The 57,671-nt window shown below is 53.9% G+C and carries 54 protein-coding genes, 2 tRNA genes, 3 rRNA genes and 1 pseudogene (2 of these 60 cut by a window edge); 23 read left to right on the top strand and 37 right to left on the bottom strand.

Annotated features, from left to right (window positions below; genetic code table 11):
• Together SYN7336_RS13835 and SYN7336_RS28955 are read right to left on the bottom strand one after the other, a co-directional pair.
• Positions 1-340 carry the 5' portion of a PIN domain-containing protein gene (locus SYN7336_RS13835; RefSeq protein ID WP_017326546.1) on the bottom strand. It extends 110 nt beyond the left edge of the window, so 340 of the gene's 450 nt are visible here — the first part of the coding sequence; its start codon is at positions 338-340; its stop codon lies beyond the left edge, outside the window.
• A complete protein-coding gene (locus SYN7336_RS28955) occupies positions 337-582 on the bottom strand; it encodes a hypothetical protein (protein ID WP_071590896.1) in 246 nt (81 codons plus the stop codon). The genes SYN7336_RS13835 and SYN7336_RS28955 overlap by 4 nt, the downstream gene beginning before the upstream one ends.
• Positions 583-848: 266 nt before the next feature.
• On the opposite strand from SYN7336_RS28955, the gene psbZ reads away from it, so the two are divergent.
• The 4 genes and pseudogenes from psbZ to SYN7336_RS13810 all read left to right on the top strand — a co-directional run bounded on the left by psbZ (position 849) and on the right by SYN7336_RS13810 (position 2,914).
• Complete coding sequence (psbZ, locus tag SYN7336_RS13825; RefSeq protein ID WP_017326544.1) at positions 849-1,037, top strand: photosystem II reaction center protein PsbZ; 189 nt, start codon at positions 849-851, stop codon at positions 1,035-1,037.
• 131 nt (positions 1,038-1,168) lie between these two features.
• A pseudogene (gene ribH, locus SYN7336_RS25935) lies at positions 1,169-1,465 on the top strand (6,7-dimethyl-8-ribityllumazine synthase); the annotation flags it as partial.
• Between the two features lie 182 nt (positions 1,466-1,647).
• A complete protein-coding gene (locus SYN7336_RS13815) occupies positions 1,648-2,325 on the top strand; it encodes a hypothetical protein (RefSeq protein ID WP_017326542.1) in 678 nt (225 codons plus the stop codon).
• Positions 2,303-2,914, top strand: coding sequence for an RES family NAD+ phosphorylase (locus SYN7336_RS13810; protein ID WP_017326541.1), 612 nt, complete (start codon positions 2,303-2,305; stop codon positions 2,912-2,914). Before SYN7336_RS13815 ends, SYN7336_RS13810 begins: the two co-directional genes overlap by 23 nt.
• Positions 2,915-2,995: 81 nt before the next feature.
• Here SYN7336_RS13810 and SYN7336_RS13805 read toward each other — a convergent pair whose 3' ends face one another.
• Together SYN7336_RS13805 and cmoB are read right to left on the bottom strand one after the other, a co-directional pair.
• A complete protein-coding gene (locus tag SYN7336_RS13805) occupies positions 2,996-3,298 on the bottom strand; it encodes a DUF2103 domain-containing protein (protein ID WP_026100996.1) in 303 nt (100 codons plus the stop codon).
• 48 nt (positions 3,299-3,346) lie between these two features.
• Complete coding sequence (gene cmoB, locus SYN7336_RS13800; RefSeq protein WP_017326539.1) at positions 3,347-4,336, bottom strand: tRNA 5-methoxyuridine(34)/uridine 5-oxyacetic acid(34) synthase CmoB; 990 nt, start codon at positions 4,334-4,336, stop codon at positions 3,347-3,349.
• Positions 4,337-4,345: 9 nt separating this feature from the next.
• Between cmoB and SYN7336_RS13795 the strand changes: the two genes are divergently transcribed.
• Genes SYN7336_RS13795 through SYN7336_RS25930 form a run of 4 tightly spaced genes read left to right on the top strand, consistent with a single transcriptional unit; the run spans position 4,346 to position 9,069 of the window.
• Entirely contained in the window at positions 4,346-5,131 is a 786-nt protein-coding gene (locus tag SYN7336_RS13795; RefSeq protein ID WP_017326538.1) for a methyltransferase domain-containing protein, read from the top strand.
• A gap of 26 nt (positions 5,132-5,157) precedes the next feature.
• Positions 5,158-6,162, top strand: a complete 1,005-nt coding sequence (locus SYN7336_RS13790; RefSeq protein WP_017326537.1) for a rhodanese-related sulfurtransferase — start codon at positions 5,158-5,160, stop codon at positions 6,160-6,162.
• Between the two features lie 56 nt (positions 6,163-6,218).
• Entirely contained in the window at positions 6,219-7,589 is a 1,371-nt protein-coding gene (locus tag SYN7336_RS13785; protein WP_017326536.1) for a P-loop NTPase fold protein, read from the top strand.
• Entirely contained in the window at positions 7,570-9,069 is a 1,500-nt protein-coding gene (locus SYN7336_RS25930; RefSeq protein WP_017326535.1) for a tetratricopeptide repeat protein, read from the top strand. Before SYN7336_RS13785 ends, SYN7336_RS25930 begins: the two co-directional genes overlap by 20 nt.
• Positions 9,070-9,091: 22 nt before the next feature.
• Here SYN7336_RS25930 and SYN7336_RS13775 read toward each other — a convergent pair whose 3' ends face one another.
• The 3 genes from SYN7336_RS13775 to SYN7336_RS13765 form a co-directional block, all read right to left on the bottom strand.
• A complete protein-coding gene (locus SYN7336_RS13775; RefSeq protein ID WP_026100993.1) occupies positions 9,092-9,928 on the bottom strand; it encodes a DUF3598 family protein in 837 nt (278 codons plus the stop codon).
• Between the two features lie 109 nt (positions 9,929-10,037).
• On the bottom strand, positions 10,038-10,301 hold the full coding sequence (locus SYN7336_RS13770; RefSeq protein ID WP_017326533.1) for a hypothetical protein: 264 nt from the start codon (positions 10,299-10,301) through the stop codon (positions 10,038-10,040).
• Positions 10,302-10,520: 219 nt separating this feature from the next.
• A complete protein-coding gene (locus SYN7336_RS13765) occupies positions 10,521-11,153 on the bottom strand; it encodes a class I SAM-dependent methyltransferase (RefSeq protein ID WP_017326532.1) in 633 nt (210 codons plus the stop codon).
• Between the two features lie 176 nt (positions 11,154-11,329).
• Here SYN7336_RS13765 and SYN7336_RS25925 point away from each other — a divergent pair, with 176 nt between their 5' ends.
• On the top strand, positions 11,330-12,223 hold the full coding sequence (locus SYN7336_RS25925; protein ID WP_017326531.1) for an Ig-like domain-containing protein: 894 nt from the start codon (positions 11,330-11,332) through the stop codon (positions 12,221-12,223).
• On the opposite strand, the gene tsaD is transcribed toward SYN7336_RS25925, so the two are convergent.
• Positions 12,204-13,256, bottom strand: coding sequence for a tRNA (adenosine(37)-N6)-threonylcarbamoyltransferase complex transferase subunit TsaD (tsaD, locus tag SYN7336_RS13755; RefSeq protein ID WP_017326530.1), 1,053 nt, complete (start codon positions 13,254-13,256; stop codon positions 12,204-12,206). The genes SYN7336_RS25925 and tsaD overlap by 20 nt on opposite strands.
• 125 nt (positions 13,257-13,381) lie before the next feature.
• Between tsaD and SYN7336_RS13750 the strand changes: the two genes are divergently transcribed.
• The 5 genes from SYN7336_RS13750 (at position 13,382) to SYN7336_RS13730 (ending at position 17,865) form a co-directional block, all read left to right on the top strand.
• The gene (locus tag SYN7336_RS13750) at positions 13,382-13,933 is read left to right on the top strand and encodes a hypothetical protein (protein WP_017326529.1); all 552 of its coding nucleotides are present in this window, start codon (positions 13,382-13,384) and stop codon (positions 13,931-13,933) included.
• A gap of 142 nt (positions 13,934-14,075) precedes the next feature.
• Positions 14,076-14,204 carry a hypothetical protein gene (locus SYN7336_RS28950; RefSeq protein WP_017326528.1) on the top strand — a complete coding sequence of 43 codons (129 nt, stop codon included), beginning with the start codon at positions 14,076-14,078 and terminating at the stop codon, positions 14,202-14,204.
• A 130-nt stretch (positions 14,205-14,334) separates the two neighbouring features.
• On the top strand, positions 14,335-14,814 hold the full coding sequence (locus SYN7336_RS13740; RefSeq protein WP_017326527.1) for a photosystem I reaction center subunit XI: 480 nt from the start codon (positions 14,335-14,337) through the stop codon (positions 14,812-14,814).
• 27 nt (positions 14,815-14,841) lie between these two features.
• A complete protein-coding gene (locus SYN7336_RS13735) occupies positions 14,842-16,407 on the top strand; it encodes a bifunctional ADP-dependent NAD(P)H-hydrate dehydratase/NAD(P)H-hydrate epimerase (RefSeq protein ID WP_017326526.1) in 1,566 nt (521 codons plus the stop codon).
• Between the two features lie 153 nt (positions 16,408-16,560).
• On the top strand, positions 16,561-17,865 hold the full coding sequence (locus tag SYN7336_RS13730; protein ID WP_017326525.1) for an NAD(P)/FAD-dependent oxidoreductase: 1,305 nt from the start codon (positions 16,561-16,563) through the stop codon (positions 17,863-17,865).
• Positions 17,866-17,947: 82 nt separating this feature from the next.
• On the opposite strand, the gene SYN7336_RS13725 is transcribed toward SYN7336_RS13730, so the two are convergent.
• From SYN7336_RS13725 to cax, 8 genes are all read right to left on the bottom strand, one after another.
• On the bottom strand, positions 17,948-18,742 hold the full coding sequence (locus tag SYN7336_RS13725; RefSeq protein ID WP_017326524.1) for a TIGR01548 family HAD-type hydrolase: 795 nt from the start codon (positions 18,740-18,742) through the stop codon (positions 17,948-17,950).
• A 92-nt stretch (positions 18,743-18,834) separates the two neighbouring features.
• Positions 18,835-19,002: a hypothetical protein gene (locus tag SYN7336_RS30915; protein ID WP_156820151.1), complete on the bottom strand. Its 168-nt coding sequence runs from the start codon at positions 19,000-19,002 to the stop codon at positions 18,835-18,837.
• Between the two features lie 174 nt (positions 19,003-19,176).
• Entirely contained in the window at positions 19,177-19,863 is a 687-nt protein-coding gene (locus tag SYN7336_RS25915) for a cyanoexosortase A system-associated protein (RefSeq protein ID WP_017326522.1), read from the bottom strand.
• A gap of 27 nt (positions 19,864-19,890) precedes the next feature.
• Positions 19,891-20,760 (bottom strand): cyanoexosortase A, encoded by an 870-nt coding sequence (gene crtA / locus SYN7336_RS25910; RefSeq protein WP_017326521.1) that lies wholly within the window; start codon positions 20,758-20,760, stop codon positions 19,891-19,893.
• Between the two features lie 97 nt (positions 20,761-20,857).
• A complete protein-coding gene (locus SYN7336_RS25905) occupies positions 20,858-23,032 on the bottom strand; it encodes a VIT domain-containing protein (RefSeq protein WP_017326520.1) in 2,175 nt (724 codons plus the stop codon).
• A gap of 227 nt (positions 23,033-23,259) precedes the next feature.
• Positions 23,260-24,105 (bottom strand): hypothetical protein, encoded by an 846-nt coding sequence (locus tag SYN7336_RS13700; RefSeq protein ID WP_156820150.1) that lies wholly within the window; start codon positions 24,103-24,105, stop codon positions 23,260-23,262.
• Positions 24,106-24,200: 95 nt separating this feature from the next.
• Entirely contained in the window at positions 24,201-24,923 is a 723-nt protein-coding gene (gene lipB / locus SYN7336_RS13695; RefSeq protein WP_017326518.1) for a lipoyl(octanoyl) transferase LipB, read from the bottom strand.
• 32 nt (positions 24,924-24,955) lie between these two features.
• Positions 24,956-25,993 (bottom strand): calcium/proton exchanger, encoded by a 1,038-nt coding sequence (gene cax / locus SYN7336_RS25900; protein ID WP_017326517.1) that lies wholly within the window; start codon positions 25,991-25,993, stop codon positions 24,956-24,958.
• Positions 25,994-26,459: 466 nt separating this feature from the next.
• Between cax and galE the strand changes: the two genes are divergently transcribed.
• From galE to SYN7336_RS13665, 5 genes are all read left to right on the top strand, one after another.
• On the top strand, positions 26,460-27,473 hold the full coding sequence (gene galE, locus SYN7336_RS13685; protein ID WP_038025975.1) for a UDP-glucose 4-epimerase GalE: 1,014 nt from the start codon (positions 26,460-26,462) through the stop codon (positions 27,471-27,473).
• Between the two features lie 524 nt (positions 27,474-27,997).
• Positions 27,998-30,082 carry an Rne/Rng family ribonuclease gene (locus SYN7336_RS13680; protein WP_017326514.1) on the top strand — a complete coding sequence of 695 codons (2,085 nt, stop codon included), beginning with the start codon at positions 27,998-28,000 and terminating at the stop codon, positions 30,080-30,082.
• A 48-nt stretch (positions 30,083-30,130) separates the two neighbouring features.
• Complete coding sequence (locus SYN7336_RS13675; RefSeq protein WP_017326513.1) at positions 30,131-31,945, top strand: ABC transporter substrate-binding protein; 1,815 nt, start codon at positions 30,131-30,133, stop codon at positions 31,943-31,945.
• 88 nt (positions 31,946-32,033) lie between these two features.
• Positions 32,034-32,702 carry a cupin gene (locus SYN7336_RS25890; protein ID WP_156820149.1) on the top strand — a complete coding sequence of 223 codons (669 nt, stop codon included), beginning with the start codon at positions 32,034-32,036 and terminating at the stop codon, positions 32,700-32,702.
• Positions 32,703-32,716: 14 nt separating this feature from the next.
• Positions 32,717-33,028: a hypothetical protein gene (locus SYN7336_RS13665; protein WP_017326511.1), complete on the top strand. Its 312-nt coding sequence runs from the start codon at positions 32,717-32,719 to the stop codon at positions 33,026-33,028.
• Positions 33,029-33,226: 198 nt separating this feature from the next.
• On the opposite strand, the gene urtE is transcribed toward SYN7336_RS13665, so the two are convergent.
• The 5 genes from urtE to urtA form a co-directional block, all read right to left on the bottom strand.
• Positions 33,227-33,931, bottom strand: a complete 705-nt coding sequence (urtE, locus tag SYN7336_RS13660) for an urea ABC transporter ATP-binding subunit UrtE (RefSeq protein ID WP_038027077.1) — start codon at positions 33,929-33,931, stop codon at positions 33,227-33,229.
• A gap of 70 nt (positions 33,932-34,001) precedes the next feature.
• Entirely contained in the window at positions 34,002-34,763 is a 762-nt protein-coding gene (gene urtD / locus SYN7336_RS13655) for an urea ABC transporter ATP-binding protein UrtD (protein ID WP_017326509.1), read from the bottom strand.
• A 37-nt stretch (positions 34,764-34,800) separates the two neighbouring features.
• A complete protein-coding gene (gene urtC / locus SYN7336_RS13650) occupies positions 34,801-35,934 on the bottom strand; it encodes an urea ABC transporter permease subunit UrtC (protein ID WP_017326508.1) in 1,134 nt (377 codons plus the stop codon).
• 87 nt (positions 35,935-36,021) lie between these two features.
• Positions 36,022-37,095 carry an urea ABC transporter permease subunit UrtB gene (gene urtB, locus SYN7336_RS13645; RefSeq protein ID WP_227498509.1) on the bottom strand — a complete coding sequence of 358 codons (1,074 nt, stop codon included), beginning with the start codon at positions 37,093-37,095 and terminating at the stop codon, positions 36,022-36,024.
• A gap of 392 nt (positions 37,096-37,487) precedes the next feature.
• Positions 37,488-38,774, bottom strand: coding sequence for an urea ABC transporter substrate-binding protein (gene urtA, locus SYN7336_RS13640; RefSeq protein WP_017326506.1), 1,287 nt, complete (start codon positions 38,772-38,774; stop codon positions 37,488-37,490).
• 1,156 nt (positions 38,775-39,930) lie between these two features.
• On the opposite strand from urtA, the gene fmdA reads away from it, so the two are divergent.
• The 3 genes from fmdA to SYN7336_RS13620 all read left to right on the top strand — a co-directional run bounded on the left by fmdA (position 39,931) and on the right by SYN7336_RS13620 (position 42,016).
• A complete protein-coding gene (gene fmdA / locus SYN7336_RS13630; RefSeq protein ID WP_017326504.1) occupies positions 39,931-41,127 on the top strand; it encodes a formamidase in 1,197 nt (398 codons plus the stop codon).
• A 43-nt stretch (positions 41,128-41,170) separates the two neighbouring features.
• Entirely contained in the window at positions 41,171-41,452 is a 282-nt protein-coding gene (locus tag SYN7336_RS28945) for a zinc ribbon domain-containing protein (protein WP_227498508.1), read from the top strand.
• Between the two features lie 192 nt (positions 41,453-41,644).
• Positions 41,645-42,016: a hypothetical protein gene (locus tag SYN7336_RS13620; RefSeq protein ID WP_026100987.1), complete on the top strand. Its 372-nt coding sequence runs from the start codon at positions 41,645-41,647 to the stop codon at positions 42,014-42,016.
• Between the two features lie 54 nt (positions 42,017-42,070).
• Here the strand turns inward: SYN7336_RS13620 and SYN7336_RS13615 are convergent, their stop codons facing one another.
• The 6 genes from SYN7336_RS13615 to SYN7336_RS13590 all read right to left on the bottom strand — a co-directional run bounded on the left by SYN7336_RS13615 (position 42,071) and on the right by SYN7336_RS13590 (position 46,580).
• Positions 42,071-43,363, bottom strand: a complete 1,293-nt coding sequence (locus SYN7336_RS13615; RefSeq protein WP_017326501.1) for a homoserine dehydrogenase — start codon at positions 43,361-43,363, stop codon at positions 42,071-42,073.
• Between the two features lie 111 nt (positions 43,364-43,474).
• Positions 43,475-44,179, bottom strand: a complete 705-nt coding sequence (locus SYN7336_RS25885) for a hypothetical protein (RefSeq protein WP_156820148.1) — start codon at positions 44,177-44,179, stop codon at positions 43,475-43,477.
• Between the two features lie 351 nt (positions 44,180-44,530).
• Positions 44,531-44,734, bottom strand: a complete 204-nt coding sequence (locus SYN7336_RS13605; protein ID WP_038025971.1) for a phycobilisome linker polypeptide — start codon at positions 44,732-44,734, stop codon at positions 44,531-44,533.
• A gap of 130 nt (positions 44,735-44,864) precedes the next feature.
• Complete coding sequence (gene apcB, locus SYN7336_RS13600; protein WP_017326498.1) at positions 44,865-45,350, bottom strand: allophycocyanin subunit beta; 486 nt, start codon at positions 45,348-45,350, stop codon at positions 44,865-44,867.
• Between the two features lie 79 nt (positions 45,351-45,429).
• Positions 45,430-45,915 carry an allophycocyanin subunit alpha gene (locus tag SYN7336_RS13595; protein ID WP_017326497.1) on the bottom strand — a complete coding sequence of 162 codons (486 nt, stop codon included), beginning with the start codon at positions 45,913-45,915 and terminating at the stop codon, positions 45,430-45,432.
• A 245-nt stretch (positions 45,916-46,160) separates the two neighbouring features.
• Positions 46,161-46,580 carry a hypothetical protein gene (locus SYN7336_RS13590; protein ID WP_017326496.1) on the bottom strand — a complete coding sequence of 140 codons (420 nt, stop codon included), beginning with the start codon at positions 46,578-46,580 and terminating at the stop codon, positions 46,161-46,163.
• A 139-nt stretch (positions 46,581-46,719) separates the two neighbouring features.
• Between SYN7336_RS13590 and SYN7336_RS13585 the strand changes: the two genes are divergently transcribed.
• A complete protein-coding gene (locus SYN7336_RS13585; RefSeq protein WP_017326495.1) occupies positions 46,720-47,928 on the top strand; it encodes a DUF4336 domain-containing protein in 1,209 nt (402 codons plus the stop codon).
• Positions 47,929-47,999: 71 nt separating this feature from the next.
• Here SYN7336_RS13585 and rrf read toward each other — a convergent pair.
• From rrf to SYN7336_RS25880, 10 genes are all read right to left on the bottom strand, one after another.
• Positions 48,000-48,116: ribosomal RNA gene (rrf, locus tag SYN7336_RS13580) — 5S ribosomal RNA — on the bottom strand.
• An 81-nt stretch (positions 48,117-48,197) separates the two neighbouring features.
• Positions 48,198-51,099: ribosomal RNA gene (locus SYN7336_RS13575) — 23S ribosomal RNA — on the bottom strand.
• A 214-nt stretch (positions 51,100-51,313) separates the two neighbouring features.
• Positions 51,314-51,389: transfer RNA gene (locus tag SYN7336_RS13570), tRNA-Ala, on the bottom strand.
• A gap of 37 nt (positions 51,390-51,426) precedes the next feature.
• Positions 51,427-51,503 (bottom strand) — tRNA-Ile (locus SYN7336_RS13565).
• A 162-nt stretch (positions 51,504-51,665) separates the two neighbouring features.
• A 16S ribosomal RNA gene (locus SYN7336_RS13560) occupies positions 51,666-53,150 on the bottom strand.
• Together the 16S, 23S and 5S rRNA genes with 2 tRNA genes alongside form the textbook arrangement of a ribosomal RNA operon.
• Before the next feature lie 321 nt (positions 53,151-53,471).
• Entirely contained in the window at positions 53,472-54,653 is a 1,182-nt protein-coding gene (locus SYN7336_RS13555; protein ID WP_017326494.1) for a M14 family metallopeptidase, read from the bottom strand.
• 282 nt (positions 54,654-54,935) lie between these two features.
• Positions 54,936-55,667: a sensor histidine kinase KdpD gene (locus SYN7336_RS13550; RefSeq protein ID WP_017326493.1), complete on the bottom strand. Its 732-nt coding sequence runs from the start codon at positions 55,665-55,667 to the stop codon at positions 54,936-54,938.
• 8 nt (positions 55,668-55,675) lie between these two features.
• The gene (locus SYN7336_RS13545; RefSeq protein ID WP_017326492.1) at positions 55,676-56,254 is read right to left on the bottom strand and encodes an L-threonylcarbamoyladenylate synthase; all 579 of its coding nucleotides are present in this window, start codon (positions 56,252-56,254) and stop codon (positions 55,676-55,678) included.
• Positions 56,255-57,157: a peptide chain release factor N(5)-glutamine methyltransferase gene (gene prmC / locus SYN7336_RS13540; RefSeq protein WP_227498507.1), complete on the bottom strand. Its 903-nt coding sequence runs from the start codon at positions 57,155-57,157 to the stop codon at positions 56,255-56,257.
• A 33-nt stretch (positions 57,158-57,190) separates the two neighbouring features.
• Positions 57,191-57,671 carry the 3' portion of a Tic22 family protein gene (locus tag SYN7336_RS25880; RefSeq protein WP_017326490.1) on the bottom strand. 338 nt of this gene lie beyond the right edge of the window, so 481 of the gene's 819 nt are visible here — the last part of the coding sequence; its start codon lies beyond the right edge, outside the window; its stop codon occupies positions 57,191-57,193.

The raw sequence follows: 57,671 nt of genomic DNA, 5'->3' as shown, positions 1-57,671 counted from the left end.
ACTGCAGGAAATCTGGCAAGGAAAGATTGTAACTAGCTCTCAATTGGGCTGCCCTTTGTGCGGCCAGTTCGCCAATGGTCTGAAAGAGAGTATTTTCTGCATTTACGATGGTCCGCTGATAAGCTTGTTGTAGTTTCGTTCGACCCAATCGGTAAGGATGTACCAAGCATTCTGCCAGAGTGACTGGAGAGGTAACTGCCGTTAGCCTCCCTGCTTCAATTCTGTCAAATACTGAGACGACTAGAGATTGATAGATGGGATTGTTTTCTAGGTAGTAGATAACTGGTGCGGTGTCTAGAAACAGGCGGGTGACTCCCTGCAAGGCTGCTTCCACATTCATGCTTTGCGAGGCAAATATTGAGCCCTCAGGTTGTCACCCTCTTGACGGGTTCCCGATACCCACTCCTGAGCATCTTCGCCTATAAGCGGATAGGGAGAGGTACCGCGCACATCACTCCAACATGGGCGAGGGGAACCATTTTGATAAAGCTCTTGAATATTATCTACCAAACTCGAGATGAGCTGAAGTTGTTCTTCAGGGGCAAGCTGTCGGGCTTGTTGAAGGAGTTCCTCAATGCTCATCAGTTGAGTCCTTCGGGCTTCTGGGGTCACGATCGCATTGCGAAGATTGCGATCGCCTCTATCTCGCTTAGAAAGCAGACTGCAGTCACTCTATGTCTAGAGCGTAGAAAACTACTCGCTCGATCGAGTTGTAGGATGGCTAAGGCTTACAAGTTTATTGTACCTTTCAGAGCTAAAGTAGCTACTTCTCAAGATTTTAGCCTAAACCAATAGGGCTTTCACTTTATCGGAGCAGTCTGTGCAAGAGCTAATCGTGTTCAATTGCTGTGGTCCTCAGTATTTTTCAACTCTCTTTATTGGGTCTCGTACTCTACAGCTTTCTATTGGTAGTGGCGGTACCGGTACTGTACAGCTCTGCTACTGAGTCGTCCAAGGGGAACGGCATTATTCTGCTGGGCTCCGCTGTATGGGCAGTGTTTGTGGTGGTGGTAGGCATTCTCAGTCGCTTTGCTTAGGGGGGCGATCGCGCTCCAGCAGGGGAACGGCACTCGATACTGCGATCGGGGCCTGCACGGTTTTAGCGGCAATGGGGCTGCGTCTGGCTGACAGGCTGGGGCAACCTGTTGTTGCGTAATGGAGGGGTCACATGGCTGTTTTTGAAGGCTCGTTTGTCGCAACGGAGGGGTTGCGATTTGCGATCGCGATCGCCCGTTTTAATGACTTAATTACGGGGAAGTTACTGGCCGGTTGTAAAGATGCCCTCAAGCGTCACGGCATTGATATCGACGAGGACGGCGGCCAGGTGGACTATGCTTGGGTGCCGGGGTGTTTTGAAATCCCGATCGCGGCGCGGCAACTGGTGGCCACGCAACGCTACAATGCCGTGATTTGTTTGGGTGCGGTCGTGCGCGGCCAAACCCCCCATTTCGATAATCCCTCAAGCAGCGCTGTCCCCGTCGGCAAATGTGGCGGTGGACGGGTAAGCAATTTCTGACTCGATCGATAAGCATCTCGCACACTCCTTTCGATGAGAGGTCGATGAGAGGTCGATGAGAGGTCGAACTAGATAGTTGACAAAGTTGCACAACTTTGTCAACCTCGAGATAGGCATCGACGAGTTCCACTATGTCTTTAAACACCACAGTTTTAAATACCACATTAGAAGCTGAACTCCAGCATGCAACTGAGTTGGAACGAGCTGTTCTCGTCTCGGTATTGAGTGCAATGCAGCGAGCTAGAAACAATCCCACTCGCTTGCAGTTCCTACAGCGCACGATCGATGTCTCTCTCAAGGCCAGCCAGCAAACAAAATTGACTCCAGAATTTTTACAGCAGAGTGAAGACTTTGACGTCATGGTGCAAGGCATCACTCAACCAGAAGTCCTTAAAGCCCTAGCTCCTGAAGACCCGCTAGCTGCCGCCCGCTTGAAGGGGCATCGAGTCAAGCTCGAGCTGTTGTACCGCGATGGCGACCCACTCTCTAGTGCAGAGGTGGCCCAACTCCTGTGCATCAGCCGTCAAGCTGTTGACAAGCGCCGGAAAAAGCATCAACTGCTAGCGGTTTCCCTCGGGCGACGAGGATATTTTTATCCTGCCGAGCAGTTTCTCGATGGGAGCACATTGCCAGGGTTGGAGAAAGTGCTTGCGGCTCTGCAGGAGTATTCTGCCTGGACGCAACTCATGTTTCTCAAAACTGCCGATGTTCGACTCGAAGGCAAGACGCCTTTGGAGTGTCTTAAGGCCGGACAAGTTGAGGCAGTAGTGCAGGCGGCTCAATGCTATGGGGACCAGAGTGCAGCCTGAAGAGCCACTGTTGCCCCATCCCCATCCAGCCGATGATTTTTTCCTCCGTCCGCTTCCCACAATCGCCTCTTCGGGGCCTTGGTACCGGTTATACTCCACAATCTACGAGCCGCTGTTTTTTAGTCGAAAAGGCAGTGGCAGGTTTGATGGCCCCGAGCAAGGCTATGGAATGTTGTATGTGGGGGAGGATGAGTATTGTGCGTTTATTGAAACGTTTGGGCGCAAACACGGAGCGCGGGGTGTAGAGGAGGCGGCATTATCTCGACGAGGACTGGCCCGGATTGAGTCAAGCCAACCGTTGCGGTTGGCAAACTTGTTAGGAGATGGGCTGGTGAAGCTGGGGGCTGATGCTCGTCTGGCTTCAGGGCCTTATTTGATGTCTAGACTGTGGGCGCAAGCGATTTGGGAACATCCCACACAAGTGGATGGAATTCGCTATCGTTCCCGTCACGATGACACGCGAATTTGTTGTGGGCTCTTCGATCGCTCAGCAGACAAATTTACAAGGGTTGGTGTGAGTAATCTGCTACTAGATTGCCCTCACTTGCTGGCAGAAATCTTAGCTCATTACGATTACGGTCTCCTTTAAATGCTGGGTAACTATGCCCCCAATCGTTGGAATTTAAGGGAATTGGGGTTATCGAGCGTTCGCTACACCAAGAGAAAATTCCTAACCGCGCTTTGCCAGAGCTGTCTGAAACGCTTGCTCGAACTCGGGGCGATCGAGGTTGGTAATGACAAACACCTCTTGCACGGTGGTGCCTTTGCGAGCTTGCAGCTTGAAGCCACCGCGAATCGGCACCGAGATTCTCAGTCGCAAGTTTGACGGTCGGCTGCGCACTTTAGCTAATGCGCCAGGCGTAATGGTTTGAATGCCCGCATAGGTAGCTAATTCTTCTAAGACGGGGATCAGGCCCTCTACGTGGGTGGAATGGTTGAGAACCAGTCGGCCTTTCGGTTTGTTGGCGGGCATCGCTTGGGTGGGGAAGGAGAATGTGAACAAGCATAGCGGCGATCGCCTCTAAATGCGGTGCGATCGAGACGGAGCCTGTCCGATCGCGATCGCCCTCACCGGAGCCGGATATCCTTCAATCGTCTGACTGGCATCGTTTGGATTGAGAAAATTCTCTAACGAATGAAACGTCATCCACTCCGTCTGGCGCTGCTCTTGCGTTGTTGTTGGCGTCACATCCGCAATCCGCACCTGCTCGAAGCCGCAGTCCGACAGCCAGGTTACCAACCTGCGGTGGGAGGGAATGGCCCAAACGTTGCGCATCCGAGCGTAGCGCTGTTCGGGGACGAGGACTTTGTCTTCATGGGAATCGAGCACGAGGGTTTCGAGCGCGAGTTCGCCCCCCGGTCGGAGAGCATCGCGGAGTGTGGCGAGATGTTCGAGGGGCGATCGCCTGTGGTACAGCACCCCCATTGAGAAAGCTGTATCGAAGGCGTGTAGATTGGGTGCGAGCTGTTCGATACCTAAAGGGAGTACGTAAGCATTCGGTTCGGGCAGATAGTGACAGATGGCAGCATATTGCATTGCGAATAGCAGGGAGGGGTCTAAACCGATGACTACCTTTGCTCCAGCCCCCAACATCCGCAGAGCGTAATAGCCATTGCCGCAGCCCACATCCAACACCGTCCGTCCTGTGAGGGGCTGAATATAAGGTTTCAGGCGATGCCATTTCCAATCGGAGCGCCATTCTGCATCGATATGAATGCCAAATAGATGAAAGGGCCCCTTGCGCCAGGGATGAAGCTGCTTCAAAGCAGTGACTAGCTGCTGTTGTGTGGGGGCATCCATATCCTCAGCTACGCCAATGCGGACGGCATCGAGCAAGTCGATTTCACTCGGTCGAGCGCAGGGGAGTTGGGCGATCGCCTCTCGCCACCGTCCCAAATGACCGTGGCGCTGCGGCTGGAGGGCAGCTTCAACTTGCTGGGATAGGGTGTCCAGCCAGGAATGTGCTGGAGACGCAGCCAGTCGGTCGTAGAGTGGGGTGTAGTCAAACATGCGAGAGGTATGCAGATTTTTGCCTCCGCCAGTGTAGGCTGTGCCACGATCGGATTGTCAGGACACTCAACGGAGAACGCGAGTTTGGAACCAGTGGGCAATTCGATTGAGAGTTCGAATGCGGGTTGGTCGTTTGCGGGCGAGACCAGCGAGCATTTCGAAGAGCACGTCCGGCGATCGGTTCCTTTGTATGCCTTGGGGCACGAGTTGGTGGCGTCGATTTCCGATTTCTTTTTATCGCAGGGATCGCACTGTTACGACCTCGGCTGCGCGACGGGGACATTAACTGCGCTATTAGCTCAACGGCATAGCGGCAAACAGATTCAGTTTGTGGGCATTGATGCCGAGATGGATATGGTGCGGCGATCGCAACAGCGGTGTCGCGCGTTTGCCAATGTAAAGATTCGCTGTGAAGACGCGATCGAGCTGGAGTTCGAACCCGCCGATCTCGTCGTGGCTTACTACACTATGCAGTTTGTCAAACCGAAACACCGGCAGGAGCTATTCAGTCGCATCTATAAAGCGCTAAATTGGGGCGGTGGCTTTCTGCTGTTCGAAAAGGTGCGCGGTCCTGACGCCCGCTTTCAAGACATGATGAGTGCCATTTATACAGACTTCAAATTGTCCCAAGGGTTTACGGGCAACGAGATTGTCGCCAAAAACCGCAGCCTCAAAGGTATTTTGGAGCCCTTTTCCACTGCTGGCAATCTCGGCTTATTGCAGCGGGCTGGCTTTGAAGACATTACTACGGTGATGAAGTACCTCTGTTTTGAAGGGTTTTTAGCCATTAAGTAAGTTCGAGTGAATTAGCGCGATCGCCCATGAGTTCCTCTCTCCCCCAGCCTCAAAAAAAATCCATTGTGGTGGCATCTGCCTATAAGTTCGTGCAGTTGGACAACTGCGAGCAGATGCGCGATCGCCTCCTGCAGTTTTGTCAGTCCCAAGGGCTGAAGGGGACTCTGCTACTGGCGAGTGAGGGGATTAATGGAACTGTTGCCGGTCCCCAAACTAGTGTCGATAACTTGCTGCAGTTCTTTCGAGACGATCCGAGATTTTCCGATCTCAATCCCAAGCTTTCACGCGCAGACGAGGCTCCCTTTCACCGAATGAAGGTGAAGGTCAAGGCTGAAATCGTGACAATGGGAGTAGAGGCGATCGATCCGTCTCGGCAGACAGGGGTGCATGTCGATCCACAGGATTGGAATGCTTTAATTCGCGATCCAGAAGTGTTGACGATCGATACCCGAAACCAGTACGAATATGCGATCGGCACCTTCCAAAATGCCATCCCCTCCTGCAGCGACAACTTCCACGAATTCCCTCAGTTTGTCAGCGAGAATCTCGACCCTCGCCAGCACCGCAAAATCGCCATGTTTTGCACGGGTGGCATCCGTTGCGAAAAGGCTAGCGCTTATTTACTCGAACGGGGGTTTGAGGAAGTTTATCAACTGAATGGCGGCATTTTGAACTATTTAGAAGAACAATCTGCCGAGAACTCTTTCTGGGAAGGGGAGTGTTTTGTGTTCGATGCTCGCGTGGCCGTGACCGATAAACTCGAACCGGGCAGTCACATCATGTGTTATGCCTGCCGCCGTCCGCTCTCCGAACGGGACTGCCAATCGGAACAATATCAACCGGGTGTTGCTTGTCCCTATTGTTGCGATCGCCTCTCGGAGTCACAACGGGCCAGCTTTGTGGAACGCTGGCGTCAGGCCCAAATCGCCGAGAGTCGCAAGCAGAAACATGTTGGAGCTCTAATGCCAGACCGACAACCGCTGGCTAAACCGATATCGGGGGATGTGTTGAAGGGGCGAGCTCCAGACTGAAAGCGTGTTTGGGTCAGGAGGCATAGAATTCGAGCTACAGAGGTTGAGGATTGACTGTGGCCTTGAGCGATTTGACAGTAGAACAGCAGCAGGCAGTATTGAGGGCGCTGTATAACGCTTTCGATCCGCGCGAACCATTGCCTGCCGGGAGTCAAGACTATGTGAACTGTCGGGAGGTGCGCGGCGATGAAGATGTGTTTGTATTGGGAAAGGCAGTTTGTCTGTCCGATCGCAAGATCTGCCGTCTCTATACGGGGCATCGAGGAGCAGGGAAATCAACGGAGTTGTTGCGGTTGCAGCAGTATTTGGAAGAGCGCGGGTTTCGGGTTGTTTATTTTTCTGCGGTGGAAGATGATATCAATCCAGAAGACGCCAAGTATATAGATATTTTATTGGCTTGCACGCGGCAAATCTTGGAGCAGTTGCAGGAGATTGCCAACCCCAACCCAGTGCTGGAATGGTTAAGAGGTCGTTGGACAGAATTAAAAGAATTTGTGCTGACTGACGTTGCTTTTGAGAAGCTATCGGTCACTGCGCAGATCTCTCAGTTTGCCAAGTTGACTGCCATTATTCGAGCTGAGCCGGATAGACGCAAACAAATTCGGCAGAGGGTAAGTCCGCATACAACAACGCTGATTGAAGCTTTGAATCAGTTTATTCGGGAGGCGAAGCAGAAGCTGGCCGAGGAGCAGAAGGAGTTGGTGGCGATCGCAGACAGTTTAGATCGGATTGTTCCAGACCGGCAGGAGGATGGCAAGACGAACCTGGATGAGATTTTTATCGATCGCAGCGACCAACTGAAAGGGCTAGAGTGTCACTCGATCTATACGATTCCGCTGTCGATGGTGTATTCGCAGCGGGCGAACATTTTGCGAGAGATTTATGGACCGTTGCAACATTTGCCGATGGTGATGGTGCGGACGGAGCAGGGGGAGACCTATGCTAATGGGTTGGAGAAGATGCAGGAGGTAGTGAAGAGGCGAGTCAAGCGAAGTTTGCTGGGACTTGGATTGGAGCTGGATGTGGCAACCGAGGTGTTTGACGAGCTAGAGACGCTGAATGGGCTGTGTTTGATGAGTGGGGGACACGCCCGCAATCTTCTGCTGTTAATGCAAGAGGCGATTCTGCGGACGGATGAATTGCCGATTGGCGAGCGGGCAGTGCGTCGAGCGATTATGGAGGTGCGGGATGTGTTTCGGCGGACGGTGCAGGATGGACAATGGACCTTGCTGGCTGAGGTGGAGCGGCGCAAGCAGTTAACAAATCGAGATGCTTATCGAGACTTGTTGTTCAATCGCTGTATTTTGGAATATCGGTATTTGGATGATGACGATGCTCTCAAATGTTGGTATGACGTACATCCGGTGATTCGAGGAATTCAGGAGTTTCAGCAGGCATTGGAACAGTATGACGGCAAGTCTGACTAAGTGGGATAGAGAAGAAGGGCTGACGCGAGAGGCGGAAGACGATTATCGAGCGCTAGTGCGGGGTGTGCGGCGTAGTGAGGGGTTTGGGTTGTTGTTCGTTCGATGCGCTCCGGTGGTGGGGGAGCGGACGATCGCGCGGCTCAGGAAAGATGTACCCGAGAAGCGGCTTGAGGTGCTTCGGTTTGAGGAGCCGATTGATAGCTTATTGCCAATTGTGGAGGGATTGGAGAATTTAGATGAGATTGATGTTCTCGTTATTGCAGGGTTAGAGAAGTCGTTTGAGCCTTATATTCATCCGGGGTATGGAGGCCAAGGGGATTATTACAAGGAAGACTCGGTGCCTCGGGTGTTGGGGGCGTTGAATTTGCATCGAGAGACGTTTCGGAATCGGTTCGAGATCTGTTTTGTGTTTTTGCTACCGTTGTTCGGGCTGAAGTATTTCATGTTTCGAGCACCGGATTTTTTTGATTGGCGGTCTGGTTTGTTTGAAATTCCAATGGAACAAGAGGAAATCGCACAGAATTTCTTGCGACTCTTACTTGAGGGAGTTGATTCCAATTATCAGGCTCTCAGTCTGGATAAAAGATCGGCCAAGATTGCCAAAATTCAGAACTTATTATGCGAGGAGCGGCTTACTGAGGAACTTCAAGCAAAACTTTTCTTTGAACAGTCACTTGTTTTTGGAGACGTAGAAGAATACGAAGAAGCCATCGCTTCATTAGACAAAGCTATAGAATTCAATCCAAACTTTTACCAAGCCTGGAACAACCGGGGCCTCGCTTTATATAAACTAGGTAGATATGAGCAAGCTATCATCTCATTAGACAAAGCGCTTGAAATCAATTCGGATCTATATGAAGCCTGGTACAACAGAGGTCTAACCTTGCATGAATTAGGCAGATATGAGGAGTCAATTGTTGCTTACGACAAAGCGATTGCAATCAAGCCAAACTCTCATGAAGCATGCTTCAATAGAGGTAATACGTTGCGTCAGTTGGGTCGCAATCGTGAAGCAATTTCCTCATACGATAATGCTATCATGTGTAAGCCAGACTACTACGAGGCATTATGCAATAGAGGAAGTACTCTAAGTCAATCTGGGCAAATAGAAGAGGCAATCTCCTCCTATGATAAGGCTGTTTCCATCAAGCCAGACTTCCATGAATGTTGGTGCAACCGTGGTAATTTGCTGTCTAAGATAGGTCGATATGATGAAGCTATTGACTCTTATGAAAAGGCTCTTTCAATCAATCCCAACTCCCAGAAAGCTTTATTCAATAAAGCATGTACTTTGGCACTCTCAAATCAAGTAGATAGGGCTCTGGGGCACTTGGAGCAGGCAATTCAGTTAGATGCGGGAAATAGAGAGTTAGCAAAGACAGATTCCGATTTTGATAGAATGCGATCGCACCCCCGCTTCCAAGCTCTCGTCTGTGGAACGCCAGAACAGACAACTGTCGAGAATGTAGCGGAGGGGTAATCGGTTCTGACGAGCGAATTTGTCAAGCCTGTTTGGTCTCGACCACAAGGGTAATACTCTCCAAATTGCCCCGATCGCCGTAGCGCCGAATTAAGCGCTGCCGCTGAGTGGGTGCATGCAACCAGCCTGCTTCCAGAAAAAAGGAACGCACTCTAGGAATGGCGAGGGGGACTGTGGCCGAACTACCGTCCTCTAGCAACAACACCTGCACGGCATTGGCGCTCTCGTCGAAAAGAAGGGTTCGATCCTGAATGCGGGCCGAGGAAGTCATTTCGCCAGTGGGGAATCGAGTGGTTTGCCAAAGTCGATCGCCATCGCGAGACACCTGCAATTGGGTGGAGTAGCGCTCGGTGGGGCGATCGCCGACATAGTGGGTAATGGCCTCGCCCTGCCAGTCTCCCAACAGTGCCTCAATCGTCAGGGCGGGTTGCTCGGAGGCATTGCTGCCCACTCGATATTCCCGAATAGTTGTGATGCGGGGGAGTTGTGCCCCTGGTTTGTAAAGCTGAACCTGGCGGTGGCGGCGATCGCCCGCAATAAACCCAAACTCCGCACCAAACTCAGCCAGAGGACTGAACTGCAGCGATCCTTGCACAAAAGCTCCCGTCTCAAAGAAGGCGAGCTTTGGATCGACGTTATCGAATGCGATCGCAAACTCGATATGTCTCTCTCGTGTCCCCGTCAGGGCATCGAACACCTCCAACTCCAGTTGAACCTGTCGGGCGTCATTCCGCTCTTTCAACTGCAATAAAGAGGGAGACTCTCGCACAATCTCACCCGTAGGAGACAGTTGAGCAAACGATCCTCGCCACTCTCCCAAGTTCAACTTGCAATAATCCCACTGTTCGCTGGTCCCCAAAGGTCTCTCTGTATCGGTTCGCCAAAAATAATCGGTTCGCCAAAAATAATATAGACATGCCCCGCGATCGCGAGGCAAACCAGGATGGAGATTGAAGTGCCTGAATGAATTAAGCGGCCACCTTATCGAGCACTGCCTGCACTCGCTTGCGGAACTCCCCTTTCATGTGGCCTCCTTTGATTTCCCCTAGGATGTCGAACTCTCCTTCGGGATTGTCGCAGACAAAGTAAGTGGGCCATCCCATACTGGCTTTATCGGGATATTGAGAAATCAGGATGTCGCGGTACTGGCGATAGGTCTTGCCATCTTGCAGCTTGACATCGATGAACCGCAAGCCCAATTCACCTGCAACCTTGCTATCAAAATGGGACATTCTGTGGCAAATGCCGCATTCAGTCGATGAAAACTTAATCAGAGCGCGATCCACAGTCGGAAATCCTCCAAGACAAACAGGCTTAATTTGGATGCAAATATTATTTTCAGTATGTCACGAAGTATGTGGTTCGATGAAGCTCGATAACAGACTGGCCTCCATTCCCGAACCTAATTGCCTCACTTCTGGAGAGGGAACCTCAACGCAACACTCATACCGTCAGCTCGCCGACTTTACCGCTTGCAACACCTGCAAACTTCCCCCTGCATAAAGTTTCTGCGTCACCTGCGAAAACCCAGCTTCCCTCAAGAGGTGGGGCAAATCCTCCCGCAGTAACTGCCAAGCAGTTTCCGTCTCAAATATCCACAAAAACGCTGCCAACCCAGGCCAGACGACCGGATTGCGGGGACGATGGAAGTCAATCGTCGCAAACGTTCCGCCGGGGACCAGTACGCGATGGGCTTCTGCAAGGATGGCACGCAAGACTTCCGCCGACATTTCGTGTAGCGCCACACTCGTATGCACCCATTCGAAGGTTTCCGACTCGAACGGTAAATCCTGGGCAAAGCCTTCCACATATTGAGCTTGGGGGATGTGGGTTTGGGCATAAGCGATCGCCTTCGGAGAGGCATCTAGACCGGTGACGCGATCGCTGTATTCCAACAAAATTTCGGTAGCCTCCCCTCGACCGCAGCAGAGATCCAAAATGCGATCGCCTTTCTCAATGGCTAAGCCATCCAGTGGCAACAAGTGGAAGCGTCGGTGACCCCCGACGGAGAGAGCAGTGGTTTTGGCAATGGCTTGATAGAGCCAAGGATAGCGATAGCTGAGATAGCGGAGGGGGGTAGCCACAAGCACACAAACGCGAACGATCGGGTGTACTGAAAGGGCAGGGCTCGACGCGCTCGCGCAGTGGCGCTTGCGCATCCTGCTCGGAAATTTAAGTGAAAATTGCGACAGACTGGATGGAAGCTTTTGACTTCGCTAGGGTAGCAAAAGATTGGCACTGTAATCGTTGTGAACTGCCCATGACTGGACCTCGACGTTGGATTCTCGCCGGACGGCAATTTCTCGCTGCGATCGCCGGAGCGATCGCCGTTGCGACAATTATCTCCATACCGTGGCACCTCCAGGCTGTCCCCTCTCGCGCCAGTAGTGGGGGAGCGCTGGCGACAGAAGCGATCGCGGCCCCAGGTGCAATTCATCGCGATCGCGCCAACCTGCTGGCACAAGCTGAGCCTGTCACAATCGGCTTGTCGAACAGTAATCCTGCTAACGGCCAGATGGATATCCCCATCAACTCGATCTTGCAATTTGAATTCGATCGCCCCTTAGACGATGAATTTGAAGAACTCGATGTCACCATCGATCCCCCCATTTCTTTGGCCTTCAACACCGAGGACAACCGCTTGGTGCTAGAGCCCGCCGAACCCATGACCTTCAGCACCGATTACCTCATCCAAATTCCCTCCCAAGCTGCCATCCCCCTGACCGAAGATATCCAGGTGGAGTTCAGGACCGAACCGCAGTTTACCTACGAAGATGACGTCTTGCCCTTACTGGATGCTAGTTGCGTCGGCTGTCACCGTCCTGCCGGTCGCGCTCGCCGCTGGGCCCTAGATAGTTACGACGCAGTCTTGGACTACATAGACAAGGGCGACCCCGATAGCGAACTGCTCGATCCGATCTGGACCAACCGACATGCTGTCATTGCTCGGGCCAGAAGATTTACCCAAAGTCCCATCGAGGGAACCAGCACTCAAATCACATCCGGCTCCCCAGAGGTTACCTATACGCGGCAGAAAGGCTACTCGCTCGAGCGCCTCGGCCAGTGGACCCCCGCCGAAGCGGAACTGGTAACCACCTGGATTGTGCAGGATGAAGCCGCCGAAAATTCGGCCGCTAGGGCGCTGCGACAATAGTGCTGGCGGCAGTAGGGTAGAGGCTCTCAATCTGTTCCAGTGCCAAGCGGGATTGCACCCCCAAATCGAGCGAGGAAATCTCTCCGCGCTCGCAGTGGGCTACCGCTGCAGCCCCAATCATGGCGGCATTATCGGTACACAGTTTTAGGGGAGGGATCGCCACACCAATTCCCGCTGCGGCTGCGGCTGCCTGCAATCGCGATCGCAATTCGCTGTTGGCGGCAACGCCGCCGGTCAGAACGATATGGGGTAATTGCAGATCGGTGGCACAGGCGATCGCCTTGGCGGTCAGCACCCGCGCCACCGTGGCTTGAAAGCTTGCCGCAATATCGGCTACGGGCAGGGGATCGCCCGTGGCTGCTAATTTCTGTACCAAGCGCAAAACAGCCGTTTTGAGGCCGCTAAAGCTGGTGTTATAGGGATGTTTGACCTTCCCTTCGGGCAGCGGGAAACGTTTGGGATTTCCCGAGCGGGCGAGGCGATCGATCGCAGGACCGCCCGGATAGCCCAAGCCCAGCAAGCGAGCCACCTTATCGAAGGCTTCCCCCGCAGCATCGTCGCAGGTTTGTCCCACCGTTTCGTAATCTCCTTCAGCCCGGACGTGGATCGAGCTGGTGTGCCCCCCCGATACCAATAGGGCCAGCAAAGGGGGCTGCAGGTCGGGCTGAGTCAAAAAGCCGCTGTAGATATGCCCTTCCAGGTGGTGAACGCCAATCAGAGGCAGGTGGTGGACCAGCGCCAGGGTTTTAGCGGCCATGACCCCCACCAGCAAAGCTCCTACTAGGCCGGGGGCGCAAGTGACGGCGATCGCATCTAGGTCGGCGATCGCTACGCCTGCCTCCGATAGAGCCTGTGCGACGACTGGCTGCACGGTGGCCACATGGGCGCGGGAGGCCACCTCGGGCACTACACCGCCATACTGGGCATGCAGATCGATTTGAGAGGCCACAATGGAGCTCAAAACATTGCGATTTGTAACGACAGCGGCGGCAGTTTCGTCACAACTTGTTTCAATTGCCAGGACTGTTGCCATGAGAGGTTTTAAGTAGTCTTACTCTGGTTTACGAGCGATCGTGTGAGGAGTACAATCTCAAGGCAAAATCGACTCCTTCCGGTCGGAACCCAATTCTTGATGCGTCATAGTGGGAAAAGAATTTCATGGCAAAAATTTTTACAATACTGCTAGCAGTTCTACTGTTTTTGGGGGTGCCCCAACCGGCGAATGCTGAAGGCATGACCGCCTTAACACCCTGTAGCGACACACCTGCCTTTACTCAGCGCCAAAGCGATCGCGTTGCAGCTCTAGAAGCTAAGTTATCAGCTAGCGCCCCTGGCAGCAGCGAGGCGGCTCTGGTGAAAAAGCAAATTGCCCGTACCAACGCCCGTTTCGACCGTTACGGTTCGCTCCTGTGCGGCACCGAGGGACTGCCCCATCTGATTGCCGATGGCCGTCTGAACCATGCGGGTGAGTTTATTATCCCTAGCTTGATGTTTCTCTATATTGCCGGTCTGATTGGTTGGGCCGGTCGCGACTATCTGATCTCAGCTCGCGAAAGTGGCGACGCCGCCACCAAAGAAATCATTATCGATACGGGCATGGCTCTGGCCAGTTTCAGTAAGAGTCTTGCTTGGCCCGCACTAGCATTTGCCGAGATTTCCTCGGGCAGTATTGGCGAAGCTGACGAGGCTGTGCCGATTTCCCCCCGCTAGCGATTGCAGTCGCGAGGGCGTTCTCCAGCCGCAGTGCTGACAACATTTCTCGCGACTCTTCATACGGGCGCGATCGCCGCTTGGCCCCGAGCGATCGCCTCCGACCTCGAACAAATTAAACGCGATAGAGAGGCATTAAACGATGGAAGATATGGACAAATTGAGCACTTATTTGCTGACCGCACCCGTAGCAGGTGCCATTGTACTCACGCTGCTGGCTGGCCTATTGATTGAAATTAACCGCTTCTTCCCCGATCTGTTGGTGTTTTAAGAGTCAAATTATTCATTCCAAACACTGTACTCGGAAGTCTGAAGTACAGCTTTTTGATTCTGAAGTACAGCTTTTTGATTCTGAAGTACAGCTTTTTGGTTCAGTAGACCTAGTTTAGGATTCTCTTGCTATGACCCAGTCTAAGTCTCTTGTTTCTCCGCCAGATGGCGATGCTCAAATTGGCAATTTCTTGACCCCCGTCAATAATTCCCCTGCCGTTAAGTTCTTCCTCGATTGGTTGCCCTACAAGCGCCCCGGCATGGCTCCGCTAGCTCGCGGCCTGGAAATTGGCATGGCTCACGGTTACTGGCTGGTGGGTCCATTTGCTTTACTCGGCCCCCTGCGCAACGAGCCAGTGGCTTTAGTGGCTGGCTTTTTGGCCGCTTGCACGATCGTGCTGTTAATGACGATGGCCCTATCGATCTATTCCTATGTCACCGACGATGGCGACGTGTTCATCGGCAGCAAGGAAGGCTGGAGCATGTTTTCCTCCGGTTTTTTGGTGGGGGGCTTTGGCGGTGCCATCACCGCTTATTTGCTGATTGCCAATGCCGATCTGATTTCCATGCTGCCTGGTTTTATGGAAGATTTCCAGCATCTTGCTGGCTAGTCAGTCCGATTTGATTTCACCGAACAGATGGGTCAGTCCGCCAGAGTCGATCGCTTCTTGGTGACGGCGGCCCAAATGCAGGCCATCGAACACTCTGTTTTTGCTGCCGGGATGCCCGTCGCAGCGCTGATGGAGAAAGTCGGTGGCCTGTTGTTCGATCGCCTTCGCGCTCGCTTTCCCCGGCGGGATTATCCAACGGTCGGGATTCTTGTCGGACCGGGGCACAACGGCGGCGATGGCTTGGTGGTGGCGCGGGAATTGCTGCTGGCGGGCTATGAAGTGCGGGTCTGGATGCCCAGCGAGAGGGCGAAGCCGCTGACGGCAGACCACGCTCGGTATTTGCGATGGCTGGGAGCAACGCGGGCGAGCTCCTATGAAGAATTACAGTCCTGCCATTGGCTGATTGACGGATTGTTTGGGTTTGGACTGACGCGATCGCTGGAAGGGATTTGGGCCGAGACAGTTGATTGGGCTAACCGATCCGGCCTGCCGATGGTCAGTATCGATCTGCCGTCAGGACTGGAAACCGATACGGGCGAGACGTTGGGAACAGCAGTGCGAGCAACGGCGACCTATTGTTTGGGGCTGTGGAAGCGGGGTTTATTGCAAGATCGGGCTCTGGAGGCGATCGGACAGGCTGAGTTGATTGATTTTGGCTTGCCACTGCCAGCCATCTCGGACGTTCTGGGGGAGCCGCCCCAGTTGGAGCGCATTACGGGCAAGTGGGTACGCGATCGCCTGCCTCCCCAACGCTGGGGAACCGCGTTGCATCCCCCCAATCCCGACACCCATAAATACACCCACGGACATTTACTGCTAGTTTGCGGGTCGGCGCGATATTCGGGGGCGGCCATTCTGACGGCGTTAGGGGCGCGTCCGAGTGGAGTGGGAATGCTGACGGCGGTCGTGCCCCAGAGCATTCAGCTGCTGGTGCGGCAGTGGCTGCCCGAGGCACTGGTGGTGCCTTGTGCGGAAACGGAGGCTGGCTGTATGGGCGAGCTGCCGGAGTTGGACCTGGGGCGGTATACGGCGATCGCCGTCGGTCCCGGTATGGATGCCGATATTGACGAGTTCGTGCGGGGACTTTGCGATCGCACTCGGGAGCTGCCGCTGGTCGTCGACGCGGACGGCTTAAATGCGATCGCCCGCTTGGGGGTGTCCTCCCTCAAAGGGAGACTCGCCTCCACCGTTCTGACGCCACATTTAGGCGAATTCCGCCGCTTGTTTCCCCAGATTGAGTCGGCGGATCGCATTCGAGCGGCGCAGGAAGCCGCCAAGCAATCGGGAACGACGGTTCTGCTAAAAGGGGCGCGGACGGCGATCGGCAATCCCGACGGGCGAGCTTGGCTGAATCCAGATAGCACTCCGGCTCTGGCGCGCGGCGGCAGTGGGGATGTGCTGACAGGCTTAATCGGGGGGTTGTTGGCACAAGGCATTGCACCGGAAGCGGCGGCGGGAATTGGCACTTGGTGGCACGCCAGAGCGGCGATCGCCTTAGCGGAACGAGACGGTCCTAGCGGTGTCGATCCACTCCATCTGGCTCAAAATCTAGGCGTCTTTCTTCAACAGCAAGTAACTAACACTGCCAGCTAACAATCTAGAGATATCACATCAAAACTCAGCAGAACTTAGTAAATCTTTGTTTTGTTGATTGCGTTAAGCAACGGGATATTGAAGAAAACCCGCAAACCCCTAACTCGCCATTGACGCCTTTCTAGACTGAGGTTGAACATATGGAGTGGAACCGTGGTCAATCGCTACATCATTATCGGAGCGGGTGTAGCTGGCATTAGCGCAGCAGAGCAAATTCGCCGCCTAAGTCCAGACGCCGAGGTTCAAGTTATTAACGGCGAACCTTACCCCTTCTACCGGCGGCTGTCTCTGTCGACTTACCTACAAGGCAGCACCCCCCTAGAATCGCTCACCGTCAAGCAACCCGAAGAATACGAGGCCCTCAATATCGATGTGATACAAGGTCGCGTCGCTCGGGTCGAACCCCAAGCCAATCGAGTGGTTTTAACCAACGGTACCCCGATTGCTTACACCGGTTCGATCGTCGCTACTGGCGGTCACGCGATCGCCCCTCCCATCAAAGGTCTGGACCTCAAAGGAGTGCGCCTGGGCTACTGGGATATGGACGATACCTTCTGGTATGAAGAGCAATTCAAAACCGTCAAAAATGCAGTCATCGTCGGGGCCGGAGTCTTGGGCCTAGAATTGGCTGACTGCTGCAACCGCGCGGGATTGAATGTGATGATGCTGCAGTTGGGCGATCGCCTGGGCGAGCCGCTAACAGACACCGCGGCTGGCGAAATCTTGGCCAAGCGAGTGCGAGATACTGGCGCAGATTTTAGGTTGCTGACCTCTGCCACCGAGATTGTCGGCGATGAAAGCGGGCATGTTGTGGCGGTGCGAGCTAGCAATGGTGAAGAATTCCCCGCCGATATTGTTGGGGTTTGCTGCGGCATTCGGCCCAATGCGAGCTTTTTAGAAGGATCTGGCATTCTGGTGGAAAAGGGCTGCATTGTGGTGGACGAGCACCTACGCACCAACTTTGACAATATCTATGCCGCTGGCGATTGCACTTGGGTACAGGGGGGAATGATGCTGGGTCGGCGACCCAACCGCACCTGGCAGGTGGCTACCATGCAGGGGATTGCAGCAGCCACAAACCTCATGGGACAAGCTACTGTCTACAACGAAGGTCTGTTCTACAATGCGGGCGTTCTTTACGACATTCCCTACACACTGCTGGGGGTCTTCGACCCGCCAGAGGGTCAAGGCTACACCAGCCGTACCTACGATCCGGGCAAAGGGGACTACAACTACTTCAAGCTGACCTTCAAGGATGGCAAGTTGGTAGGGGCTCTGCTGATGGGTCGCCAGCGACGCACTCAGATCTTGCGCAAGATGATTGAGGGGCAGATGGTGGTTGCCGGACACGAGCATCAGTTAATGGATGCCAAGTTCAAGCCCAAGCATCTCAAGGAGGTGGAGACGGCAGGCGATCGCGATGTGGAGGAGAAGCTCGCCACCTACTCCTCGCGATAATTTCTGACCGCGATTTACAAACATCTCAAGGCGGATGTAGGCAGTAACCTACATCCGCTTTTGGCTGTGATGGAGAAAACACCTAAGCAAATAAGTCGTTAATCTGTTGCGGTGTCAGCTCGGTCGCACGCGAAAGCACGATATCGGCTCCTCGCTCGAATAACATGCGTTCGAACTCCGCTTGCCGATCGCCCTCTCCCCACAAGTGGGGGGGGACAATCCCTACCGATCGCCAGTGGCGATCGGGCTGGCGATCGCGGGCAGTGGCCAATGCCGCCATATCGCTAGAGGTATCGCCACAATAGGCAACACCGTCAAATCGCTTCCTCACCCGAGCTTCTAGCTGCTGCACCACCCAAAACAAGCCAGCAGGATCGGGCTTTTCGGGACCATCTTCCATAGCGTAAAGAATCGGCTCTGGCAATTGCAGGCGACGGGTCAAGACATAATGAGCCGATCCCCGCGTGGCTCCGCTGAAAAACCCCCAATGAACTCGGCCGCGATCGAGACTGGCAAAATAATCGGCACTCACCAGCAGTGGCTCGTCATTGATATAGCCCTCCCACTCCTCCGGGCGATTGCCCCGACCGCGATAGCGGCTTTGAAAAAAACCAACTAACTCGCCATAATCGATCGCCAGATCGGCCCGATCGCCTCCCTGCTGTTCCCAAGCCCGATAGACAAACTCTCTAGAACCCTCCCAATCGTTATTCCAGAGACCTTCCCGCTTGAGCTCGTCAATATCGAAATTCGTCGGTCGCCACGACCGAGGCAGCAATCGCCCCGTAAATTCCTCTACCGTATCCGCCAGGGCCCGCCGATAGGATTGACTGACATCGCGAATCACCCCGTCAATGTCGAACACAACTGCATACATAAACGTCATCCCTCCGCTCCCCCAACAGAGTAGACCGCTGTTGGCATTGGGAGTAGAGGGATGGGGATGATATGGATTGAGGAAAGTGGGCTTTACTGGCGGCTGCAGAGCTGTTGCCACCATTTGGGTGAACCTTGGGAGGGCTTGAACAGCAATTCGGGCAGTAAGGGCTGATGGGCCCGGAACATCCAAGCCTTGACATAAATTAGGCCAGAAGGGCGGGGGCAGACAGTAGGACGAATGGAAGTCGATGCAGCCATGGGGAGCTCTCCTCCAAGAGTGGGATGGGAACTGCGCAAAATATTCATAGATTGATTCCTCGCGGATTCAGACTGACCGGTTGCAAAACAGGTTCGAGAGATTGAGATCGATGGCGGGGCAGCAATAGAGGCGGCCCGCAGTTTTAAGTCATGGCGATCGCCAGAGAGCTGCAACTAAGTCTTGGGGAAATTCGCAGTCCACCAGGCAAACCAATCGAACCAGGCGGTTTCGAGGTCTCGTTCGGCTTGGGAGAGAGAGGCATAATCAGCGATCGCCACAGAGAGGGTCGTCCACAGACACCGTCGGTCTTGAATGGTGTCTCGACCCACAACCCAGGCCGCGATGCGGGCGGGACGGAAGTCGTAGAGGTAACGATTTTGCCTGAATCGATCGCTCGTGACCGTACTGCCGCCGCGAGGATTGAGGCAGGCACTGATGTAAGCTCTGTCTCCATCAGTAAAAAGTCCATAGTGCCCGACGTTGTCTCGTTCTCGCAGTGCAGACCAGAGAGTTCCTGAGAGCTCGCTGATATAGTCCTTAAGCTGCCCATTTGTATTGATGAGGTATCTCGTATCTATCGTTAAGATAGTTGTATCGTGACGGTATAAATACTGAGTGCTGGCCACTACCTCGCCGCTGGGCGCGTGGGGACTGGGAGGGGGAAACAGCGTGGGAGGGGTTTCGGCGGCGCGGGCGGGAATCTCTTGCCAACCGGGCAGGGGGACGACTTCGGGATAGATATAGGAGGGAACTGCAACAGATTGGAGTTGGGGGCGGTTGAGGGTTTGAATTGCCGTGACGGCGATCGCCAGCAAGACGGTTGCCAGGACTGGGGTTTGCAGTGGGTTCCATTTCGGCATCGGTCGATTTCTCCGAGAATTCTCTGCTCAAACGCAGGCGCGAGAGAGCTGTGGGCAGACCAGCAGTTTGTGGACAGACCAGAGGAAGAGGCCGAACAGGGCTGCTGCTGCAAGGGGGAACAGGAGGGAACCGTCGCCCAAGTGCCAGTAAGCCAGCCAGTCATATGCCGCTGCGTTTGCCAGCACCGCCATTAATGTGACCCGCAGGCCATTGATGGCAAAGCCCAACAGCACGGCGGCGATCGCCACAATGCCTCGCACAATCGGCTTGGGGGCAACCCAGCAGAGATAGAGCCAGGTAAATCCCATCAGTTGGGCAATCAGTTGCACCCCCGAACAGCCGTTGAAGACTTCAATGGCACCATTGGGCAGCGCCACTAAAAACCCCTGTCGCTGGACTTCAAAACCGATCGCGTTCAACACTGCTGCCGAAAATTTGGCGGTCGAGGTGGTGATATCGAGCAGGTAAAGCAGTTCCCAAGGGAAAGCCAAAAATCCCAACAGTTGAAAGGCTTTGGCATAAGGGCGCAATCCTTGAAAGCCCGAGGCAAGTAGGCCGAAGCCCAAAAGCGACAGGATGGGGGAAACTCGCAAGAAAATATCGGCGTCGAAGAGGTGCAGGCTTTTATAGAGTATCCAGGCGATGAGTAGGAAACTGGTGACGATAGCCGCAAGACTACTTTCGCAACGCAAGGCTTGGCGGCAGCGCCAGAGGGAGGCGATCGTCGCCGCCCAAAATAGACAGCTCGCACTCCACAAATTCACGTTATCGCTGCTCCAAACCGAGATGAGATGGATGCCTACAAGTCCTACAAAGATGGCTATCAGCCAGTTTTTCGAAGCTCGCGAGTATTGCACTCTGGCAGTCCAGATGTCGCGGTTGGAAAGTTCAAACACAATTGACTCCTTTCGATAGCGGTATTAGTCATAACCCTCAGTGGGGGAGAAAAGAGGGAGGTAAAAGAGACTGTTTCCCCTGATTGACTCGTCCTTTTTAATGAGTCGAACTCGACATTTCGCTCCTCTTTCGAACAATCTGGGTCTTGCAAAGCAGCACCACTAACACCAGCAGCGCCAATAGATTGCCGAGAATTTCTAGAGGTTCGGGCGATGAATAGACAAACTGGGGTTGATGGGCGTTGCGGTTGTCTCTGAGTTGAATGCCTTCAGGGGTTGCGACGGGAACCTGCTGGCGCACGGACGGCTGGCTGGGATCGACGCGGATTGTTTCAGTCACGGCCACAAAGGCGGTGTATTTCGATAGCAAGCGATAGTCTAATGCGGTTTGGGTGACCGCTTGAATGCCCGCATCCGTTTCGCGGTTATACATCTGGTTCATCAGGTCTTTAATCCGCGCCCGTCCCCACAATTGAGCGATGCCGGGATTGCCTGTTCCCGACTCAAAATTCACCCTTAATTCCCGCCGATAGGTTTCGCCACTGGCTAAATTGCCGACGATCTCGATCCTGCCGCTGCTGCCGTCGGGCTTGCGACCGTGCAGCACTAAGGGCTGCTTGGCAAACAGGTCGGAGGGGCGCTGCGGATAGATTTCAGGTATATCGCCACTGCCCAGCCAGTTCACCTCAATATTGGTCAGAACGGGGTTGTTGATGGTGCTGACAAATTTGTCAGCCACTGCTTCAGCCGGTTCGGCGGGGGGCAGAATCTCGGCTTTGCCGCGCCCCACTTCCGCCAGTCGCTCCAGTAAAAAGCGGTTGGTGGCGGAGCCCACGCCAAAGGTGTAGATGCGATTGCCCCGCTGGAGGCGATCGCGCACGGCGCCAATCACCCGTTCGTCATCCCCAATCAGCCCATCGGTGAGCAAGACAATGCTGCGCAAGCGGCTGTCCCGCGCGGGTGGGAAGTTCAGCACGGTCTCGATGCCATTCATTAATTCCGTGCCGCCATCTGCCCGCAAGCCGTTGATGTAGGCCAAAGCACGACGACGATTTTGGGGCGTATTGTCGAGCGGTTGGCGGGAGAGCGCCCGACTCTCGTTGGCAAAGTTGACGATGCTGAAGGTGTCGTCGGGGTTGAGGCGATCGATAAATTGCCGCATTAAGGCTTTGGATTGCAGAATGGGCGGGCCGGATTGCGAGCCCGAGGTGTCGATCAGGAAGACCACATCTTTGGGCACAATTTCCCCCAGTTGATAGTCGATCGCCGGAATCAGGTAAGAGGCGAAGTGGCCGCCGCGATCGTCCGCTTGCGCTAACACGGTTGCTTGGGTGTTCTCGCCTGCAATTTGGTAGCGCAAAATCAGATCTTTGTTGGGGATCGTATTGCGATCGGCAAGCTGAACTCTGACGGCCCCATTCTGGTTTTCCGTGTCAATTGCGTGGGAGGGCGATCGCACATCGCGAATGGGAACCCCAGCATCGATAGTGACGGTGACGCCGATGTCGTGGCCGGAGCGCACCTCTGGCGGCAGCATGGGAGGGGTAATTCTAGAGACATCGGGAACGCGATTGAAATCGACATTTCCGCTGGCATCCTCGGGAATGTAGCGGGGGCCGACGACCATCGGGAAGGCAAACTCGTAGTCGCCCCCCTCAAATTTGAGGGTGTTGGTGTAGCGAATTACGGTATCAATCGTCTCGCCAGGAATAATATTGGCGAGGGATTGGGTGAAGAGATTAGGTCGTTCTTGCTCCAGCAGCGCTGCCGTTCGCCCGCTCTCTTTAGCCTCTGCGTAAATCTGCTGGGCCTCTTGTCGCTCCTTTATCTCCCCCCGCACAACCAGATCCCCAATTTGGATCTCCATGTCGTCCACGGCGGCATCCTCCGGCAGCGGGAATTGATAAATGGCCTCCAGTGGATAGTCGTAGGGATTGGTAAAGCTTTGCCGCACTTCAACCCGCGCGATATTCCCAGCCACATCCGCCGTGACTTCCGTTTGTTGCAGCGGGAAAGCCACAATCTCGCCATCAATTTGGGCGTATAAGCCGCCGTAATCTTCAGGCTCCCGTTCGAACTCAATCGCTCGAGCGGTGTATTGAATTCCATCCCGCCCAAATAGGGAGGGTAACTCTTCGCGAGTGGGAGTGGCCCACGCATGGGTTCCCAGCAACAGGAGGGCGATCGCCACCACCCCTGCCGACAGCCACCGCCATCCCTGCCTCGGCGGTTTGTCTCGTTGCGTTCTCTGACGCGATCGCCGCTTATCCATCATCCTCTCTCCTCCATCAGATTCGGTCTGCTATCGAGTTGCCTACAGGGCTTTGCCTCGATTACCAGCCATTATTCGGCACAGGAGCAGAGCGTTCTAGGGAATTAAATTGGGTAAGCTGTCGCTGACTTTTGGGCTATTGTTCGGGATTATTGGAAATTATTGGGTATCCTTTTCCCCAGCGACATGGGTTCGATCCGCCAGGACTTGATTGACCTGCGAGTCTCTCAATACTGATGCCGGGTAAAGGTGAGCTTCACCATCAGACGGGGACAATTAACTGGAGGGGTGCCGCGATGGAAGCAATACACGTCTTCCACAAACCCGAATCCAGCAGGGCCGACGATCTCCCACCAGTTTTCGCGACCGTACGCCTCGTAGATTTCGCGATCGCTCTGTTTGGCGAATAGTGCGAACTGATGCTTCCAATGCTTGCGGGTATGGCTGCTGCGAATGCAGACGTGCGGTCCACTGTTAGCATCGACATCGGTGAGATAAAAGAAAAATTTGAGGACGCGGTAGTCAGCCAGATCGTAATGAAAGATCGTTTGGGCTGGGGCCAGCTCGCGATAGGTTTTGCGATCGCCCACAAAACACCAGCCTAGGCGCGCAGACTTGAGCATGGGCTCTGATTCTAAATATCGAGCCGCAATATTGTGGATTTTGGCATCGCTGGCGAGCCGTCGTGCGGCCCCGCACTCCTCGCCAAATGTAGGATAAAAGGCTCGTACTGCAGGACGGACCAACCACTTTGGCTTCACGGGTAGAGGCTCTTCTGTAGTGGCAAAGCTCAACATCTCGCCCAAGATATCTGCGGGCAAGCGGAGTTGAGCGGAACAGCCCACCTGCCGCAATTCTGCAACAACTGCATCCACATCTAGCTCTGGGAATAGCGATGCTTCTTCTGGCAGTAGGGGTAGCGTGGGGGGACGGGTGACGCTCACCACCCAGTTTGAAACCGAGCGGAAGCGAGATAGCACAAACATCGCTATCCAAGCAGGATTGCGTCTGGCGTAGCGCCAGTAACGGGCCAGCCTAGAATGGCGCCTCCACCGGCTAAGCGATTCTGTCACGCCACCCCAATCTGTAAACTTTTTAGAGCTTACCCCGCACCTCAGCAATGCTGAAGCTACCATCTCGTCAGAAATACGGTCTTTTTTGGCTGACTTTAGCGCTTGACGCCAAGCTTGTGCGCGCTAGCCAGCCACTCGTCCAGCTCGACGATGCGGGCCTCCAACCCAAACACTCTGCTAAAGGCTCGCAAAAGCTCTGGCCGAACGGCTTCCATTGAAATATCGGGAATCGACTGAGCCATGCTGCCCACAGGTCGATCGCCAATTCCGCAGGGCACGATGCGATCGAACGCTGCTAAATCCGGGCAGACATTGAGGGCAAAGCCGTGCCAAGTAATCCATTGAGTCGCCCGAATGCCGATCGCCCCCAGCTTCGCCCCATTCACCCATACGCCAGTCAAACCAGGAATGCGATCGCCCTGCAATCCAAATGCAGCCAAAGTCTCGATCAGAACCTGCTCTAACTGGCGTAAATACCAATGCAAATCCTGTCGGTGGCGGCGCAGATTCAGAATCGGATAGCCCACCCACTGGCCCGGACCGTGATAGGTGACCTCCCCCCCCCGCTCCACTCGATGCACTTCGTAGGTCGCCGTCTCGGGATCGAACTTTAAAAATCCCGCATCCGCCCCCTGCCCGAGGGTATACACCGGGGGATGGGATAACAACAGCAAGCCGTCGGGGCGATCGCCCGCTGCCATCCCCTGCTGCCGCTGCCGCTGCCACTCCCAAGCGCTACAGTAGGGAACTTCCCCCAACGAACAGACCTGCAATTGAGGGGGTGCATGCGCCTGACTCCACTCGGGCGGCAAATCCATACAGCAGTCTCAAACTGGCGACGAGCTACAGCTTAACCAATTCCTTCGATAACGGGATGGAAGTAAAACGAGATGCCCAAGACTGCATAAGTCGCCAGCAGCAGAATCCCCTCCAGCCAGTTGGAGCGACCGTCTGTACTGATGGAATTGGCGATCGCCACTGCCACCGCCACCGCCACCAACTCAAACGGGTTGAAATCTAAGTTCATGGGCTGCCCCATCCACTGGCCCAAGAGCACTAACACTGGTCCTACAAACAGGGCAATCTGCAGCGTAGAGCCCACTGCCACGGATATCGATAGCTCCATCTTGTTTTTCATGGCCACCGACACAGCCGTGGCATGTTCTGCCGCATTGCCAATAATGGGTAGCACAATCACCCCCGTAAACAGTGCCGTCAGCCCCAACTGAGCGGTGGCAGCTTCCAAGCTCGAGACCAGCAGTTCCGACTCAATCGCGACGGCGATCGTGCAGGCCAACAAAACCCCAATCCACAACCCCACATTCGCAGTGTGACTGTCTTCTTCTTCTGTTTCGGCAGACTCCACTTCACTCCTCTCCCGAGAGTCTCGACCGCCATCCCCCTTCAAATCATAGAGATAGCTGTGGGTGCGCATCGAAAATAACAGTGTCATTGCATACACCCCAATCAGCACGAGCGCCACCGCCACCGATAAGTGCTGCATCACCTCTAGCGCCAAGCCATCCGAGGTAGTATCTACAGCTGTCGGCACCAAAATCGCGATCGCCGCCAAGGTCATGGCTGAGGCATTGACGCGGGCGATCGTGGGCTGAAAGGTTTGTTCCTTATGCCGCAACCCCCCTAAAAACATCGCCAAGCCCATCACCAACAGGAGATTGCCAATCATCGACCCCGTAATGCTGGCCTTGACCACATCCACCAACCCCGCCCGCAGAGCAAAGACAGCAACAATCAACTCAGTCGCATTGCCAAACGTGGCATTGAGCAAGCCCCCCCACAGCGAGCCCGCCACACTCGCAATCTCTTCGGTGGCAGTTCCCATCCAGCCCGCTAGGGGCAAAATCGACAACCCTGCCGCCACAAACACCGCTAGCGGTCCCCAGTGAAACTATTCAGCCGCCAGCGAAACGGGAATGAACAGTAGCAAAACGCCAAACACGAGGCTCCTGATAGAAATCTTCTCAGATTCGGGGGTCTCGGTCGGGAGTGAAGAGAGCATAGGGCGATCGCCAAAATCATGCAACGCTTGCGTCACCATTTTGCCCGCAAGCTTGCTGCCATCCTACCCCCTCTCTCCGCACCACCCGTTCGGCTCCCCCGCAGGCCCGAGCAGAGCTCGGGCTAAGCTTGCGATCGCCAAGGGACCCCTCCCCACTTTCTCGCCTGCTCAGCTCGCTTCTCCCACGGTCGCGGGGACACAATCGCTTACAATTGCGTACATTCACCTCCCCATTGAGTTCCAATTGCGATCGCGCAATCCGGCCCGATCGGTCATTGCTGAGGCACGCACTGCCTGTTTTCAGACGGCACCCTAGTGTGAGGAAAATGACGCTATGCAGTCCACAATCTTAGTGACGGGCGGTGCGGGATATATCGGCTCTCATGTCGTTAAACTTCTGCTCCGCGAGGGATACGATGTCGTAGCGATCGACAACTTGTCTAACGGTCGTCGCGATTTCGTCCCCGCTCGAAACTTGACAGTTGGCGATATTGGCGATCGACAACTGCTCGATCGCCTCTTTAGCGAACACTCAATTGCTGCTGTCTGCCATCTCGCCGCCTCGATTGTGGTGGGGGAGTCCACCGCCAAACCGGGGCTGTATTACCGCAATAACGTTGCCAACACCATCACTCTCCTAGATGCCATGCTCGCTGCGGGGGTAAAGCACCTAGTATTTCCCTCCACCTGTGCAGTCTATGGCGAGCCCACACTACGCCCCATTCCCGAAGTCCATCCCCTCAGCCCCATCAGCCCCTACGGCGCGACCAAACTGATGGTGGAGCGCATTTTGCAAGATTATGGCAAAGCCCACGACCTGCAGTCCGTCACCTTAAGATTCTTTAATGCTGCTGGGGCAGACCCAGACGGACAGTTGGGCGAAGCCCACGAGCCCGAAACCCATCTCATCCCCATTGCCATCCAAACCGCCCTAGGGCAACGCCCCTACATTCAAATCAACGGCACCGACTACGACACCCAAGACGGCACCTGCATCCGCGATTACGTTCACGTCATGGATTTGGCCAATGCCTTCCGGCTGGCTCTGGAATACCTGCAGCAGGAGAATTGCAGCCAAACGGTCAATCTCGGCAATATGTGCGGGTTCTCGGTCAAGGAAGTTATCGAGATGGTCCGGCGCATTTCTCAAACTGATTTTGACGTGCGCCTCGGTCCCCGCCGTCCCGGCGATCCGCCTGTCTTGGTGGGCAGCTCGGATCTAGCCAAAAGCGTGCTGGGATGGAAACCCCACTATCGTCAGTTGGATACGATCGTGCGTCACGCTTGGCAGTGGCACTGTCGCCAAAGTGGAGTGTCAGTTCCTCAAATGGCGCGATCGCCACAATAGCGAGCCTGCTGCAGGAGAGTCATTGGCACTGCAAACAGAGCGATTCTCCAGAGTTAATAGCCCGATCGGGCCCAGCCCCTATGAACAAATCAACCAGGAGCGCTATAATCTTGGTCAAGCTAGGCAGTGCTCGAGTTTTTCGGCACTAACGCACTGCAGCTCAGCGGCAGCGCTTCCGATCCGAACCTGCCATCGAGAGTCTAGAGCCAAGTTGGAATAGTTCCGCTCTTGCCCCGAAGCATTCGTAGGTTAACCCCTAGGTTTTCGGTCTGCGCTCTGATAGCGTTTGGGCCGATCGAGTTGGTACGGCGACCAGCCCCAACTCCAGCATGTACGCAACGCTGGGGAGACCTCAGCCATATAGCACCTCGGCTGTACCTATGCCTGCATCGACTCAATCTCGGGACTTGCGATCGGTGGCTGCGACGGCCAGTCGATTGCGTCGCAACCAACTTCACTCTTGCAAGAAAATATACCCGTCATGGGATTTGTAGCAGTACTCCTGCGACTTTTGAGGAATTTTGATGTCCAAACAAATTATTATTGGCGAGCAACATCGCATCGCGGCTGTTTTTTCTGAAGATCGCATTCAAGAATTGATTGTTGCCAGCGGACACCATCAAGTAGGGGATGTCTATCTGGGGATTGTGGAAAACGTCTTGCCCAGTATCGATGCTGCCTTTATCAATATTGGCAACCCCGAACGCAACGGATTCATTCACGTCAGCGATCTGGGACCGATTCGGCTCAAACGGAGCAGTTCTGCCATTACCGAATTGGTCACCCCCCAACAGAAGGTGTTGGTGCAGGTGATGAAGGAACCGACGGGGAATAAAGGACCGCGTCTGACTGGCAATCTATCGTTTCCCGGACGCTATCTGGTGCTCATGCCCTCCGGTCGCGGGGTCAATCTATCTTCCAGAATTCGCGACGAAGAAGAACGCAACCGCCTCAAATCCCTCGCCATTTTGATCAAACCGCCTCAAATGGGCTTGATGGTGCGCACTGAAGCAGATGGAATGCCCGAAGAGAGCATCATCGAAGATTTAGAAATTCTCAAGAAACAGTGGGAAGCCATTCAACAGGAACAACATGCCACCCGCCCCCCCAGTTTGCTCAATCGCGATAATGACTTCATTCAGCGGGTTCTGCGGGATGCCTTTAGCGATGAGGTCAATCGCATTGTCACCGATACCCCCGAGGGGGTGCAGCGGGTGCGCAAGCACCTGCAAAACTGGAATAAGGGTCGCATGCCTGCTGGAGTGGCGATCGACGCTCATCGAGAATCGACGCCAGTTTTTGACTATTACCGCGTTAATGCCGCCATTCGTCAGGCATTGCGCCCCCGCGTGGACCTCCCTTCTGGCGGCTATATCATCATCGAGCCCACTGAGGCGCTGACGGTGATCGACGTCAACTCGGGCTCGTTTACGCGCTCGGCCACCTCGCGCGAAACGGTGTTGTGGACCAACTGCGAAGCCGCGACTGAAATCGCTCACCAAATGCGCCTGCGCAATATTGCAGGGGTGATTGTGGTGGACTTCATCGACATGGATTCCCGTCGCGACCAATTGCAGGTGCTGGAGCATTTCAACAAAACATTGCGAGCCGATAAATCTCGTCCGCAAATTGCCCAATTGTCCGAGCTGGGGTTGGTGGAGTTAACCCGCAAGCGTCAGGGTCAAAGTTTGTACGAAGTTTTCGGTCGTCCCTGCCCCACTTGCGAAGGCTTGGGATTGTTAGCTCACCTGCCCGGAGCCCATCCAGAATTGGAGCAGACCCCCTTCGACCATTCGGTCACCAACGCATCGGCAGTGCTGGCCAGCAGTGTACCAGATGCTCCGGCAGCTACCGCAGGTACTCGAGTGGGGGGCGATCGCAACGGCGGCTCCCGCCGCAGAAGCACTTACTCGAATGGCGGTCGTTCGGCCACCCCCGTTCCCGAAAATCTCTATCAGGGGGGACGGCGGGGGCGGCGCAGCCCTGCAGCGCCCACTCGCAGCGAGACACCGACACCGACACCGACACCTGCACCCACTAAAGTCATCGAGCCTCCTCAAAAAAGTACGGTAGAAGAGGGTGCTGACCCGGCGAGCTCGCCCCCCGCGCCGACTCCGCGCAAAGCCCGCCGCAAGCTGATCAATATCGAGATGACCCCCCCACAGCAGAAGGTCTATTCGGAGATGGGAATTTCCCCATTGGCCCTGTTGGAAGAACCCGTGAAAACCGGACGGGACACAGTGGTAGCTGTATCTTTGCCGGGTCAAGCCCCTCTAGAGATTGACGGATTCGATCTCGACGACGAAGTTGAAGATCGAACAGAGGCCATCGACCTAGAGGCTGGGGAAGAAGTAGAACTGAATCCTTCTGATGAGGACCTCTCAGATGGCGACACAGACCCCACTGAAGAGCATGGGAGCACTGCAGACAGGGCTGACTTCCCAGACAGAGGATCTGCTGGAGCGTCGATTGAATCTGCAGAACCCTCAGAGGCAAGCGGCACCGAACCCGACTCGGACAGTTCGGAGAGCAGTTTGGCTGCCGAAGTCAAACCCAAGAAGCAATCGCCCGCTGCCTCTCGACGCAAGCGATCGCGGTCTTCCGATTGAGCGTTCCCGAGCTAGAGTAATCGTGCAGAAGGGAATGGGGCAAAGTTAATGCTAAACCGCTGGCTGCAACGGGCGATCGCCTGGCAAAACCACTGGCGAGAGAGCCTCTCAGTCAAGCTAGGCCGAGCTCTACTGTGCTGTTTGGCAATGGGGGCGATCGCCGCCTGCAGTGCCAATTCTGCCGCGATCGAGCGACCCTATCTACTGCTATCCGATTTTGGCGATCCTCAAACCTTCAACTATTACTTGTCCAGCGATGCCCCCAGCAGAACCGTCTTGGGGCCAACCCTCAGCGGGCTGACCAGATTGGATGAAGACACGCTAGACTGGGCTCCCGAACTGGCGGAAGGATGGGAGATTTTTGATGGGGGATTGCGTATTGTATTTACGTTGCGTCCCGGTTTGCTCTGGTCGGACGGCGAGCCGCTGACAATTGAAGATTTTCGGTTCACCTTCGAAGACATCATCTTCAACGAAAAAATTCCCACTTCTAGCCGCGATGTTCTGCGCAGCGGCGAGAGTCAAGCACTGCCCGAAGTCAGAGTGGTGGGCGATCGCCAAATCGAGTTCACCCTCCCCGAACCGTTTGCGCCCTTCTTTGGAGTGGTGGGAACTCCCGTCATGCCCAAACACCTCTTGGCCGACAGTATTGCTGCAACCGATGAAGCGGGGAACCCCGAGTTCAACCAACTCTGGAGCATCGACACCCCCGTCGATATTCTGCCCAGTAGCGGTCCTTATCGACTGACCCGCTACACCCCCAACCAGAGGGTAGAGCTGGAGCCCAACCCACACTATTACAAGCGGGGAGAGGGGGGAGAAACACTGCCCAAAATTCCGCGTCTGGTGCGGCAGATTGTGGCATCCCAAGATAATCAACTGCTGCAGTTTCGCTCTGGCAGTCTCGATACCTTTGCGGTGCGAGGGAGCGATTTTCAATTGCTCAAGCAGGAAGAAGACAGTGGCAAATTTACGATTTATAACTTGGGGCAGACCCTCAATAACAGCTTCTTCTGTTTCAACCAATCCACAGGAACCAATCCTGAAACGGGCGAGCCCATTGTGGATCCCATCGAGTCGGCTTGGTTTACCGATGTCAACTTCCGTCGAGCGGTCTCCTATGCGGTCAATCGTCAGGCTTGGATCGACAGCGTACTGAGGGGGCTGGGCCAGTCCCAAATTTCTCCCATCTCCCCCGCCAGTCCATTTCATTTCAGTCCTGCAGAAGGGCTGCCCGTTTACGAGTACAATCCCGATCGCGCCAAGCAACTGCTGCTGGCGGCAGGCTACACCTACGACGGCAACGACCGCCTGCGGGACCGGTCGGGCAATTTGGTCCGGTTTACGCTCAATACCAATGTGGGCAATAGCGATCGCGAGGCGATCGGTGCATTAATCAAGCATGACTTAGACCAGATTGGTATCGAGGTCGATTTTGTCCCGATCGAGTTCGCCACGCTCGTGAACAAACTCAACGCCACTTACGATTGGGAGGCCGTTATGCTGAGTTTTGGGGGGGGCGGGATCGAACCCAATAGCGGAGCGAATATCTGGCGCACCACCGGTCAGTTACATATCTGGAATCCGGCCGGTTCGCCAGGGCGAGAAATTCGCGATCGCCAGATTGCCGCTTGGGAACGGGAAATCGACGACATTTTTAGTGCCGGGACTCGCGAACTGGATTTCGAAAAACGCAAGCAGCTCTACAATCGCTTTCAGGCTATCGTGCAAGAGCAATTGCCTTTGATCGGCACCGTCAACCCCCTTGCCCTCACTGCCATCCGCGATCGCGTTATTGATGCCGATCCCCGTCCCATTTTGGGGAATTTGTGGAATCTAGAACATCTGGACATCATTCCTTAGCCAGCAGGTGCGGGAAGTTACAGCGATTCCTGCAGACAAAACTCGGCCTCTCTGGTTAGGATTGAACCACCGCGTTTTGGGAAAAATCTTGGTCACACTCACCGAACGACAAACGGCCACCCTAATGGTGGATGCCAGCGGTATCAGCCGTCCTATGGGCAAGCCCCCCACTCAACTGCGCCGCTTTCCCAACCGCCGCCCCTATCGCCTCTACCGCTTGCTGAGCGATTTGGACGATATGGTAGATGCCGTCAAGGACGATCGCGATCGCCTGCGTATTGCTGCGGTATTGGTGCGTCGTTTTATCGAACAGGCCGACTGGCTGGGGGACACCTTGCCAATGCCCGATGAAGAAAAAGGCTGGGCTGTTCACACCCTCTACCAGGAACCGAACTACCCCTTCGCAATTCAAACCGTGTCGTGGTTGCCGGGACAACCGTCCCCCGTCCACAACCATGCCACTTGGAGCATTGTCGCCATTATCGGAGATGAGACCAGCGGGCGAGAGCGGAATTATTTGTGGCGACGCACGGATGATGGCAGTCAGGCCGGTCGTGCCGATCTGGATCTGGCCGAGGAGCAACTCCTCTATCCCGGCGATCTGATTGGCTTTACCCCCGATGCCATCCACAGTGTCGAGCAGGTCCACGCCGAAGACTCGTGGCTGCCCACGTTTACCTTTAACCTCTACGGCAAGCCCAATTACAGCAAGCGCTACGAGTTCGATCCCGAACAGCACGCCGTCAAGAATTTTTAGGCTGGAGAGTGCCAGTGCCGGACTTGAAGGCATCGATCGATCGAGTGCTCGAGCAACAGTCGTCACTGTTTGCTTTTCTCTTATCTCCCGAATCCTATTTATTGGGTGCAGGACTGTTAAGTGGAATGGTGGCTGTGCTGTTGCTGATGCTGAATGTCATTTCTATTCACTGCCTTCTCAATAACTGTCCGGCCCTGCAGGATGGGGGCAATACTCTCCAAGCATGGATTGTGTTTGAAGGGATGACTTTATTTTTTGCGATCGCCAGCGGCATGTCCCTCGTCAAATTTTTCCACATGAGACGCGACAGGCGAGGTGGAGGCTGATTGCGATCGCGATCGCCTGCGCACAACATATGCCACGAGAGCATAGAGAAGAAATAGGACGAAGAATGACGTTTCAGAAATCTCTCCCGAAATCAGCAGCCAGCCAATCAAGATGGCGATCGCATACTGGATAGCATTGGGCAGTAGTGTCTTTAGATCCATATAAGCACGTGCTATTTTGCAGAGAGGACGATTGAATCAGACAGACAGATACGATTGAACGTGCGCCACATCCATCTCACTCGTTAAACCTTCCGTCACGAGACTGCCATTCTCAATCAGATAATAATAATCGGCCAGACTCTGGGCAAATTGAAAGTATTGCTCCACCAATAGAACAGCGATCCCCCGCTCCTGCTTAATCTTCGAGATGGCTTCCTCAATCTCAATAATAATTGACGGTTGAATTCCTTCGGTAGGCTCGTCGAGCACCAGCACTTTCGGATTGGACACTAGCGCTCTGGCGATCGCCAACTGCTGTTGCTGGCCCCCGCTCAAATCTCCTCCATAGCGCTTCAAAAAATCTTTCAAAATCGGAAACAGATCGTAGACAAACTCGGGAATCGATTTAACATTCTCAGCCGAAGCCTCCAATCCAACCAAGAGATTTTCCTCAACACTCAAGCGCGGGAAAATCTCTCGTCCTTGAGGCACGTAGCCAATTCCCGCACAAGCCCGTTGATAGGGACGGGCATGGGATATCGAGTCCCCATCTAACGTCAGCGTGCCACTCCTCTGTGCGAGCAGACCCATAATCGTTTTGAGGGTCGTTGTCTTACCCATGCCATTGCGGCCCAACAGACACACCGCTTGACCGGGCAAAACTTTGAGGGATAGATCTCGAATAATATGGCTTTCGCCATAATAAACATTGAAATTACTCACCTCCAGTAGAGGCTTCATCGCCACAGTCGTTTCTGTCATCTTGTCAATCATCCACTTCGTACAGCAGGCCAAACATCGCAGCAGTAGTCTAAACCGGCGCAGCCTCCGTCTTGTGGGAACCCAAATAGACCTCAATCACGCGAGCATCGTTCTGGACTTCGTCAAAATTACCTTCACACAGCACCATCCCCTGGTGCAGAACGGTCACAGTGCGCGCAATCTGCCGGACAAACACCATATCGTGCTCGATCGCCAGAATGGCATGCTCTTTAGCCAATACCTCGAGCAATTCCCCCGTCGCTTCGGTCTCTTTGTCCGTCATGCCGGCCACACACTCGTCTAACAGCAAGAGATCGGGATCTTGAGCCACCATCATGCCAATTTCCAGCCACTGTTTCTGGCCGTGAGACAGCACCCCAGCAGGCAGATCGGCCTCTTTTTCTAAACCGCAAACCTCGAGCACCTCGTAAATGCGATCGCGATCCTCAGCTTTACGCACGGAGAACAGAGTCGACAGCACCCCTTTATTGCGATTGAAAGACAATTCGAGGTTCTCAAACACAGTTAAATTGAGAAATATTCTCGGCGTTTGAAACTTTCTGCCAATCCCCATACGAGCAATTCTATACTCTGGCAGATTGGTGATCTCTTTACCCTTGAAATAAACCTTGCCAGCCGCAGGCTTGAGTTTTCCGGTAATCACGTCACACAAAGTCGTCTTTCCCGCACCATTGGGGCCAATCACCACCCTCAGCTCCCCCTCCTTCATGGCGAAATTTAAGTCGTCGATCGCTTTAAAACCATCAAAACTAACCGTTACATTCTCAACTCGAATAATATCACTAGCCATACCTCAGCCCCCGCATTAAACCTGCTAACTCGAATCGCTAACTCGAAGATGATGCAATTTTAGCTGCCGGAGCCCTGAAGAACAGCCTGCGCAGCCAATCTCCCAACACCCCTGCAATCCCCTTCGGTAAGAACACCACAATTAAAACCAACAAGAGCCCCTGAGCCAACAGCCAAACCTCGGGCAGATTTTCACTCAATGCTGTCTTCATACCATTCACCAGCAGTGCGCCTAAAACCGCACCCACTAACGTTCCTCTCCCTCCCACAGCAACCCAAATCACAAAGTCAATCGATTGCACAATTCCGGCTTGATTCGGATTGATGATCAGCACTTGCGGTACAAATAAAGCACCACCAATCGCAGCAATCACAGCAGAAATCATGTATACCGCCAGCTTATAGAAGGCGACGTGATAGCCCGCATATCTAACCCGGAACTCGTCGTCGCGAATGGCAACCAGTAGGCGGCCAAATTTTCCAGATGTGAGCCAGCGGGCAAATACATAAATCACCAGCAGAAAAACCACGGTGACGATGTAGAGAACCTCTCGAACCTCAGGAGTATTGATATCCGCGCCCAAAAACGTGTTGAAATCCGTCAGACCATTAGTGCCTGCCGTGTATTCTAGATAGCCCACCAGCAGCACGCTGAACACCAACGCAGTGGCCTGGGAAATAATGGCGAAATATACCCCTTTGATGCGGTTTCTAAAGATTAAATAGCCCAAAATGAAGGCCACAATCGCCGGGACGAAGACAACTGCCGCCATTGCAAACCAAGGGCTGTAAAATGGCTCCCACCAAAAGGGCAACCCGTCCAATCCGCCAAAGGCCATGAAGTCGGGAATAGGTTCTCCCGAGGGATTGCTCGCCCCCGTCAAGCTGGGGGACAGGAGCTTGAGGTGCATTCCCAGACAATAGCCCCCTAAAGCAAAATAAACCGCATGTCCCAAACTCAACATGCCGGTGTATCCCCAAATTAGGTCGATCGAAATCGCCACGATCGCAAACGTCAGCCACCGACCCAGCAGATTCAAACGAAACTCACTCAAAATATTCGGCAGGATGAAAATTGACACGATCGCGAGGACAACAATTGTGATGACCTCTGCAATCAGCCGCTTCGATTTGAGTTTCTGGGAAAACGATCTTGCTTGACTAGATGCCATTAGGCTCGATCCAACTAGATTGAACAATCAATGCGATCGCAGCGCTCCTCAATTATCGGGCTGCCCGCGATCGAGACTAATACTTACTCATTCCACATCGCGACCCTTCTGGGGAAAGAGTCCGGCTGGCTTGAACTGCAGCACCACAATCACAATGGCAAACGTTGCGGCCTTTCCCAAGCTGCCGTTGAGTAACGACTCGTTAAACGTGTTGAGGAAGCCCAAAATCGTTGCTCCGGCCAGCGTGCCAATCAGCTTGCCCACCCCACCGATCACCACCACCATAAACGAGTCCACAATCAAGTTCTGACCGGTGGATGGGCCTACAGAGCCAATCAGCGTGAGCAAGGCTCCGCAAACCCCCGCCAAGCCAGAGCCAATGCCAAAGGTCATCGCATCGACGCGAGTGGTGGGAATGCCCATGCAGGAAGCCATTGCCCGGTTTTGAGTTACAGCGCGAATTCTCAAGCCAAACTTAGACTGGCTCAAGAATACAAACAGTCCAATCAGAACTAAAACGGCAACCACTAGAATAAAAATTCGCGTGTACGGCAACACGATAAACGTACCGGGAATCCTGATTTGGCTGCTGAGGAAGTGGGGCTTATTCACGTCAACATTCTGTGCCCCAAACAGAATGCGAACAGCTTGTTGCAGGATTAGGCTTACCCCCCAAGTGGCCATCAAGGTATCGAGGGATCTGCCGTACAGTCGGCTAATCACCAGCCGCTCCAACACTATCCCCAGCAATCCAGCGACCACAAATGCTCCCACAATGGTGAGCAGATAAGCGAGGTCGTACAACATGGGATGGGCTTCGAAAAAGGTGCGGCTATAGTCGGTAATTCCTTCAGGATCGCTACCGCAGCCGTTGAAGCAAATAATGCGACCTAAAATAAAGCGCTGCATCACGTAGGTGGTATAGCAACCCAGCATGATAAATTCGCCGTGGGCCATGTTAATCGCGCCCATGAGACCGAATGTGATGGCCAATCCCAAACCGATCAACAAAAAAATCGAACTGTTGCTCAGGGCATTAAAAAGCTGTGTCCAGAGGAAAAAGCCCTTGCGGGCAAAGAGCACTTGAAACCCATTTTCAACAATGAATAGCTCTGCCTTAGCAAAGACAATGGGGGAGTGCGACAGCATTAGATCGAGCATGTCTGAAGCCTGATAGATGCAAGTGTTTTAGCAGCAAGATCGACAAGGGTCAGGGGAGGCAAATGCCTCCTGCGAAAACATGAAAGCGGAATCGCTCGGTGAGGTTCCGCTTCAGTCAAAACGTGAGTTCGATACTGGACTGGCCCCCATCCCCTAACCCCTTCCCCCAAAATTGGGGGAAGGGAAACTTGACGAAACCTAAAGGTTTCCGGCTGTTGCTCCCCTCTCCCAACATTGGGAGAGGGGCTGGGGGTGAGGGCAGTTCGGCATCGTCGAATTCGCGCAGTCAAGACATTTAGCTGAATAGTAGCCGAGTCAAATAGAAGGCGCTAAGGGTGCTGAGATGCGGTACCCTTAGCTGTGGAAAGGCGATCGCCTGCAATAGGCAGCGGTTAAGCTTCTACCGTCCCGACCTCGGGGTTCTCAACCCAATCGCAGTATTTGCTGCCCGCGATGAGGGGATCCCAGGTTCTGGGGTCGACATAGCCCAGATCTTCCAGAATGTCGAACTGACCGTCTGCTCTGTGACGACCCACCAGCACGGGCTTAGTGGTGTGGTGGTTGGGTTGCATGGTGTGGGTGCCGCCAGGGGCGTCAAAGGATACGCCCACCACAGCTTTGAGCACTGCTTCGATATCGAAAGTACCTGCCTTTTCGCAGGCCAGCTTCCACATATTGACACCGACATATCCCTTCTCAATCGGATCGCCCGTAACGCGATCCTGACCGTACTTGGCCTGAAAGGCTGCCACAAATTCCTTGTTCTGAGGTCTGTCTTGAGTTTGGAAATAGTTCCAGACCGCGTACTGACCCACCACGTTCTCAGCGCCGATACCGCGCACGTCGTCCTCGGACAGGCTGGAGGACATCACCGGACAGATCTCGGCGGTGAGCCCTTGAGCTGTGTACTGCTTGAAGAAGCCCACGTTGCTGTCGCCGTTAATGGTGTTCAGCACGCCATCTGCGCCCGAAGCCACAATCTTGGTTACAGCCGTAGCGTAGTCTTGATGTCCTAAGGGCTGATAGTTTTCACCCGCTAGCTCGATGTCAAAACCTTCTGCCTGCAACTCTGCGATCTGGGCTTTGGCAATCTGGTTGGCAGTACGGGGATAAACGTAGTCAGAGGCTTCCAGATAAACCCTCTTCACCCCCAGTTTTTCCACCATGTAGCGCAGTGCGGGCTTCGTCTGCTGATTGGGAACGGCAGGGGTATAGAGAATGTTCTTAGAGCATTCGTTGCCTTCGTACTGCACCGGGTACCAGAGCAAGTGATTGAGACGCTCGAATACCGGCAGCACGGCTTTGCGGCTGGCAGAGGTCCAGCAACCAAACACGGTGGCCACGTTGTCAACCTCGATCAGCTTTTGAGCTTTCTCGGCAAATGTGGGCCAATCTGAAGCGCCGTCTTCGATGATGTACTCAATCTGCTTGCCCAGAACGCCTCCAGCAGCGTTGATTTCTTCTGCTGCCATGACACAAACGTCTTTAATGGAGACTTCGCTGATGGCCATAGTGCCGCTCAGGGAATGAAGAATTCCGATCTTCACAGTCTCTCCCTGCGCATAGGCGGGGAGAGACTTCCGAATCAAAATTTGGGGACCGATCGCCCCTGCAGCAGCTCCAGCCGTCACCGCTGCACCAGCTTTTAAAAATTGACGGCGATTAAATTTAATGGACACCTTTCCCTCTCCTAATCTCAGGTAAACGTACTGACCGCAGCCAGAGAACCTTTGTTCCGTATCAGTCCGCGATAATGCAGAATCAGTCCGCTTCAAAAACGAGTGTTCTTGAAACAGAAACACTTGTCAGCTTAGTCTTTTCTCCTACTGAGTCTTTTCTCCTACGCAGAGAGGATTCGATCGGCAGTATTGCAAACCAAAGCCTCAATCCACAGAAGATTTCTGCGAATCAGACGACGCTCCTGCTAGATGCAAACGCAACTCATTCGACAGATCGCCTGGCCAATCAACAGCCGCATAAAATGGCAGCCAAGTTTTCCTGCAAATACAGAGAAAATTTATACGGTCATATCAAGTTCGCAATTTGACACCTTCTACGAGAAAGTAGAATGAATGTCAGACGTCAATTGTATTCAAGGATACAAAAACTGCGCAAGACTCCAGCAGGCCCGAGTTGATTGATGGATTGTTAACAATGGCTGAGTATGAGCCCACAACAAGTGTATAGGATTTTATTCAAATATCGAGACTCGTTATTCTTATGCTATGTCTGGTTGAGTCCCTCGATGTTCTGTTTGCCTCTCAATTGCCCATAGGGCAAGGACAACTACGGTTGGGGATTGAGATTATTGAGATTTATATCGAAAATAGGATGCAGTCTTGTCAAGGTTCAAAGCAAAAGGATCGGGATTGAGGCTTCTAAGTGTTACGAATTCAAGATATTTATGTGCGAGATTAGCATATTAGGCACTATTTTATTCTGCTCTCGAGATTGTCTGCGATCGCATTGTTCTGCTTAGATTTGCTTGGCTGTCCATACCGGACCAAACAGCTCTTTGACAGTCTGAGGCGAGGGGCAAAGCTATATCGATTCAGGCTTGCAATTCTCGAAATTGTATTAGCGAATACTTTTTTGCGCGATGGTGCCGCTCATACTCACGAACTATGTTGGGATTCAGTTTGAAGCTCAGCACTTTCCAGATATTTACCTCTTTCCAGATATTCACCTAAGCTCTAAGTCAATTTTGTAGATTGAGTCTCTCGGCGTCCCGAGATTTATTTGAGGTGGCGATCGCGCCATCCTTTTACGATTTCCAACTCTGACGAGTGCAATTTCACTGCAGTCAAATGCCTTTTGTTTTACAGGGAGTCACTGATGCCTGAAACGCTATTTAAAGTCGATCTGACCAAACCGATGTCAGAGCAGGAGATGCCCGGTCACAATCGCTGGCACCCCGATATTCCCGCTGTGGCTTCGGTCAATCCCGGAGATGTCTTTCGGATCGAATGCAAAGACTGGACCGATGGCCAGATTGCCGATAGCGATAGCCCCGATGACGTGCGCGATGTGGATTTGACGGTGGTCCACGTGTTGAGTGGCCCCATCTATGTCAACGGGGCCGAACCCGGCGACATTCTGGTGGTTGACCTACTCGATATCGGTGCCCTACAGGGGGACGAGTGGGGTTTTACCGGCATTTTCGCGCGGGAAAATGGCGGCGGCTTTCTGACCGACCACTTCCCCGATGCTGCCAAAGCCATTTGGGATTTGCAGGGGATCTACACCAGTTCTCGACACATCCCAGGCGTTCGGTTTGCCGGAATTACCCACCCCGGATTAATCGGCTGCGCTCCTTCTCACGAGTTACTCGCGACGTGGAATAAACGCGAGAAAACCTTAGTCGACGCTGGCAATCCTGCGGGGCCGCCTTGGAAACCTCAAATCCCGCCGATGGCAGCTCTACCCAATCCCACCAACGCTGTGCTGGGCTCGCTGGCAGGGGCTGAGTTTGACAAAGTGGCGGCTGAAGCGGCTCGCACGGTGCCCCCCCGCGAGCACGGCGGCAACTGCGATATCAAGAACCTGTCGCGCGGATCGCGGATTTACTTCCCCGTCTATGTGGATGGGGCCAAGCTCTCCATGGGAGATATTCACTTCTCGCAAGGGGATGGCGAAATCTCCTTCTGCGGCGCGATCGAAATGTCGGGCTTCATCGATCTCCACGTCGATATTATCAAGGGCGGCATGGAAAAATACGCCATGGTCAACCCCATCTTCAAGCCCGGTCCGGTCGAGCCCCATTATTCCGAATATTTGATTTTTGAAGGGATCTCTGTCGATGAGTTTACCGGACAACAATATTATCTCGACGCTCACGTCTCCTATCGTCGAGCCTGCTTGAATGCGATCGAGTATTTGAAGAAATTCGGCTTCACGGGAGAACAAGCCTACCTATTACTGAGCTGCGCGCCGGTAGAAGGCAGAATTAGCGGTATCGTCGATATCCCGAATGCTTGCTGTACTTTAGCTCTACCCACGGCAATTTTCGATCGCGATATTTTGCCAGTTTGAGGCGATCGCCTCCCGATCGCCCTACTAGCCCTATCTGGAGGTCATGTCCTTGCCACTATACGAATATCGATGCGACTCCTGCGGATCGTTTGATGCTTGGAGGGCGCTCGCCGAGCGCAGCCAACCCCTGTTGTGTTCCTCTTGCGGCGCACCCGCCAAACGCATCTTTTCTGCGCCCACCCTGCTGTCTACTGGATTGTCAGGTATTCGCAGAAGCCATTCAGCCGAGCCTCGTTTAGTGGAGCGATCGCCCGATCGCGAACCCTCGCAGCCCAAAGCTCAGAGTAAAACGAGTGGCAGGCCCTGGATGCTCGATCGCTGCTAGCTCTAGGGCGACAATCCAAACCACAAGTGCAAAGTCTTTAGTGTCTTGCTGGTTGCGGCACCAAATACTTTGGGTATTTTCCTTGGGTTCTTTAGGGGGCTGGGTATCTGAGATATCATGTGGAACGAGGCTGCAAGATTTGTCAGCAGCTTTTAGGTTGCGGATAATGTTCGACTCTGGAGACTTCACCCCATGCGTCCAAACAACCCAAAAACTTACTCACTTGCATTGAGTGGCTGGGGGTTCTGGATCGGTGCTCTCGCAATTGGCATTGTACTCAGCAAGATCGGCCTCGGTTGGATGGTTGCTGCCCTGCTGGTTCTCCTGGTTTTTCTCCTATCCCTACCAATCTTGGTTCTGTTGGGGGTTCGCTGGTGGCTGCGTCGCACCATTGCCACCGATACTTGCCCCATTTGTAACTTCCAGTCAGAGGCCATTGAAGGCAGTCGATTTAGCTGTCCCAGTTGCGGAGAGCCTTTATATGTCGCCGACGGGCAATTCTTCCGTCAAACTGCGCGCGGTGTCGTGGAAGTAGACTATATCGACGAAGGCGAGTTTTCATAAGCTCGACATTGGCAGACCGACAAGCGCTCCTTGCGATCGCGTCAGCCAAAAAGTTCAGTCTGGCAACACCCGCAATACCGTCTCCACCGATTGGATCGCGGGCAACTGACGAATATCGTTCAGGGCCTGCTGAAAATTCCGTTCGAGCACATTGTGGGTGAGCACGACTACCTCGGCGGCTCCGCCCAACACATCCTTTTGTACGACCCGCTCTAAACTGACGTTGCGATCGCCAAAGCACTGACCCATCGCCCCAATCACCCCAGGCCTATCCTTCGCCAAGACGCGGGCGTAATACCTTTGCGTCACTCTCTCAATGCTGCGCACGCGGGCCTCGTGCAATGTATTTGAGTTGAAATAACGATCGGGGCGAGCGATGCCCGCTTCTAACTTCGCCACAATATTGAGAATGTCGGAGACCACTGCGCTGGCAGTCGGGCCTCGTCCAGCGCCGGGACCAAAAAACATCACTTCGCCAATGGGTTCCCCCTGTACCAAAATGGCATTATTCGCTAAATGCACGTTGGCTAAAGGATGTTCGAATGGCAGCAGCATCGGATGCACTCGCAGATCGATCTCGCGGGTCTCGAGATCGCGCTCGGCGGTAGCCAGCAATTTGACTTCAAACCCCCACTCTCGGGAGTAGCGAATATCAGTGTCGGTAATGTGGCGGATGCCTTCGCAGAACACATCTGCGCGATCGACCCGCTCGTTGAAAGCAATACCGGCCAAAATCGCAATCTTGTCAGCAGCATCCAAGCCATCAACATCAGCAGTCGGATCGGCTTCCGCATACCCCAACGCCTGAGCGGTTGCTAAGGCATCTGCAAATGCCTGCCCCGTTTGGGTCATCCGATCAAGAATAAAATTTGTGGTGCCGTTCGCAATTCCGGTAATTCGGTGAATGACGTTCGCCCCCAGACATTGCTGCAGCGGCTGCAGGATAGGAATTCCCCCCCCAACAGCAGCCTCTAGCAACACACACGCGCCGGTTCGTTCTGCCGCAGTAAAGATCTCCTTTCCGTGGGCCGCAATGACCGCCTTGTTGGCCGTCACCACGTGCTTGCCATTGGCGATCGCCTGCAAAATCAAGCTTCGAGCGGGCTCAATTCCGCCAATCAACTCGATCGCAATATCGATCTCGCGATCGCTAACAATCTCGGAGAGATTATTGGTCAGTAGCTCGTTGGGCAGATCGATATCCCGAGGCTTATCGAGGGAGCGCACTCCCACGCGAGCGATACTCAATTCTTTTAGCAAGGGATGGCGGTAGCTCGGAGACTGGAGAATCTGAGCCACCCCCGTACCGACCGTGCCTAAACCTAACAATCCCAACCGGTAAACCACGCTCTCGCATCCAATCCATCAATTCCGCTCGCGCATTGCCATAACAGCATCGCCCCACCACAATAAACCGGATCGCGTCTCGCAGGTGCAGTGAAATGGCCTATCTTTTCCTCAATTCACATCCGCAATCGTTTTGAGAGGCGAACCGGTTGCCACAGATGGACGCATACAATGCTCGGGCGGTCCGACCGCCGGTACCGTCAGCACCTGCGGGGTGTTGGGGATCAAAACAGATTCGCAGAACGGCGTATCGAGTGGAGCCAGATCTCCCACAAGCACAATCGGGATTTCTCCCCAGTAGGCGCTAATCACCTGATGGGTTCGATCCTCTGGTAAAACCTGATACCTCAAGACCAATTGATTGTCGGGGAACCAAGCCCGCACCAAGTGATGCAACTGCACGTCATTCAAATGAGCCTCTGCGAGGTTGGGCAAAAGCTGCAAGCCCATCAGGCGATCGTGATGGAAATATGCCCGAACGATAAAACCTCGGGCATAGACGCGCTCGACCGCAGGCAAGGGAGGAGTATAGACTGCTTCCCCCCCAGGCAGTAATTCCCAGCGCTGCCAAGTTTCATCCAAATGATTCCGTTCGAAATCGAGCAACTGCCAATTATTTTGTTCGGCATAGCTCAAAAAACGATCGAGCTGCATGCCGAGATACATCATCTCCAGCGGCTGCAGCGGTGGCTTCGCCCGAGTCTGTAAGGGAGGGAGTTGACGCTGTTCTCCCTGTTTGAGCACTTGTGAAGATGCCTGTGCCGCCAGCGGGCAACACAGCCAACCAACAATTGCGACTAGATACGCTACTCTCAACTGCAGTCCATCCCCACTTGCTTGCGGCTATCTATACCAACAGAGCTGTCACCCAGCCCATTGTTGAGTTAACCGCACTGCAATATTTGTGCTCGTTCTCCAAATATCGTCTCTTCCCACTGCGCCTATCCTAGCCTGGGGACAAACGCTGAGATAACTGGCGTATCGCTGACAGTAGCATTCCCATATCGGTACCCTCCCCCAACAAATCGGCCGAAACGATAGTCAGATATGAAAAACAGGCTAGTGCTCGAGCACTAGCCTATCCTGCGATCTCAAAATGCCACGGCAATCGCCTCTGAAAAAAATCAATGCAAGCGCTAGCGCAGCCGCAAAATTTAGACGTCTCTTTTAGGAAATGCCAACATTGACACCTTTACTCCCCGTCGTCAGCTCGACCTTCAAAATCTTGCCGCCAGCCTTCTGGATGCGCTGTTGCTCTGCAAACCAATTGTCGTAATTCACACACTTTGTTACATACGTATTTTGTAATTCACGCTGCGTACGAATATTTGTTGTTGTAGGGAAGCAGGCCGTAATTTTAAACATCCGCATATCAATCAACCCTCAAAATTATCAACTCAGTAGGACAAAGCGGATAGCTTACCTAGAGAAGCACGACCGTTGAGTTAGGCTTCCGACAGTAAACTACCCGCCAGCGATCTCGAGACGAGCGATCGGCCTACTAGCCGAGACCATTACAGATATAGTCGAAGTAAACTCCCATCTCCCTACCGGCATCGGAACCAACCAATGCAGCAGTGACTTCCTTCATCGCTTGAATCGCTTGCACGGTAGCGCCAATGGGAACGCCCAAAGAGTTGTAGGTTTCTTTCAAACCATTCAAAACACGCTCGTCCAAAATAGACGTGTCGCCTGCCAACATAGCGTAGGTGGCGTAACGCAGATAGTAATCTTGGTCGCGAATGCAAGCAGCATAGCGACGAGTCGTGTACATATTTCCACCCGGTCGAGTCAGGTCGGAGTACAACAGTGCCTTAGCCGTAGCATCGCGCACAATGCTGGCGGCGTTGGCGGCAATGGTCGCTGCAGCGCGCACGCGCAGCTCGCCAGTTGAATAAAACGTTTTCAGCTTACCGATTGCAGCACCATCGAGGTATTTACCCTGCACATCGTAGCTGTTAATGACTGAAGTGATTGCGTCTTGCATGGTGATGTAGTGTCCTAATCAAATAACGCGTTTAAACAATCTGCTTGGGGCAGGAATCAACGGATTTAGACCCGTTGACTCATCCCATAGCGCCGATGACGTAATCGAAATAATAGCCTGCTTCCTGAGCGTCTTCGCCAGACAGTAGGCTGGTTGCTATAGCTTTCATCTGGCTTACCGCTTCGGCAACGGCTGGAATCGGCGTACCCAAAGCGTTGTACATTTCTTTGAGGCCGACCAAGCCAATCTCCTCAATCGGAGTGACATCGCCAGAAACAACGCCGTACGTCACTAGGCGCAGGTAATAGTCCATATCGCGCAAGCAGGTTGCGGTCATTTCTTCACCGTAGGCATTACCGCCGGGAGAAACCACATCGGGACGCAGTTGGAAGAGTTTATCTCCCGCCTGCTTCACAATACGGTCGCGATTCTCAGTTAGGGTTTGAGCGACGCGCAGGCGGCGATCGCCAGATGAAACGAAGGACTTAATTCGCTCCAATTCACCGGGGCTTAAATAACGCGCTTCGGCGTCAGCATTCACAATGGATTTGGTGACAACACTCATTTAATGTCTACCCTCGAGGCAATTTTAGGATGAGTATAACAGGGATACCGGTCCCAATTGTCGGGCATGAAGTCGATGCTACGTCTCGGTTCGTGATATTTCTTAATCCTCTTCTCAGAGACGCTCAGGATGAGACCCGATCGGCAGAGAGATAAACGCATATGGCAAGCCAAACTTTTTAATGTAACCCATTCTGGACTCGTTATCTCAATGGCTCTGTCCTTGCATGCGGCAGTCGAGGGACTTCACAAACAAGAATGCCGCTGCCAGAAATCGGCGGCTAATGCCGGTCGGCGATCGGGCGCGGCGTCTCCATCAGATGATTGAAGCAGAACGCAGGGACTGAAACACAGGATCTGCCGCGATGACTCGACGACACTTTCAGGCTGCACCGACCTGGAGGCCCCATCCAACAGGTACAGACCGTAGTTGGGATGGCGAGCGTCGCAAAAGTGCTGCACCACATAGATGTCTGATCGGCTGGTATTGATGAATTTTGCTTCCACAAGCGCGGGATCGTCCTCTTGCCAACGCACAGATTCCAAATCGACATAATGTCGATAGCCATCCTCGCCCGCTGCAAAAAACGCCCAATCCTCTGCAAAGGCCGTCCCCCCCAGTAACAGCCCCAATAGCAAACTGCTAAGCAACCACCAACTGCGCATTTGCCTATCGCCTATACCACAAGCTCTATTGTGTCATTCCCTGCTAAGCTTGCGCCCCAGACGTATCTCCCGAAGATAGCGGTTGAGCATCCGAGCTTCTGTAGATTAGAAGAAGTACAGCATGCCGGAGACTAAAAGGGTGGCAAAGCAAGCGATGGAGCCGCAGGCTAGTGAGAGGATTCGTTCCCGCGATCTATCGTGGCCCTTTTGGCCGATCGTCCCGATTTACCCCTACGGCAAAAGGCGAACTCTGCGGCAAGAGGTGGTCAAAGACACAATTTGGACCTTCGAGCAGTTGCAAGGCATCTTATACGTTGTCGTTCCCATCCGAATGACCGTCGTTAAGCTCCGGGCTGGCGGCCTGCTCGTCTACGCCCCTGTCGCTCCTACTCCAGAATGCACCCGCCTCTTACAAGAACTGATCGACGTTCACGGCGAAATCAAATATGTCATTCTACCCACCGTCTCTGGAGTGGAGCACAAGGTCTTTGTGGCCCCCTTTGCGCGAAAATTTTCCAGCGCGCAAGTCTACGTCGCCGCCCACCAGTGGAGCTATCCCATCAATCTGCCTCTAACTTGGCTCGGCTTCCCCAAACAACGCACGCACTTACTTCCCCCCCACAGTAGCGATGTCCCCTTCGGTGACGAGTTTGACTATGCCAGCCTCGGGCCGATCGATCTCGGCCTCGGTCCGTTTGAAGAAGTTGCATTATTTCACAGGCAAACCCACACACTCCTAGTCACCGACACCATTATCTCGATCCCGGAAGATCCTCCTGCTATTCTGCAACTGGACCCCTACCCACTGTTATTTCACGCCAAAGATCGAGCCGAAGATGCGATCGAGGATAATCCTGAGAATCGTCGCAAAGGCTGGCAAAGAATTGCTCTATTTTCCTTCTACTTTCGGCCGAGTGCGCTCGAAACTCTCAGGGTTGGTCAGTCCCTTCGAAATGCCTTCAGAGCTGCAGAGCGGTCTGCAAAGAGCTACTTCGGTATTTTGCCTTGGCAATGGAAAGAGGACTGGAGGCGATCGTTCGAAATTCTACGGGGAGGCGGGCGCATCTTTGTCGCCCCAATTTTGCAAAGATTAATTCTCAATCGCGATCCGCAAGCGACCCTTCGGTGGGTCGATACAGCCATTGAATGGAATTTCAAACGCATCATCCCCTGTCATTTTGACTCGCCATTGGCAAGCGACCCTCAACAATTCCGACATGCCTTTGCTTTTCTAGAGCCAGGTCGCGATCGAGCACAGTATAATCTCCCAGAAGAAGACTTTGAGCTATTAAGCAATCTAGAAAATACCCTGAACAAACGTGGGATCGTCCCACCCTCAAAAGTCTAAAAAGTATGTGAATTAGCAGGCAAAAAATAAACAGCCCCCTCTAAAAATTAGAGGGGGTAAAGCAAATAAAAGTCTGGCACCGAGCTATGTTCCCATGGGGCTACCCCCAAAGTATTGTCGCCGCGACAGCGTTTCACAACCGAGTTCGGGATGGGTCGGAGTGGTTCCACCGTGCCATAGGCACCAGACAAACCATCGAGGTCTGCTCATTTGAACGACAAGACCCTCAAAGCTGCACAGTCATCAAGCCAAGAATCAAATGAAAGGTTGAGGTCAAGCCCTCGGTCAATTAGTACGTCTGGGCTGCATGTGTTACCACACTTCCACCTAACGCCTATCTACCGGATAATCTTTCCGAGACCTTACCTTCTTTTAGAAGTGAGAGTACTCATCTCGAGGTGGGCTTCCCACTTAGATGCTTTCAGCGGTTATCCACTCCACACTTGGCTACCCTGCGTTTACCGTTGGCACGATAACAGGTACACCAGCGGTGTGTCCCTCCCGGTCCTCTCGTACTAGGGAGAGCTCCTCTCAATACTCTAACGCCCGCACCGGATATGGACCGAACTGTCTCACGACGTTCTGAACCCAGCTCACGTACCGCTTTAATGGGCGAACAGCCCAACCCTTGGGACGTACTACCGCCCCAGGTTGCGATGAGCCGACATCGAGGTGCCAAACCTCCCCGTCGATGTGAACTCTTGGGGGAGATCAGCCTGTTATCCCTAGAGTAACTTTTATCCGTTGAGCGACGGCCCTTCCACACAGTGCCGTCGGATCACTAAGGCCGACTTTCGTCCCTGCTCGAGGGGTCACTCTCGCAGTCAAGCTCCCTTATGCCTTTACACTCTTTGACTGATTTCCAACCAGCCTGAGGGAACCTTTGCGCGCCTCCGTTACCATTTAGGAGGCGACCGCCCCAGTCAAACTGCCCACCTGAAACTGTCCCCGTTCCGGTTGACGGATACAGGTTAGAATTCTAGCCTCGCCAGAGTGGTATCTCACCGATGACTCCACATCCCCCACAAGAGATGCTTCAACGTCTCCCACCTATGCTGCGCAAGCAAAGCCCGAACCCAATTCCAAGCTACAGTAAAGCTTCATAGGGTCTTTCTGTCCGGGTGCAGGTAGTCCGTATCTTCACAGACAATCCTATTTCGCCGAGTCTCTCTCCGAGACAGTGCCCAAATCGTTACGCCTTTCGTGCGGGTCGGAACTTACCCGACAAGGAATTTCGCTACCTTAGGACCGTTATAGTTACGGCCGCCGTTCACCGGGGCTTCAGTCGCCAGCTTCATCAAAAAGACTGACCGGCTTCCTTAACCTTCCGGCACTGGGCAGGCGTCAGCCCCCATACGTCCTCTTGCGAGTTAGCGGAGACCTGTGTTTTTGGTAAACAGTCGCTTGGGCCAATTCTCTGCGACCCTCCCTCAGATATAAATATCCAAACAAGGGCACCCCTTCTCCCGAAGTTACGGGGTCATTTTGCCGAGTTCCTTAGAGAGAGTTATCTCGCGCCCCTCGGTATTCTCTACCTCCCCACCTGTGTCGGTTTCGGGTACGGGTACTGATTGCCTAACGCCGTCAGAGCTTTTCTCGGCAGCATAACCTCAGCCACTTCGACGCCGTAGCGTCTCGTATTCGTGCCTCAGCTCAGTCTGTTTTCGCCAGACCTCATCGCCTCGAACACTTAAACCGGTAACCAACTTCCGGCTGGCTTAGCTTCCTGCGTCCCTCTTGGCAAACAATCAGCAGTACGGGAATATCGACCCGTTCTCCATCGACTACGCCTTTCGGCCTCGCCTTAGGTCCCGACTAACCCTCCGCGGACGAGCCTTCCGGAGGAACCCTTAGGGTTTCGGGGCATTGGATTCTCACCAATGTTTTCGCTACTCAAGCCAACATTCTCACTTCTACTTCGTCCACGCCTGCTCGCGCTGACGCTTCAACCTAACGTAGAACGCTCCCCTACCATAAATCCACAGCTTCGGTGACTCGCTTAGCCCCGTTCATTTTCGGCGCAAGAGCGCTTGACCAGTAAGCTATTACGCACTTTTTAAAGGGTGGCTGCTTCTAAGCCAACCTCCTGGTTGTCTGGGCACTCTCACCTCCTTAATCACTGAGCGAATCTTGGGGACCTTAGCTGGTGGTCTGGGCTGTTTCCCTCTCGACGATGAAGCTTATCCCCCACCGTCTCACTGCCTGCTAACACCACGGTATTCGGAGTTTGATTCGATTTGGTACCGCTCTCGCAGCCCGCACCGATTCAGTGCTCTACCCCCGTGGCTACCCACAGACGCTGCGCCTAAACGCATTTCGGGGAGAACCAGCTAGCTCCGGGCTCGATTGGCATTTCACCCCTAACCACACCTCATCCGCTCCTTTTTCAACAGAAGTCGGTTCGGTCCTCCACTTAGTGTTACCTAAGCTTCAACCTGGACATGGTTAGATCGCCCGGGTTCGGGTCTACAACATATGACTGACGCCCTTATCAGACTCGCTTTCGCTTTGGCTCCGGCAGTTTCGCCTTAACCGGCCACATCCTGTAACTCGCTGGCTCATTCTTCAACAGGCACGCGGTCACTCGTTCAATCGAGCTCCCACTGCTTGTAGGCACGCGGTTTCATGGTCTTTTCACTCCCCTCCCGGGGTTCTTTTCACCTTTCCCTCGCGGTACTCGTTCACTATCGGTCACACAGGAGTATTTAGCCTTACGAGGTGGTCCTCGCGGATTCACGCGGGATTTCACGTGCCCCACGCTACTCGGGATTCAGCTAGTATCCTTCCACTTTCGACTACGGGACTTTCACCCTCTTTGGTTTGGCATTCCAGCCAGTTCGTCTAGTTTTCAGATTCCATCTTGCTGTCCCACTACCCCAATCCGTCGTAACAGATTGGTTTAGGCTCTTCCCGCTTCGCTCGCCGCTACTGAGGGAATCGATGTTTCTTTCTCTTCCTAGAGCTACTAAGATGTTTCAGTTCGCTCCGTTTGCTCTACCCACCCTATACATTCAGGTGGGAGTGACAGACGATCAAGTCTGCCGGGTTGCCCCATTCGGGTACCTTCGGATCGATGCTATTTCCAGCTCCCCGAAGCGTTTCGCCGGTTTACGCGCCCTTCTTCGCCTCTGTGTGCCTAGGTATCCACCACGCGCCCTTGGTCGCTTGACCACTTGCTCTCATTGGTGATTCTTACCTGCTCACTTTCGTTCGCAACTACGTTTGGATTTCTCCTCTCGCAATCGCTCACTAGAGTTTGCTGATGATGACTATGCAGTTTTCAAGGTCCTGGCTGGATTAACATCCAGCAGATGATTGATTGATTGAATCCTCAATCTCATCAGTGCTACATGCTCTTCCAATCATTTGATAGTTTAGGGCTTGTTGGTGGAGGTAAGCGGACTCGAACCGCTGACCCCCTGCGTGCAAAGCAGGTGCTCTACCAGCTGAGCTATACCCCCGAGCCACTCTCTTTCGAGAGCGAGTGTCTTTGATAAATGGTGGGCCATCCTGGACTCGAACCAGGGACCTCACCCTTATCAGGGGTGCGCTCTAACCACCTGAGCTAATAGCCCGTTCCCTTGCCTGCCGTAATCACGACAGATAACTTCAAAAGACTCCGGTTCTTCCCCGACCGACCTAGGATGACCCTCTACAACTCTCATTTTGGATTCGCTCACTTTTCGCTTAACGCAAACAGCTCGCTCTCGAGTTCGTAGATGGGTAGGTCTCCCTAGAAAGGAGGTGATCCAGCCGCACCTTCCGGTACGGCTACCTTGTTACGACTTCACCCCAGTTACCAGCCCTGCCTTCGGCGCCTCCCTCCTTACGGTTAGAATAACGACTTCGGGCGTGGCCGACTTCCATGGTGTGACGGGCGGTGTGTACAAGGCCCGGGAACGTATTCACCGCAGTATGCTGACCTGCGATTACTAGCGATTCCTCCTTCATGCAGGCGAGTTGCAGCCTGCAATCTGAACTGAGCCACGGTTTATGAGATTTGCTCGCTATTGCTAGTTGGCTGCTCTTTGTCCGTGGCATTGTAGCACGTGTGTAGCCCAGGATGTAAGGGGCATGCTGACTTGACGTCATCCCCACCTTCCTCCGGTTTGTCACCGGCAGTCTGGCTAGAGTGCCCAACTTAATGCTGGCAACTAACCACGAGGGTTGCGCTCGTTGCGGGACTTAACCCAACATCTCACGACACGAGCTGACGACAGCCATGCACCACCTGTCTCCGCGTTCCCGAAGGCACCACCCTGTTTCCAAGGTGTTCGCGGGATGTCAAACCCTGGTAAGGTTCTTCGCGTTGCATCGAATTAAACCACATGCTCCACCGCTTGTGCGGGCCCCCGTCAATTCCTTTGAGTTTCACACTTGCGTGCGTACTCCCCAGGCGGGACACTTAACGCGTTAGCTACGGTACTGAACGGGTCGATACGTCCAACACCTAGTGTCCATCGTTTACGGCTAGGACTACAGGGGTATCTAATCCCTTTCGCTACCCTAGCTTTCGTACCTCAGCGTCAGTTGCGGCCCAGTAGAGCGCTTTCGCCACTGGTGTTCTTCCCGATATCTACGCATTTCACCGCTACACCGGGAATTCCCTCTACCCCTACCGCACTCGAGCTGCGCAGTTTCCAGTGCCCTTCCACGGTTAGGCCGTGGCCTTTAACACCAGACTTGCTCAGCCGCCTACGTACGCTTTACGCCCAATAATTCCGGATAACGCTTGCATCCTCCGTCTTACCGCGGCTGCTGGCACGGAGTTAGCCGATGCTGATTCATCAGGTACCGTCAATCTTCTTCCCTGATAAAAGAACTTTACGACCCGAAAGCCTTCTTCATTCACGCGGTATTGCTCCGTCAGGCTTTCGCCCATTGCGGAAAATTCCCCACTGCTGCCTCCCGTAGGAGTCTGGGCCGTGTCTCAGTCCCAGTGTGGCTGCTCTCCCTCTCAGAACAGCTACAGATCGTCGGCTTGGTAGGCTCTTACCCCACCAACTACCTAATCTGACGCAAGTCCATCCCTAAGTGATAAATCTTTTACCTCTCGGCTTATGGGGTATTAGCAGTCGTTTCCAACTGTTGTCCCCCGCTTAAGGGCAGGTCCTTACGCGTTACTCACCCGTCCGCCACTCGCTCCGAAAAGCTCGTTCGACTTGCATGTGTTAGGCATACCGCCAGCGTTCATCCTGAGCCAGGATCAAACTCTCCGTTTGAGTTACTCGAACTTTAAGTCCTCGAACTTTCAACTTCTCAGTTTGGGCTCGTTCTCTTCATAAACCAGTTATTGGCTCTCTTCTCAACAAAGTTAAGAGTCAATAACCTCTACTCATTTGTTTGACGAGGTTGTACTTTCGTCTTTTGAAGTTATTTCTCTGTCATGGTTCGGAACGCTCGGAAGCCTTGCTGTGCTTGGCTTTTACAGACCTCGCAGTCGCTCGCTTCCTTCGAGCGCTTTACTAACATAGCTACACTCCTCTCTCACTGTCAACCCCTTGGAGGAAAAAAATCTGGTTCTCGCACCCACTGCCGAACAGTTATGCAACAGGCTCAATTTTGCAGGTGAGGGGATATCGCTCCATGAGGTAGCAGAGACAATCTTGACGGATGATGCGAGGATCGAGCGTCAGCATTGAGGGGGTGACGGCGAGTTTGGTCCGAATTTCGCCATTTTGGTAAGTGAAATAGCGATCGCTCACTTCCCCCTGGCCTTCGTCAGTCACATGCAAGCTGTATTCGCGACCGGGTTTGTAAGTCGCTAAGCGAGTAGCGGCTGGTAACTCGGCAAAGTTCAAGAGATCGAGGTTGGATTGAAAGCAGATATCGGCAGAGGAACTGCTGTCAAAGCTGATTTGGACATTGTCGGGAACTTTGACGATCGCGACGGTGTGAAATAGGTCTATGGCCGAGGGATGAACGGGACGTTGGGAAAAGTGGGAGAGGTGGAGGCACGCATCGACGAGTTCGAAAGCATGTTGGGTGCCATAGGAATGGCCGGGTTGTCCGCACTCGACCACCATCGAGGGACACAAGCGGGCAAAAGCGTTTGCTTGGACGGTTTTGGGCTGGGTGAAGTAGACGGTGGTGCGGCCAAATAGGGTGGCTAGTTGCAGGAAGGGAGACTCGAGTCGGGTGATGCAGGCGTAGTGAGGATTGCGCCCAGTGTTGTTGTGGATATCGATGCTGGCAAAGACGGAACGACGAGCCATCTCGTCGATCGCCTGACGGGCCATTTGGTGTTCGGGTAGATCGCCGCCCTGCCAGATTCGATTGTAGTCAGGTTGGCTGTCGAGGCGGCGGGCTCGCTCTCGGGCGGCGCGGACATTTCCGATCAGAATGGAAAGCGCTCTGGGCAGTTGCCGATCGCCATAATGCTTCAGCAATCTTTGGATCGCGAAGAACCCGGTGGTTTCGTTCCCATGTAACAGTACAGAAACAAATAGGGGAGGAGCTTGGCGGCCTGGTAGGTGAATCAGGGTGGGTCCGTCGAGGATTTCGTACAGACGGGTGGGTTCGATCTCCAACAACCCCTCTGGAAGCCTATCGGTGACTGTCAGCATGCAAACATCCCACTGGCAAATTGTTCGGTATTGCTGCTGGTGTTCTAGACCGGCAGCAGCGATCGCTCGAATATCGATCCCGCATTGTCGCACGTCGGTCTGCACAGATTCAGCTTCTGTTCGATCCGCTCGAAACTGCGGATCGGGTTTTGGCGGCAAGAGTCACCCTCGAATCTCGCTCGACTGCTGCCTTCGGGCTCTCTTGCTGTCAGGGGGAGAAAGAACAAAACTGGGGAGAAAGAACAAAACTTAAGAGAAGATGCAGATCGTAAATTTTCTATCATTTTGATACCGTCGATACACTTTGCAAGCGGAGTTCTGACGATACTTAATTCATTCGGAAAACCTCTAGCAATGTTTTCGGCCTCCCTGTATTGGGAGGCTTTCTTTTGTGAACTGAAACTTAGCTAGCAGGGGTTGTAGAGAATTCTTTATCGGAGCTCAAGCGGCGATCGCCCGACGGGGTAGACAGCAGATCGCGACAACGCTCTGTGCTTGGGTCGGCACAGCCAGCAATAACTGACCTGACATGGCCGCGATCGCCGCTTGGGGCACTTGCCAATAGAGACTGTCTCGTCCGGCGAGGGGAACGCGCAGCTTGCCCGAAAGCGATAGCGAGAGTTGCCAGATATCGGATAGAGGTTCGAGAGTGAAGCGCACACTACCGTGTACGATTTGCCCGAAGCCCCACATCACCATGCCCAAAAGGGCCTGTTCCAACCAGTGGGGATCGGCCTGCAGGCAAGCAGTCATTTCCGGTCGGTCGTACTGCAGGCCGCGATCGCGAGCAATCGGTTCCGTTAGCTGATAAATCTGCTGTAGCGTCGAAGCAAGCTCTACCTGCTGCAAGTGAAGGGGCAAGATGGGACTTTCGTAGCGGGACAATTCGATACAGTCGGCAATCAGATGAATATGCCCCTGTGCAGAGTTGCGAGCCGCTGCCGCAAACTCCTGCATTTCATCCACTGACTCGCATAGCCCTGTCAGAATCAGATCTAGGGCGCCAATTTGGCTACTGAGGGGACCGCGCAGTTCGTGGCCCAGGTTGACCAACAATTCCGCTTTAAACTGCCGCAGCATCTCCGATCGCCGAAACGCAAACTCCCAATCCATCGTATCGGAGTCTCCTGCTATGGGGGTAGGGGCAAGTTCGAGATTAGGAATCTGCAGCATAAGAGGAGTTAGAAAGGGGAGACAGAAAGGCGGTAGTGGCCCTGCCGCAAGATTTCCCAATTTTGGAGGTCTCCCCGCCACAGAGCGACGGTGGATGGCAAGCCAATCTGAGGACTGGCGGCGTCGAGAACGGCCACAGTGGGAAAGCGATCGGCGATTGCCGCCGGATTGGTTAGGGGAGCTTGTCCGGACTCGTTGGCACTCGTGGTGGCGAGCGGACCGGTGCGCCGCAGAACGTCCAGAGCCAAAGTGCTAGCGGGAATGCGAATGCCGAGAGTCTTACCCTCGGAAATCATGGTTTCTACAGAAGCCTCAGGGTTAACCGGCAGAACGAGGGTGAGGGGACCGGGCCAAGCCCGCTCGATCTCTGCTTGCCATGCGGACTCCCAACCGGCGATATAAGGTTTCAAACTCTCGACCGTTGCACCCATCAGAATGAGAGGTTTGTGGGACGGGCGCTGTTTGAGCTGGTAAATCGCGTTCGCCCGCTCGGGCAGAGCAGCCAAGGCCGGGACTGTATCCGTCGGAAACGAAACGACCTCTCCTCGGAGAGCTGCTGCAATAACACCGTCGCGATCGACTAACATTTAGCGCACCTGAGCACTGACAGCGCGCTCGACCCCTTCTAAATCGCAGTGGACTTGAATCGCAGTATATCGCTGCGATCGCTGCAATCGTTCCACGACCGCAGCAGACTGTCCCTGCATCACCTCGATCGCCCAAAATCCCCCTGGTTGTAAGTAACCGGGCGCTCGTTCGACTAAATGTTCGATCGCCTTCAACCCATTCTCCCCCCCATCGAGGGCAAGTCGGGGCTCGCGATCTCGCACTTCTGGTTGCAACTGCTCGATCTCTGCAGTGGGAATGTAAGGGGGGTTGGAGAGAATACCCTGCAAGAGCTGAGCATTAGGGGCAAGCGGCTCGAACCAACTTCCTTGCAGAATGGCAATGCGATCGCTCAGTTGGTAGCGTTCGATATTGGCTCGGGCCACTTGCAACGCTCCATGGCTGAGATCCACCGCTAGCAACCGCACGTCAGGCACTTCGCAGGCCAAGCCAATGGCGATCGCCCCACTGCCCGTACCGAGATCGGCCCACAGACCGGCGGGGCGATCGTGCAACCAGTTAGCCGCCACATCCACCAGTAACTCAGTCTCCGGTCGAGGAATGAGCACGTCAGGGGTGACCTGTAACTTCAACTGCCGCCAGCCAACGGAACCACACAGGTATTGCAGCGGTATGCGATCGCGCCAGCGTTGTTCCCACAAGTGAGTTAATTTCCCCCAATCTACAGGCTGGGTCGGAGGGCGACCCAGGGCGCGATCGAGGCTCGTCCAACCGCAATAGGCTTGCAACAGCAGATCGACTTCCCCAGTTGCCACACTCGTTTTGGTTGCCTGTTGGCGTGCCTGCTGTCGCCATTGCAGCAAGCGATCTGCCATTGCTTCATACATTTGGGATTTACACAGAATATCGATTTCCGCCCTCACTCCCGATCGGCTCGATTTTAGCTCGCCGGATCGTTAATTGGATTGATTTTCTACGGCTAGCCCTCTAGCATCTTCAATAGCCAAGCGGGAAGGCACAAACTCAATCTTTTGGACACTCGCCTCTGCATCGGGAGCCACCATTGAATTCATCACAGAATCGAGGGAGGTGACGCGAATTTCAGTTTTATCCGCAATGTCAGAATTTTCCTCGCGGGCGAGATCGAGGGTATCCTGCAGATCTTTATCACTGAAGAAAAAGGGGACGACCTCCGAACCATCAGCTTCAATCGTCAGCACCCCTTCGTCGGATTGGCCGAAAAACAACGGCACGCCAGGAAAGCTATCGATTTCCTCTCCATCAGTCTCTCGTAGGAGGGCGATCGCAGTTTCAACGATCTCCGAACTCGGCCAAATTCGAAACCGAATGCCATTTTGCTCCTGTTGCTCGGCAGCCATCCGCAGAGCTGCTGACATCGCAATCGGTACCATTCGCGCCCGCGAGCCCACTTCTGGG

Source organism: Synechococcus sp. PCC 7336 (assembly GCF_000332275.1).
Lineage (GTDB): Bacteria > Cyanobacteriota > Cyanobacteriia > Thermostichales > PCC-7336 > PCC-7336.
The sequence above is the reverse complement of the archived record's forward strand: the minus strand, read 5'-3'. Positions and strand labels throughout refer to the sequence as shown.

Bases quoted from the DNA above. Each gene is read 5' to 3' on its own strand.
- SYN7336_RS25930 (WP_017326535.1), top strand. From the start codon at position 7,570: ATGACGGCAAGTCTGACTAAGTGGGATAGAGAAGAAGGGCTGACGCGA.
- SYN7336_RS13740 (WP_017326527.1), top strand. From the start codon at position 14,335: ATGACCCAGTCTAAGTCTCTTGTTTCTCCGCCAGATGGCGATGCTCAA.
- SYN7336_RS25905 (WP_017326520.1), bottom strand. From the start codon at position 23,032: ATGGATAAGCGGCGATCGCGTCAGAGAACGCAACGAGACAAACCGCCG.
- SYN7336_RS13815 (WP_017326542.1), top strand. From the start codon at position 1,648: ATGTCTTTAAACACCACAGTTTTAAATACCACATTAGAAGCTGAACTC.
- SYN7336_RS13810 (WP_017326541.1), top strand. From the start codon at position 2,303: ATGGGGACCAGAGTGCAGCCTGAAGAGCCACTGTTGCCCCATCCCCAT.
- SYN7336_RS13725 (WP_017326524.1), bottom strand. From the start codon at position 18,742: ATGTATGCAGTTGTGTTCGACATTGACGGGGTGATTCGCGATGTCAGT.
- SYN7336_RS28945 (WP_227498508.1), top strand. From the start codon at position 41,171: ATGTCCTTGCCACTATACGAATATCGATGCGACTCCTGCGGATCGTTT.
- SYN7336_RS13620 (WP_026100987.1), top strand. From the start codon at position 41,645: ATGCGTCCAAACAACCCAAAAACTTACTCACTTGCATTGAGTGGCTGG.
- SYN7336_RS13735 (WP_017326526.1), top strand. From the start codon at position 14,842: ATGGGTCAGTCCGCCAGAGTCGATCGCTTCTTGGTGACGGCGGCCCAA.
- SYN7336_RS13545 (WP_017326492.1), bottom strand. From the start codon at position 56,254: ATGTTAGTCGATCGCGACGGTGTTATTGCAGCAGCTCTCCGAGGAGAG.
- SYN7336_RS13590 (WP_017326496.1), bottom strand. From the start codon at position 46,580: ATGCGCAGTTGGTGGTTGCTTAGCAGTTTGCTATTGGGGCTGTTACTG.
- SYN7336_RS13805 (WP_026100996.1), bottom strand. From the start codon at position 3,298: ATGCCCGCCAACAAACCGAAAGGCCGACTGGTTCTCAACCATTCCACC.
- urtE (WP_038027077.1), bottom strand. From the start codon at position 33,931: ATGAAGCCTCTACTGGAGGTGAGTAATTTCAATGTTTATTATGGCGAA.
- SYN7336_RS13595 (WP_017326497.1), bottom strand. From the start codon at position 45,915: ATGAGTGTTGTCACCAAATCCATTGTGAATGCTGACGCCGAAGCGCGT.
- fmdA (WP_017326504.1), top strand. From the start codon at position 39,931: ATGCCTGAAACGCTATTTAAAGTCGATCTGACCAAACCGATGTCAGAG.
- galE (WP_038025975.1), top strand. From the start codon at position 26,460: ATGCAGTCCACAATCTTAGTGACGGGCGGTGCGGGATATATCGGCTCT.
- SYN7336_RS13770 (WP_017326533.1), bottom strand. From the start codon at position 10,301: ATGTCCCATTTTGATAGCAAGGTTGCAGGTGAATTGGGCTTGCGGTTC.
- urtC (WP_017326508.1), bottom strand. From the start codon at position 35,934: ATGGCATCTAGTCAAGCAAGATCGTTTTCCCAGAAACTCAAATCGAAG.
- SYN7336_RS25915 (WP_017326522.1), bottom strand. From the start codon at position 19,863: ATGCCGAAATGGAACCCACTGCAAACCCCAGTCCTGGCAACCGTCTTG.
- SYN7336_RS13795 (WP_017326538.1), top strand. From the start codon at position 4,346: ATGCAGATTTTTGCCTCCGCCAGTGTAGGCTGTGCCACGATCGGATTG.
- urtB (WP_227498509.1), bottom strand. From the start codon at position 37,095: ATGCTCGATCTAATGCTGTCGCACTCCCCCATTGTCTTTGCTAAGGCA.
- lipB (WP_017326518.1), bottom strand. From the start codon at position 24,923: ATGGATTTGCCGCCCGAGTGGAGTCAGGCGCATGCACCCCCTCAATTG.
- SYN7336_RS13790 (WP_017326537.1), top strand. From the start codon at position 5,158: ATGAGTTCCTCTCTCCCCCAGCCTCAAAAAAAATCCATTGTGGTGGCA.
- SYN7336_RS28955 (WP_071590896.1), bottom strand. From the start codon at position 582: ATGAGCATTGAGGAACTCCTTCAACAAGCCCGACAGCTTGCCCCTGAA.
- cmoB (WP_017326539.1), bottom strand. From the start codon at position 4,336: ATGTTTGACTACACCCCACTCTACGACCGACTGGCTGCGTCTCCAGCA.
- SYN7336_RS13750 (WP_017326529.1), top strand. From the start codon at position 13,382: ATGGCAAAAATTTTTACAATACTGCTAGCAGTTCTACTGTTTTTGGGG.
- SYN7336_RS30915 (WP_156820151.1), bottom strand. From the start codon at position 19,002: ATGGCTGCATCGACTTCCATTCGTCCTACTGTCTGCCCCCGCCCTTCT.
- SYN7336_RS25925 (WP_017326531.1), top strand. From the start codon at position 11,330: ATGACTGGACCTCGACGTTGGATTCTCGCCGGACGGCAATTTCTCGCT.
- SYN7336_RS13680 (WP_017326514.1), top strand. From the start codon at position 27,998: ATGTCCAAACAAATTATTATTGGCGAGCAACATCGCATCGCGGCTGTT.
- SYN7336_RS13675 (WP_017326513.1), top strand. From the start codon at position 30,131: ATGCTAAACCGCTGGCTGCAACGGGCGATCGCCTGGCAAAACCACTGG.
- urtD (WP_017326509.1), bottom strand. From the start codon at position 34,763: ATGGCTAGTGATATTATTCGAGTTGAGAATGTAACGGTTAGTTTTGAT.
- apcB (WP_017326498.1), bottom strand. From the start codon at position 45,350: ATGCAAGACGCAATCACTTCAGTCATTAACAGCTACGATGTGCAGGGT.
- SYN7336_RS13605 (WP_038025971.1), bottom strand. From the start codon at position 44,734: ATGCGGATGTTTAAAATTACGGCCTGCTTCCCTACAACAACAAATATT.
- SYN7336_RS13550 (WP_017326493.1), bottom strand. From the start codon at position 55,667: ATGCTGCAGATTCCTAATCTCGAACTTGCCCCTACCCCCATAGCAGGA.
- SYN7336_RS28950 (WP_017326528.1), top strand. From the start codon at position 14,076: ATGGAAGATATGGACAAATTGAGCACTTATTTGCTGACCGCACCCGTA.
- tsaD (WP_017326530.1), bottom strand. From the start codon at position 13,256: ATGGCAACAGTCCTGGCAATTGAAACAAGTTGTGACGAAACTGCCGCC.